Source organism: Microbacterium sp. C23T (genome assembly GCF_053345975.1).
Genome location: NZ_JBKFBD010000014.1, coordinates 1 through 57,671, shown reverse-complemented (window position 1 = coordinate 57,671; position 57,671 = coordinate 1). Strand labels below are relative to the sequence as shown.

At 67.4% G+C, this 57,671-nt stretch carries 49 protein-coding genes (1 of these 49 running past the window's edge); 18 read left to right on the top strand and 31 right to left on the bottom strand.

The genetic code is table 11. From position 1 onward, the window contains the following. Positions 1-549: the start of a helicase-associated domain-containing protein gene (locus tag ACLBXX_RS09650; RefSeq protein ID WP_447657853.1), read on the bottom strand. It extends 1,179 nt beyond the left edge of the window; only the first 549 of its 1,728 coding nucleotides appear in the window; its start codon is at positions 547-549; its stop codon lies beyond the left edge, outside the window. A gap of 5 nt (positions 550-554) precedes the next feature. Continuing rightward, positions 555-818: a multidrug ABC transporter ATPase gene (locus ACLBXX_RS09645; RefSeq protein ID WP_310243592.1), complete on the bottom strand. Its 264-nt coding sequence runs from the start codon at positions 816-818 to the stop codon at positions 555-557. Between the two features lie 195 nt (positions 819-1,013). Here ACLBXX_RS09645 and ACLBXX_RS09640 point away from each other — a divergent pair, with 195 nt between their 5' ends. Together ACLBXX_RS09640 and ACLBXX_RS09635 are read left to right on the top strand one after the other, a co-directional pair. Then, positions 1,014-1,397, top strand: a complete 384-nt coding sequence (locus ACLBXX_RS09640; protein ID WP_056369550.1) for a cold-shock protein — start codon at positions 1,014-1,016, stop codon at positions 1,395-1,397. Continuing rightward, complete coding sequence (locus ACLBXX_RS09635) at positions 1,381-2,502, top strand: DUF3027 domain-containing protein (RefSeq protein WP_447657852.1); 1,122 nt, start codon at positions 1,381-1,383, stop codon at positions 2,500-2,502. The genes ACLBXX_RS09640 and ACLBXX_RS09635 overlap by 17 nt, the downstream gene beginning before the upstream one ends. 73 nt (positions 2,503-2,575) lie before the next feature. Here the strand turns inward: ACLBXX_RS09635 and ACLBXX_RS09630 are convergent, their stop codons facing one another. The 6 genes from ACLBXX_RS09630 to ACLBXX_RS09605 all read right to left on the bottom strand — a co-directional run bounded on the left by ACLBXX_RS09630 (position 2,576) and on the right by ACLBXX_RS09605 (position 10,403). Then, positions 2,576-4,918, bottom strand: a complete 2,343-nt coding sequence (locus tag ACLBXX_RS09630; protein ID WP_447657851.1) for an exo-beta-d-1,3/1,6-glucosidase — start codon at positions 4,916-4,918, stop codon at positions 2,576-2,578. Continuing rightward, on the bottom strand, positions 4,915-5,967 hold the full coding sequence (locus tag ACLBXX_RS09625) for an ABC transporter permease (RefSeq protein ID WP_447657850.1): 1,053 nt from the start codon (positions 5,965-5,967) through the stop codon (positions 4,915-4,917). Before ACLBXX_RS09625 ends, ACLBXX_RS09630 begins: the two co-directional genes overlap by 4 nt. 2 nt (positions 5,968-5,969) lie before the next feature. Continuing rightward, on the bottom strand, positions 5,970-7,049 hold the full coding sequence (locus ACLBXX_RS09620) for an ABC transporter permease (RefSeq protein ID WP_375872522.1): 1,080 nt from the start codon (positions 7,047-7,049) through the stop codon (positions 5,970-5,972). Beyond that, positions 7,046-7,855, bottom strand: coding sequence for an ABC transporter ATP-binding protein (locus ACLBXX_RS09615; RefSeq protein ID WP_447657849.1), 810 nt, complete (start codon positions 7,853-7,855; stop codon positions 7,046-7,048). The genes ACLBXX_RS09620 and ACLBXX_RS09615 overlap by 4 nt, the downstream gene beginning before the upstream one ends. Then, on the bottom strand, positions 7,852-8,676 hold the full coding sequence (locus tag ACLBXX_RS09610) for an ABC transporter ATP-binding protein (RefSeq protein WP_447657848.1): 825 nt from the start codon (positions 8,674-8,676) through the stop codon (positions 7,852-7,854). The genes ACLBXX_RS09615 and ACLBXX_RS09610 overlap by 4 nt, the downstream gene beginning before the upstream one ends. 74 nt (positions 8,677-8,750) lie before the next feature. Next, entirely contained in the window at positions 8,751-10,403 is a 1,653-nt protein-coding gene (locus ACLBXX_RS09605) for an ABC transporter substrate-binding protein (RefSeq protein ID WP_447657847.1), read from the bottom strand. A 201-nt stretch (positions 10,404-10,604) separates the two neighbouring features. On the opposite strand from ACLBXX_RS09605, the gene ACLBXX_RS09600 reads away from it, so the two are divergent. Continuing rightward, positions 10,605-11,279, top strand: a complete 675-nt coding sequence (locus tag ACLBXX_RS09600) for a TetR/AcrR family transcriptional regulator (RefSeq protein ID WP_447657846.1) — start codon at positions 10,605-10,607, stop codon at positions 11,277-11,279. Here ACLBXX_RS09600 and serC read toward each other — a convergent pair. Further along, entirely contained in the window at positions 11,255-12,370 is a 1,116-nt protein-coding gene (serC, locus tag ACLBXX_RS09595; RefSeq protein ID WP_447657845.1) for a phosphoserine transaminase, read from the bottom strand. The two genes, ACLBXX_RS09600 and serC, sit on opposite strands and share 25 nt — an antisense overlap. A 1,111-nt stretch (positions 12,371-13,481) precedes the next feature. Here serC and ACLBXX_RS09590 point away from each other — a divergent pair. The 4 genes from ACLBXX_RS09590 (at position 13,482) to ACLBXX_RS09575 (ending at position 16,775) form a co-directional block, all read left to right on the top strand. Beyond that, positions 13,482-13,730, top strand: coding sequence for an endonuclease domain-containing protein (locus ACLBXX_RS09590; RefSeq protein WP_447657893.1), 249 nt, complete (start codon positions 13,482-13,484; stop codon positions 13,728-13,730). Positions 13,731-13,977: 247 nt separating this feature from the next. Then, complete coding sequence (locus tag ACLBXX_RS09585; protein ID WP_056369572.1) at positions 13,978-14,679, top strand: metal-dependent transcriptional regulator; 702 nt, start codon at positions 13,978-13,980, stop codon at positions 14,677-14,679. Positions 14,680-15,079: 400 nt separating this feature from the next. Next, positions 15,080-15,913, top strand: coding sequence for a M23 family metallopeptidase (locus ACLBXX_RS09580; protein ID WP_447657844.1), 834 nt, complete (start codon positions 15,080-15,082; stop codon positions 15,911-15,913). Between the two features lie 364 nt (positions 15,914-16,277). Continuing rightward, on the top strand, positions 16,278-16,775 hold the full coding sequence (locus tag ACLBXX_RS09575; protein ID WP_045298202.1) for an HNH endonuclease: 498 nt from the start codon (positions 16,278-16,280) through the stop codon (positions 16,773-16,775). A gap of 12 nt (positions 16,776-16,787) precedes the next feature. Here ACLBXX_RS09575 and ACLBXX_RS09570 read toward each other — a convergent pair whose 3' ends face one another. Both ACLBXX_RS09570 and ACLBXX_RS09565 read right to left on the bottom strand, forming a co-directional pair. Continuing rightward, complete coding sequence (locus ACLBXX_RS09570) at positions 16,788-17,189, bottom strand: hypothetical protein (RefSeq protein ID WP_447657843.1); 402 nt, start codon at positions 17,187-17,189, stop codon at positions 16,788-16,790. Positions 17,190-17,290: 101 nt separating this feature from the next. Beyond that, positions 17,291-17,815 (bottom strand): MarR family winged helix-turn-helix transcriptional regulator, encoded by a 525-nt coding sequence (locus ACLBXX_RS09565; RefSeq protein WP_447657842.1) that lies wholly within the window; start codon positions 17,813-17,815, stop codon positions 17,291-17,293. A 40-nt stretch (positions 17,816-17,855) separates the two neighbouring features. Between ACLBXX_RS09565 and ACLBXX_RS09560 the strand changes: the two genes are divergently transcribed. Further along, entirely contained in the window at positions 17,856-18,776 is a 921-nt protein-coding gene (locus ACLBXX_RS09560; RefSeq protein WP_447657841.1) for an EamA family transporter, read from the top strand. Here the strand turns inward: ACLBXX_RS09560 and ppk2 are convergent. Then, positions 18,728-19,540 (bottom strand): polyphosphate kinase 2, encoded by an 813-nt coding sequence (gene ppk2, locus ACLBXX_RS09555; RefSeq protein ID WP_447657840.1) that lies wholly within the window; start codon positions 19,538-19,540, stop codon positions 18,728-18,730. The two genes, ACLBXX_RS09560 and ppk2, sit on opposite strands and share 49 nt — an antisense overlap. Positions 19,541-19,668: 128 nt before the next feature. Between ppk2 and ACLBXX_RS09550 the strand changes: the two genes are divergently transcribed. From ACLBXX_RS09550 to ACLBXX_RS09540, 3 genes are all read left to right on the top strand, one after another. Next, on the top strand, positions 19,669-20,466 hold the full coding sequence (locus tag ACLBXX_RS09550; protein ID WP_447657839.1) for a hypothetical protein: 798 nt from the start codon (positions 19,669-19,671) through the stop codon (positions 20,464-20,466). Position 20,467: 1 nt separating this feature from the next. Continuing rightward, positions 20,468-22,174, top strand: coding sequence for a Y-family DNA polymerase (locus ACLBXX_RS09545; RefSeq protein ID WP_447657838.1), 1,707 nt, complete (start codon positions 20,468-20,470; stop codon positions 22,172-22,174). A gap of 95 nt (positions 22,175-22,269) precedes the next feature. Next, the gene (locus ACLBXX_RS09540) at positions 22,270-25,704 is read left to right on the top strand and encodes an error-prone DNA polymerase (RefSeq protein WP_447657837.1); all 3,435 of its coding nucleotides are present in this window, start codon (positions 22,270-22,272) and stop codon (positions 25,702-25,704) included. A gap of 51 nt (positions 25,705-25,755) precedes the next feature. Here ACLBXX_RS09540 and ACLBXX_RS09535 read toward each other — a convergent pair whose 3' ends face one another. From ACLBXX_RS09535 to ACLBXX_RS09525, 3 genes are all read right to left on the bottom strand, one after another. Continuing rightward, positions 25,756-25,956 carry a DUF2188 domain-containing protein gene (locus ACLBXX_RS09535; RefSeq protein ID WP_447657836.1) on the bottom strand — a complete coding sequence of 67 codons (201 nt, stop codon included), beginning with the start codon at positions 25,954-25,956 and terminating at the stop codon, positions 25,756-25,758. A 41-nt stretch (positions 25,957-25,997) separates the two neighbouring features. Then, entirely contained in the window at positions 25,998-26,327 is a 330-nt protein-coding gene (locus tag ACLBXX_RS09530; RefSeq protein ID WP_447657835.1) for a hypothetical protein, read from the bottom strand. A gap of 122 nt (positions 26,328-26,449) precedes the next feature. After that, positions 26,450-28,183: an L-aspartate oxidase gene (locus ACLBXX_RS09525; protein WP_447657834.1), complete on the bottom strand. Its 1,734-nt coding sequence runs from the start codon at positions 28,181-28,183 to the stop codon at positions 26,450-26,452. Between the two features lie 77 nt (positions 28,184-28,260). Between ACLBXX_RS09525 and ACLBXX_RS09520 the strand changes: the two genes are divergently transcribed. Next, entirely contained in the window at positions 28,261-29,184 is a 924-nt protein-coding gene (locus ACLBXX_RS09520) for a LysR family transcriptional regulator (protein ID WP_447657833.1), read from the top strand. Positions 29,185-29,256: 72 nt separating this feature from the next. Here ACLBXX_RS09520 and ACLBXX_RS09515 read toward each other — a convergent pair whose 3' ends face one another. The 3 genes from ACLBXX_RS09515 to ACLBXX_RS09505 all read right to left on the bottom strand — a co-directional run bounded on the left by ACLBXX_RS09515 (position 29,257) and on the right by ACLBXX_RS09505 (position 32,117). After that, positions 29,257-29,832: a hypothetical protein gene (locus ACLBXX_RS09515; RefSeq protein ID WP_447657832.1), complete on the bottom strand. Its 576-nt coding sequence runs from the start codon at positions 29,830-29,832 to the stop codon at positions 29,257-29,259. Between the two features lie 466 nt (positions 29,833-30,298). Further along, positions 30,299-30,625 (bottom strand): hypothetical protein, encoded by a 327-nt coding sequence (locus tag ACLBXX_RS09510; RefSeq protein ID WP_447657831.1) that lies wholly within the window; start codon positions 30,623-30,625, stop codon positions 30,299-30,301. Positions 30,626-30,683: 58 nt separating this feature from the next. Beyond that, positions 30,684-32,117: an AAA family ATPase gene (locus ACLBXX_RS09505; protein ID WP_447657830.1), complete on the bottom strand. Its 1,434-nt coding sequence runs from the start codon at positions 32,115-32,117 to the stop codon at positions 30,684-30,686. A gap of 232 nt (positions 32,118-32,349) precedes the next feature. Between ACLBXX_RS09505 and ACLBXX_RS09500 the strand changes: the two genes are divergently transcribed. Beyond that, the gene (locus tag ACLBXX_RS09500) at positions 32,350-33,090 is read left to right on the top strand and encodes an EAL domain-containing protein (RefSeq protein WP_447657829.1); all 741 of its coding nucleotides are present in this window, start codon (positions 32,350-32,352) and stop codon (positions 33,088-33,090) included. Here the strand turns inward: ACLBXX_RS09500 and ACLBXX_RS09495 are convergent. Then, a complete protein-coding gene (locus ACLBXX_RS09495; RefSeq protein WP_447657828.1) occupies positions 33,002-34,321 on the bottom strand; it encodes a low temperature requirement protein A in 1,320 nt (439 codons plus the stop codon). The genes ACLBXX_RS09500 and ACLBXX_RS09495 overlap by 89 nt on opposite strands. 132 nt (positions 34,322-34,453) lie before the next feature. Between ACLBXX_RS09495 and ACLBXX_RS09490 the strand changes: the two genes are divergently transcribed. Both ACLBXX_RS09490 and ACLBXX_RS09485 read left to right on the top strand, forming a co-directional pair. Next, entirely contained in the window at positions 34,454-34,843 is a 390-nt protein-coding gene (locus ACLBXX_RS09490; protein ID WP_447657827.1) for a DUF1801 domain-containing protein, read from the top strand. 120 nt (positions 34,844-34,963) lie between these two features. Next, on the top strand, positions 34,964-35,251 hold the full coding sequence (locus ACLBXX_RS09485) for a hypothetical protein (protein WP_447657826.1): 288 nt from the start codon (positions 34,964-34,966) through the stop codon (positions 35,249-35,251). Between the two features lie 494 nt (positions 35,252-35,745). Here the strand turns inward: ACLBXX_RS09485 and ACLBXX_RS09480 are convergent, their stop codons facing one another. Beyond that, on the bottom strand, positions 35,746-36,387 hold the full coding sequence (locus ACLBXX_RS09480; protein ID WP_447657825.1) for a hypothetical protein: 642 nt from the start codon (positions 36,385-36,387) through the stop codon (positions 35,746-35,748). Between the two features lie 119 nt (positions 36,388-36,506). Between ACLBXX_RS09480 and ACLBXX_RS09475 the strand changes: the two genes are divergently transcribed. Beyond that, positions 36,507-36,686, top strand: coding sequence for a helix-turn-helix transcriptional regulator (locus ACLBXX_RS09475; protein ID WP_447657824.1), 180 nt, complete (start codon positions 36,507-36,509; stop codon positions 36,684-36,686). A gap of 181 nt (positions 36,687-36,867) precedes the next feature. Here the strand turns inward: ACLBXX_RS09475 and ACLBXX_RS09470 are convergent, their stop codons facing one another. The 10 genes from ACLBXX_RS09470 to ACLBXX_RS09425 form a co-directional block, all read right to left on the bottom strand. After that, positions 36,868-37,854: a nuclease-related domain-containing protein gene (locus tag ACLBXX_RS09470; RefSeq protein WP_447657823.1), complete on the bottom strand. Its 987-nt coding sequence runs from the start codon at positions 37,852-37,854 to the stop codon at positions 36,868-36,870. A gap of 548 nt (positions 37,855-38,402) precedes the next feature. Beyond that, positions 38,403-39,326, bottom strand: a complete 924-nt coding sequence (locus ACLBXX_RS09465; protein ID WP_447657822.1) for a hypothetical protein — start codon at positions 39,324-39,326, stop codon at positions 38,403-38,405. A gap of 255 nt (positions 39,327-39,581) precedes the next feature. Then, positions 39,582-40,223 (bottom strand): hypothetical protein, encoded by a 642-nt coding sequence (locus ACLBXX_RS09460; protein WP_447657821.1) that lies wholly within the window; start codon positions 40,221-40,223, stop codon positions 39,582-39,584. 965 nt (positions 40,224-41,188) lie between these two features. Next, positions 41,189-41,965, bottom strand: coding sequence for a nucleotide-binding protein (locus ACLBXX_RS09455; RefSeq protein WP_447657820.1), 777 nt, complete (start codon positions 41,963-41,965; stop codon positions 41,189-41,191). 238 nt (positions 41,966-42,203) lie between these two features. Further along, on the bottom strand, positions 42,204-45,227 hold the full coding sequence (locus ACLBXX_RS09450; RefSeq protein ID WP_447657819.1) for a DEAD/DEAH box helicase: 3,024 nt from the start codon (positions 45,225-45,227) through the stop codon (positions 42,204-42,206). Between the two features lie 279 nt (positions 45,228-45,506). After that, positions 45,507-46,388, bottom strand: a complete 882-nt coding sequence (locus tag ACLBXX_RS09445) for a PIN domain-containing protein (RefSeq protein ID WP_447657818.1) — start codon at positions 46,386-46,388, stop codon at positions 45,507-45,509. A 408-nt stretch (positions 46,389-46,796) separates the two neighbouring features. Continuing rightward, positions 46,797-47,612, bottom strand: coding sequence for a hypothetical protein (locus tag ACLBXX_RS09440; protein WP_447657817.1), 816 nt, complete (start codon positions 47,610-47,612; stop codon positions 46,797-46,799). Positions 47,613-47,886: 274 nt separating this feature from the next. Next, complete coding sequence (locus tag ACLBXX_RS09435; RefSeq protein ID WP_447657816.1) at positions 47,887-50,625, bottom strand: AAA family ATPase; 2,739 nt, start codon at positions 50,623-50,625, stop codon at positions 47,887-47,889. Between the two features lie 211 nt (positions 50,626-50,836). Next, positions 50,837-51,661: a hypothetical protein gene (locus ACLBXX_RS09430; RefSeq protein ID WP_447657815.1), complete on the bottom strand. Its 825-nt coding sequence runs from the start codon at positions 51,659-51,661 to the stop codon at positions 50,837-50,839. Between the two features lie 404 nt (positions 51,662-52,065). Then, positions 52,066-53,550, bottom strand: a complete 1,485-nt coding sequence (locus ACLBXX_RS09425; protein ID WP_447657814.1) for an AAA family ATPase — start codon at positions 53,548-53,550, stop codon at positions 52,066-52,068. Between the two features lie 359 nt (positions 53,551-53,909). Here ACLBXX_RS09425 and ACLBXX_RS09420 point away from each other — a divergent pair, with 359 nt between their 5' ends. Together ACLBXX_RS09420 and ACLBXX_RS09415 are read left to right on the top strand one after the other, a co-directional pair. Beyond that, the gene (locus ACLBXX_RS09420; RefSeq protein WP_447657813.1) at positions 53,910-55,106 is read left to right on the top strand and encodes a DNA cytosine methyltransferase; all 1,197 of its coding nucleotides are present in this window, start codon (positions 53,910-53,912) and stop codon (positions 55,104-55,106) included. A gap of 106 nt (positions 55,107-55,212) precedes the next feature. Continuing rightward, a complete protein-coding gene (locus ACLBXX_RS09415) occupies positions 55,213-55,635 on the top strand; it encodes a very short patch repair endonuclease (protein WP_447657812.1) in 423 nt (140 codons plus the stop codon). 189 nt (positions 55,636-55,824) lie between these two features. Here ACLBXX_RS09415 and ACLBXX_RS09410 read toward each other — a convergent pair whose 3' ends face one another. Then, complete coding sequence (locus tag ACLBXX_RS09410; protein WP_447657811.1) at positions 55,825-57,042, bottom strand: DNA sulfur modification protein DndB; 1,218 nt, start codon at positions 57,040-57,042, stop codon at positions 55,825-55,827. Between the last annotated feature and the right edge of the window lie 629 nt (positions 57,043-57,671).

Below are 57,671 nucleotides of genomic sequence, written 5' to 3'. Positions count from 1 at the left end.
GAGCAGATCTTCGAGGTCGTCCGCGAACTCGAGGGCGCCGGCATCCAGCAGCCGGCGCCGGTCCACGGCGCTCACCGGTCCCGCGCCGGTGCGCGCGAGCGGCGTGTGCGAGCACAGGAGGAGGACGTCGGCGAGCGAGCCCGCGGTGGTGAACGCGCGCTCCGCGGCGGCTGCGGCGACGCGCGCGTCGGCGGCGACCGGCGCGACCGGCGCCGGTGCGGCGGTGAAGGCGTGCGGCGCGGCGGCGGCTGCCGCCGCCACGCGTTCCGAGACGGCCGTGTACGGCGAGCCGTCGGCATCGGTGAGGGCGAGCCGCGCGGGTTCGCCGTCGACGCCGGCTTCGCTGAGGTCGAGGGCGAGAAGGTCGTGGCGGTCGAGGCGGGTCAGTGCCCGGTCGACGGACGCGGGGTCGAGGAGGCCCTCGGCGGCGTCGAAGAAGTCGTGCCAGGCCGCCTGCGGCGAGACCCCGCGCGCAGCGAGCGTCGTGGCGAGCGCGGCGTCACCGAGCTCGGCGAGCCGCGTCGCAAGGGCGCGCGCGTCGGAGGCCAACCGGGTCAGCCCCCTCGGTTCGCCCGGGCCCTCCGCACGAAGCTCATGATGAGGACTGCGAGCAGCAGCGCGAACGCGACGATGGGGGCGATGTACACCAGCACGCCGACGATCGGCCAGATGCCTGTACTCATGTCGGCCCCGGAGGCCGACGCGATCATGATCGCGAAGAAGCTCACGATCGAGAGCACGAGCAGGCCCAGCGACATGAAGGCCAGGACGCGGTCGATGCGGCGGACGGGGACGTCGCCGGAGGGGTTCGTGCTCATCCGCACCAGCCTACTCGCTGACGTCCGCACCTCGGTGCGGAGGGGCGCCCCGAGATCGCGCCGGATGGATGCTTCACCGTGGGGTCTCGGCGGACGCCATGCCGTTAGGCTGGGAGGTGGGGTTGTACGACCCCGCTTTCGTCATGCTCTTTATCGCCCGCGACACGTCGCGGGCGCCGATCCAGCGAGGTTTCGATGCCCACCGGCAAGGTCAGGTTCTACGACGAGGAGAAGGGGTTCGGCTTCATCTCCTCCGAAGACGGTCAGGACGTCTTCCTGCACGCCACTGCCCTTCCGCCCGGCACGCCCGCGCCCAAGGCGGGGACCCGCCTCGAGTACGGCATCGCCGACGGCAAGCGCGGTCCGCAGGCCCTGTCCGTGCGCGTCCTCGAGGCTCCGGTGAGCCTCGCCAAGCGCTCACGCAAGCCCGCCGACGACATGGCGATCATCATCGAGGATCTCGTGAAGCTCCTGGACGGCATCGGCGGAGACCTCCGCCACGGCCGCTACCCGAGCGGTGCGCACGCCAAGAAGGTCGCCGCGGTCCTGCGCAAGGTCGCCGATGAACTCGACGCCTGACCAGACCGACCCCGCCGTCGACGTCGTCATCGACGCCGACCCGGCTTCGGACGAAGCGGTGACGGATGCCGCACCCGCCGTGGCGGAAGAAGCACCGGCCGTCGAGGTCGAGGTGACGGAGGTCGAAGCGGCGGTCGACGCTGCGGAGACGGCTGAGGTCGTCGAGGTGGTCGAGGTCGCAGTGGTCGAGGTCGAGGTCGAGGCGGAGGCCATCGGCGGTGCGCCGGCCGACGGCGCCGACGACGCTTCGGAGACCGCTGAGGTCGTCGAGGTTGTCGAGGTCGTCGTGCCCGTCGACCCCGACCCGCAGCTGCTGGCCGCGCACGACCTGGCGCTCGCAGCGCTCCGCGAGATCACGCCCGAGGCCACGATCGGCGACCCCGCGGGCTACCGCGTCGAAGCCGACGGCGTCGTCTCGCTGCGCTTCGCGAATCGCCTCGCGGGCTACCCCGGCTGGTTCTGGACCGTCAGCCTCGCGCGTGTGGACGACGCCGATCCCACCGTGCTCGAGGTCGAGCTGCTCCCCGGCGACGGCGCGCTGCTCGCTCCGGACTGGGTGCCGTGGGCCGTGCGCCTCGCCGACTACCACGCCGCCCAGGCCGCGCTCGCGGAGGCCGCTCACGCGGACGACGACGAGGACGACGACCACGAGGACGACGACCACGAGGAGCTCGAAGACGTCGACGACCTCGACGCGTCCGACTTCGACGAGGACGGCTCGCCCATCCTCCACGCCGGCGACGTCGACGGTGTCGACATCGACGAGCTCGCCGATGCCTCGGCCGAAGACGAGCACGACGAGTCGGATGACGACGACGAGTCGGACGACGACTTCGACGATGATGACTCGGACGACGACGGCTCGGGCGACGACGACTTCGACGACGAGTCGGACGACGATGACGACTTCGACGAAGACGGCTTCGACGAGGACGAGGACGATTCCGACGAGGACGAGGACGATTCCGACGAGGACGACGATTCCGACGAGGACGACGATTCCGACGAGGACGACGACTCCGACGAGGACGACGATTCCGACGAGGACGACGATTCCGACGAGGACGACGACTCCGACGAGGACTTCGACCCCGAAGGCGCCTGACCTCGTCCGGATACGACGAAAGGGTGGATTCCCGCCGCCCGCAGCGCGGGGGAATCCACCCTTTCGCGTTCCCTCAGCGCCGCTCGACCACGTTCGCGGGGGCGGCCGTCGACGGCGCTGACGCGTCGGCGACGTGGAAGCGGGCACTGAGAAGCACATCGTCGCGGGACGAGGGCCCCACGAGCAGCTCGAACTCGCCGGCTTCGACGAGGCGGCGGCCCGCAGCATCCACGATCGTGCACTCCGCGACGGGGAGCGACAGCTCCACCGTCGCCGTCTCGCCCGGCTGCAGGTCGACGTGGCGGTAGGCCTTGAGCTCCTTGTCGGCCCAGCTGACCGAGGTCACGCTGTCGCGCACGTACACCTGCACGATCTCGTGCGCGGGCCGGTCGCCGGTGTTGTGCAGTTCGACCAGGGCGCGCACCGTGTCGTCGCTGCCCAGAGCGGTCTCGACGACGCGCAGCCCCGAGTACTCGACCGTCGTGTACGACAGGCCCTCGCCGAACGCGAAGGCGGGACTCTGCGTGAGGTCGGCGTAGCGGTCGCCGTGCTGGCCGCGGATCTGGTTGTAGTAGATCGGCAGCTGGCCCGCGTGGCGCGCGAACGACAGCGGCAGACGTCCGCTCGGCTCGATCAGTCCGAGCAGCAGCTCGGCCACGGCCTGGCCCCCGCGCATGCCGGGGTTCGCCGCCCACACCAGCGCGGCAGCATCCATCACCGTCTTCGGGAGCACGTGCGGCTTCGAAGCCAGCAGCACCACCACCAGCGGGGTGCCGGTCGCCGCCAGCGCCTCGAGCAGCGCGAGCTGCCCGCCGACGAGCTCGAGAGTCGCCGTCGAGCGGCCCTCGCCCACCAGCTCGATGCGGTCGCCGACGACGGCGACGACGTAGTCCGCGCCCTCGGCGGCTGCCACCGCTTCGGCGATGAGGTCCGCGTCGGGTGCGCTCGGCACGACCACCTGGGGTCGGGGCTGACCGTCGGGGAAGAACGCGCCCTCGGGGTCCTCCTCGAGCGTGAGGATGTCGGCGCCGCGGGCGTGCGTGATCTCCCAGTCCGCAGGGGCGTGTGCGCGCAGCCCATCGAGCACCGTCGAGATCATCTCGCGCGGGTGGCCGTCGGGGATCCAGTCGACCTGCCCCGACGAGCCGGCCCAGTCGCCCAGCTGCGTCTGCGCGTCGTCGGCGAGCGGACCGACCACCGCGATACGACGGGAACCGGATGCTGCGGGGAGCGCCCGTCCGGAGTCGTCGGCGCGGAGCCCGCCGGCGAGCGGGAGCGTGCCGTCGTTGGCGAGCACCACCAGCGAGCGACGCGCGACCTCGAGGTTGAGCGCCGTGTGGCCGGCGGAGCCGACCGCGGTGGCGATGCGCTCGTGGTCGGGCAGGCGCGGGTCCTCGAACAGGCCGAACTCGAACTTCAGCAGCAGGATGCGCGCGACGGCGCGGTCGAGGGCCTCCTCGGTCATGAGTCCCTGCGCGAGTGCGTCCTGGGCGCCCTGGAAGAAGCCGGGCGTCGTCATGATCATGTCGTTGCCCGCCAGCACTGCAGCCGCGGCGGCGTGGGCGTAGTCGGGCTGCACCTTCTGCTCCCACACCATGCGTCCGACGTTGTCCCAGTCGGTGATGAGGGTGCCGGTGTAGCCCCACTCGCCGCGCAGCACGTCGTTCAGCAGCCAGTCGTTGACCGTGATCGGCACGCCGTCGGTGGTCTGGTAGCCGAGCATGAAGGTGCGGCATCCCTCCTTCGCCACCCGCTCGAACGGGGGCAGGAACCACGAGCGCAGCTTGCGGCGCGAGATGTCGGCCTCGCTCGCGTCGCGGCCGCCCTGCGTCTCGGAGTACCCGGCGAAGTGCTTCGCCGTCGCCAGGATCGCAGTGGGGTCGTCGAGGCCGCCGCCCTGGTAGCCGCGCACCATCGCCGAGGCGAGTTCGCCGATGAGGAACGGGTCCTCGCCGAAAGTCTCGTCGACGCGGCCCCAGCGGAGGTCGCGCGTGATGCACAGCACCGGCGAGAACGTCCAGTGGATGCCGGTGGCCGAGACCTCGACGGCGGTCGCACGCGCGACGCGCTCGGCGAGATCGGCATCCCACGTCGCGGCCATCCCCAGCTGAGTCGGGTAGATCGTGGCGCCCTCCCAGAAGGAGTGGCCGTGGATGCAGTCCTCGCCGACGAGCAGCGGGATCTGGAGGCGGGTCTGCAGGGTCAGCTCGCGGGCGCGGAGCACCTTCTCGGGCGACGCGTGCAGGATCGAGCCCGCGTGCATGCGCACGACCTGGTCCTCGAGGTCGTCGCGCGCATCGAGCTGCAGCATCTGGCCGATCTTCTCCTCGACCGTCATGCGGCCGAGGAGATCTGCAATGCGATCGGCGACCGGGAGCGAGATGTCGAGGTAGTCCGGAATGGTCGCGGTGGTCACGCGTCCTCCTGCGTCTTCAGGTCGGTGCGCACGGCGGTGACGGTGTCGTTCACGTTCATGCCCTTCTTCTTCATGGCGCGGGCGCGCTCACCGGCGGACCGCAGGCGCGGGTTGACGTACTCGTCGATGCCGAAGTTGATCAGCGAGAGCGCCACGCCGATCGCGGCGATGCACAGGCCCGGGGGCAGGAACCACCACCACTGGCCCTGGCGGAACGCGCCCTGCGCGCTCGCCCAGTTGAGGATCGTGCCCCAGTTGTAGGTCGTGACCGGGATGATGCCGATGTACGACAGCGTCGTGAGGCCGATGATCGCCGCGGTCACGGTGCCGACGAAGCTTGCGGCGATGAGTGCCATCAGGTTCGGGAGCATCTCGACCGTGATGATCCGCCGCAGCGGTTCGCCGTTGGCCCGGGCGGCCTGCACGAAGTCGCGGCTGCGCAGCGACATCGTCTGGGCGCGCAGCACGCGCGCACCCCACGCCCACCCGATGAGCCCCAGCACTCCCGCGATGAGGATGAGGGGCGGATCCTCGAACATCGACGCCACGATGATGATCAGCGGGATGCCGGGGATCACGAGGAAGACGTTCGTGAGAGCCGACAGACCCTCGCTGCGCCACCCGCGGAGGTAGCCCGACAGCACGCCCACGATGATCGCGATGACTGTGGCGATGATCGCCGCGAGGAATCCCACGACGATGACGCCCCGCGTGCCGTGGATCACCTGGCTCAGAACGTCCTCGCCGATGTGCGTGGTGCCGAGCCAGTGCTCCGCCGACGGCGGCTGGAAGCGTGCCGTGTTGTCGACCTTCGTGGGGGAGTAGGGGGCCAGCACGTCGGCGAAGATCGCGACGAGCACGAAGAAGCCGAGGATCGACAGTCCCGTGATGGACTTCTTATTGCGGAACATCGCGAACGCGGCGCCCAGCTTCGACCAGAAGCCGGGCTTCTTGGGCGCCTTGCCGGCAGGGGCTGCGCTGCGCACGGTGGCGGTCGCAGGCGTGTTCGCCGGGCGCTGTGCCGTCGTGTCGTTGACGATCGTGTTCATGCTCAGGCCTCCGTCTGGCGCGTGCGCGGGTCGAGGAATGCGTAGGCGACGTCCGCGAGGAGGTTCGCCAGGAGCACGGAGATCGTGATCACGAGGAACACCCCCTGCATGAGGGCGTAGTCCTTGGCGTTGGTGGCGTCGAGCAGGAGCTTGCCGACGCCGGGGTAGCTGAACACCACCTCCATCACGATCGTGCCGCCGACGATGAAGCCGAGGGCCAGCGCGAAGCTCTGGATCTGGGGGAGCACGGCGTTGCGCGCCGCGTAGCGCCAGAGCACCCGGTCGTTCGGCATGCCCTTGGCCTGCGCGACGGTGACGTAGTCCTCGTCGAGCACCGTGAGCATCATGTTGCGCATGCCCAGCATCCAGCCGCCGAGCGAGGCGATGACGATCGTCGCCGCGGGGAGGAAGCCGTGGTGGATCACGTCGCCGATGAACTCCCACGACCACTCCGGCGCCACGCCGACGCCGTAGGCCTTGCCGATCGGGAACCACCCGAGCGCGACCGAGAAGATCGAGATCGCCAGCAGGCCCAGCCAGAAGTAGGGGATGGTGCTGAAGAAGGTGGTGATCGGGATCAGGACGTCGAGCCGGCTGCCGCGGCGCCAGCCGACGATCGCGCCGCCGATGGTGCCGACCGCGAACGCGATGAGCGTCGCGAAGCCGACGAGGGCGACGGTCCAGATCAGGGACTGGCCGACCACCTCGGTCACCGGCCGCATGCCGTGCAGCAGTGAGATGCCGAGGTCGCCGCGCAGGAGGTGCGCCCAGTAGTCGACGTACTGCTGCCACAGGGAGGCGTCGGTGTCGAGCCCGAGCAGAGCGCGCAGCGCGTCGGCCGCCTCAGGAGTGACGTTGCGGTTGCGCGCGAGATACGCGGTCACCGCGTCGCCCTTCATCAGGCGCGGCAGGAAGAAGTTGATCGTGATGGCCGCCCACAGCGTGAACAGGTAGAACAGGGCGCGGTTGCCGAGGAACCGCCAGGGGATGCGCGCGCGGCCCTTGACCGCGCCGGTCGCGCTCGTGCCCGCCTCGATCGCGTCGAAGTCCGGGGCCGGGAGCTGGGGGGCGACGGCGCTCACTTCTCACCTCCGAGGATGCCGGCTGCGTGCGCGAAGTAGGTGTCGGGATCGGGGGACGCCGCGCGCAGCTCTTGGGTGTAGGGGTTCTGGGGGTTGAGGATCACGTCGTCGGCGGGACCCCGCTCGACGACGCGCCCCTGGTTGAGCACGAGGATCTCGTCGCTGAAGTGGCGTGCGGTGGCGAGGTCGTGCGTGATGTAGAGCACGCCCAGACCGTGTTCGCGCTGCAGGTCGGCCAGCAGGTTGAGCACGCCGAGGCGGATCGACACGTCGAGCATCGAGACCGGCTCGTCGGCTACGAGCAGCTGCGGGCGGGATGCCAGCGCGCGGGCGATCGCGACGCGCTGACGCTGCCCGCCGGACAGCTCGTGCGGCCGGCGGTCGATGACGGCGTCGGCATCGAGACGCACCCGGCCGAGGAGACGGCGCACCTCGTCGTCGAGCTGATCCTTCGGCACGACCTTGTCGAGCTCGAGCGGCCGCTGGATGGCGTACCGGATGGTGTGGTACGGGTTGAGCGACGCGAACGGATCCTGGAAGACCATGCGCAGCTGCTGGCGATAGGCGCGCAGGCCTTTGCCACGGCGGGGGATCGGCTGGCCGTCGAGGCGCACCTCGCCGCTGGTCGGCGTCTCGAGCTGGGTGAGGATCTTGGCGATGGTCGACTTGCCGCTGCCGGACTGGCCGACGAGGCCGATGGTCTGGCCTGAACGGAGCGTGAAGCTCACGTCGTCGAGGGCCTTCATCTGGCCGGCACCGCGCACGGAGTAGACCTTGGTGACGGCGTCGAATTCGAGGACGGTCATCGGTGGACCACCCCTCTCTCTCCGGTGAGTCTGGGGAACGAGGCCAGGAGCGTCCGGGTGTACTCGTCCTTCGGATCGGTCCAGACCCGCTCGGCGGTGTCGAGCTCGACGATCTCCCCTTCGCGCATGATCGCGATGCGGTCGCTGATCTCGAGCAGCAGCGGGAGGTCATGGGTGATGAAGATGACCGAGAAGCCGAACTCGTGGCGCAGGTGGGAGATCTGCCGCAGGATCTCGCGCTGCACGAGCACGTCGAGTGCGGTCGTGGGCTCGTCCATCACCATCAGCTGCGGGCGGAGGGCGAGTGCCATGGCGATCATGACGCGCTGGCGCATGCCGCCCGACAGCTCGTGCGGGTACGAGCGGTAGCGCTGCGCGCCGACCTTGACGATCTCGAGGAGCTCGACGACCTCGGCGCGCCGCTGCGAGCGCGTGAGGTCCGGGCGGTGCACCTCGAAGACGTCTTCGAGCTGGGAACCGATGGTGGCGACCGGGTTGAGCGAGTTCATCGCGCCCTGGAAGACCATCGAGATCTTGTCCCAGCGGAAGCGGCGCATCTCCTCGGCCTCGAGGCCGTTGATGTCGATGTCCTCGCCGCTCGCGTCGTGGAACACGACGGATCCGCTCGTGATCACGGCCGGGGGCTTGAGAAGGCGCTGGACGCCGTAGGCGAGGGTGGTCTTGCCGCACCCGCTCTCGCCGGCGAGTCCGAGGATCTCACCGCGCTGGAGGTCGAGGGTGACGTTCTTGACCGCCCGCACGGGGGGATCGACGTCGTAGACGATCGAGAAGTCGTGGACGGAGAGCAGCGGATCGCTCATCGGTGCTGGTTCGCTTTCGTGAGGGCGACGTGGCGGCGGGGCGGATGCGTGCGCATCCGCCCCGCCGCGGTGTGTCATTCGGCGGGCTGCAGCTTGGTCAGGATCTGCACGATCGCCGGCTGCGTCGGGTCCGCCGAGGCGTACTGGTCGTCCGCCGACGGCCATCCGACGTAGTTGCGGGTGTTGAACTCGCCCAGGAGCGGGTGCGCACCCAGCGGGATGACGGGCACGTTCTCGACGAACGCCTTCTCGATCACCGCGATGGCGGCCTCACGGTCGGCGTCGGACGACGCGTTCGCGTAGGTGTTCAGCGCCGCGGTGACCTCGGGGTCGTCGAAGCGTCCGAAGTTGAAGGCCGCCTTGCCGTCGACGATCCACTTCGGGTCCATCGCCGACGTGTACAGGCCGTACGCGTTGCCGGTGTCTTCGAGCCAGTGGATGATCGCCTGGAAGGTGCCCTCCTGGCGTGCGGCATCCCAGCCGCCCCAGTCCGGCTGGTCGACCTTGACGTCGATGCCGAGGCCTTCCTTGAGCTCCTCGGCGAGGAGTGCCTGCTCGGTGTTCCAGTCGCTCCAGCCCGCGGGGACCGAGATCGAGAACGTGACGTCCTCGCCGTCGGGGTCGACGAGGGTCTCGCCGTCCCACGTGTAGCCGGCGTCGGTCAGGATCTGGCGAGCCTTGTCGATGTCGACCTCGTAGTTCTGGCCGGCGTACTCGGGCACGATCTCGTCCTCGAGCAGCGTGCCGAGACCGGTCACGCTCCAGATCGCCTCGCTCGCGCCCTCACGCGCGATGTCGACGTACGCCTGGCGGTCGATCGTCCACGCCAGCGCCTGACGGAGTGCCGGGTCGTTGAACGGCTTGGTCTGCAGGTTCATGAACAGCGTGCCCGCGCCCGCCGTGGGCGACACGAGGAACTTGTTGTCGGGATCGGCCGACAGGTAGCTGTCCTCGATCTGCGGGATGAACGCCTGTGCCCAGTCGGCCTCGCCCGTGGCGAGGGCGGTCGTCAGGGCCGCGTTGTCGCCGTACGAGACGTAGTGCAGCTCGGGCACGGACAGCTCGCCGCCCCAATACTCGGGGTTCGCGGCGAGGGTGACCGACTCGGTCGTCCACGAGTCGAGCACGTAGGGGCCGGTGCCGACGGCCTGGCCCTCACCGGTCACGGGGTCGGTGTTCGGGTCCTTGATGTCCTTCCAGATGTGCTCGGGCACGATCTGGAAGTGGAGCACGCGCGCCTGCTGCGTGTACTTGGAGCTGTTGAAGTCGATGGTGACGGTGTCGCCGTCGACGGTGACGCTCTTGAGGTCGAGCGCGTTGGTGTCGTTGAGCTTGCCGTCCAGCACCTGGTTGAACGAGAACGCGATGTCGTCGGCCGTGAAGTCCTCGCCGTCGCTCCACTTCACGCCGCTGCGCGCGACGGCGGTGAGCTGCGTGTAGTCGTCGTTCCACTCCACGGACTCCGCGAGCCAGGGGGTGGTTCCCAGGTCGCCGGTCGGGTTCACGAGGGCGAGCGACTCGAAGATGACCTTGCCGTAGCCGTACTTCGAGGCCGACGAGTCGCCGAGGTAGGGGTTGTTCGACTCCGTGGTGATGGCGCCGTCGGGCTTCGCGATGGTGAGCGCCGCTCCGGCGGAGTCGGCGTCGTTGCCGCCGCCGCCCGCGCAGCCGGTGAGCACCAGCGCCGCGGCGACACCGACGGCGGCGAGGGATGTTCTGAGCCTCATTGCTTCTCCTAGATATGTGCACGACATCGTGTATCCCGGGGGGATGACGACGGCGTCAGGGTGATTGCCGGATCAACTTACAATCAAGTAAGTAACTTTGCAAGTAAGGTGTTCCGGTGCGTGGCGGGCAGGTCGTGCGTAGACTCACAGGCGCCGGCGAAGACCTATCCGATCCGCCGACGAAGAAGGGGGCGTCGACCGATGACGGCACAGCGTCGGCAGCCGCGTTCGCGGCCAGAGACACTCGCCCGCAGGCGCGACATCCTCGACGCCGCGGTCGAGATCTTCGGCAGCAAAGGGTTCGCGGGGGGCACGCTGCAGGAGATCGCCGACCAGGTCGGCATGACCCACGCGGGGATCCTGCATCACTTCGGGTCGAAGGACCAGCTGCTCATCGAAGTCCTCCAGCACCGCGACGAGACCGACGTGGCCGATTTGGAGGAACAGCACATCCCCGACGGGATGCCGCTGTTCCGTCACCTCGTTCGCACGGCCTTCGTCAACGAGCACCGTGCGGGGATCGTCCAGGCGTACGCGGTGCTCTCAGCGGAGTCCGTGACCGACGACCACCCGGGCCGCGCCTTCTTCGAGAAGCGCTACCGGACGCTGCGGTCCGAGGTCGCCCACGCGTTCGAGGTCGTGTGCGCCGAACGCGGCATCACTGCCCCCGACACCATCGCCGACGCGTCGACGAGCATCCTCGCCGTCATGGACGGCCTGCAGGTGCAGTGGCTGCTCGACCCGACCGCCGTGGAACTCGCGCGCGCGTCGGAGTTCGCCATCGAGGCGATCGTGTCGGCCGTGCTGTCGCCGACCCCGTCACTGCTGGCGGACGGGGCCGACGAACAGGCTCAGCCCAGTCGCTCGACCGTGTAGTCGATGCAGCGGATGAGCTGACGCACGTCGTCCGGGTCGATCGACACGAACGTCGCGATGCGCAGCTGATTGCGTCCGAGCTTGCGATACGGCTCGGTGTCGACGATGCCGTTGGCGCGGAGGCTCTTCGCCACGGCCGCAGCATCCACTGACTCGTCGAAGTCGATCGTGACGACCACGGGGGAGCGGTCGGCCGCGTCGGCGACGAAGGGCGTCGCGAACTCGGATGCCTCGGCCCAGTCGTAGAGCGCCTGCGACGACTCGCGCGTGCGGGCGTCGGCCCACTGCAGGCCGCCCGAGGAGAGGATCCAGTCGAGCTGCTTGTCGAGGAGGAACAGCGTCGACAGCGCCGGGGTGTTCAGGGTCTGGTTGAGACGCGAGTTGTCGAGCGCGTTCTTGAGGCTCAGGAACTCGGGGATGTAGCGGCCCGATGCCGCGATGCGCTCGATGCGCTCGATGGCGGCCGGCGACACGAGGGCGAACCACAGTCCGCCGTCCGAGCCGAGGTTCTTCTGCGGCGCGAAGTAGTAGACGTCGGCCTCGTGCACCGAGAAGTCGATCCCGCCGGCGGCGCTGGTCGCGTCGATGACGGTCAGCGCGCCCTCATCGCCGTGAACGCGGCGGACCTGAGTGGCGACGCCGGTCGAGGTCTCGTTGTGCGGCCACGCGTACACATCGACACCGTCGACGGCCTCGGCGACGGTGCTCGTGCCCGCGTCGACCGTGCGGACGTCGGGGGCCTCGAGCCACGGGGTCTTCGCGGCAGCGGCGAACTTGCCGCCGAACTCGCCGAACACCAGGTTCTGGCTGCGCTTCTCGATGAGGCCAAAGGCTGCGGCATCCCAGAACGCCGTCGACCCTCCGTTGCCGAGAATGACCTCATACCCCTGCGGCAGGCGGAACAGCTGGCTCAGCTCGGCGCGCACCTGGCCGACGAGGTCCTTGACCGGGGCCTGGCGGTGCGAGGTGCCCAGGAGCGCCGAGCCCGGGCCCGCGAGCGCTTCGATGTGCGCGGGCGCGATCTTCGACGGGCCGCAGCCGAAGCGTCCGTCGGTGGGCAGGATCTCACGGGGCAGGAGGACGTGTGCCATGCGTCGATTCTAGAGAGGCCCGCACCGCCGCCCCGCCCGCGTGACACCTCGTGACGCCCCGGCTTGCTCACGTCGCAGCATCCGTCCTCCTTTCTTCGACAGGTCAACCGGGCTTGCGCAGGAGGCGATCCGGGGATCGGCTCCTGCAGAACCCCGGTTGACCTGTCGAGCCGGGTGGTGACCACGGCGAGACCAGCGTGGGGGCGTGCGGCTACGGCTGCTGACAACCCTGCGGCGGGGGCGCTGGTGCGCAGCATCCGTTCTCCTCTTCGACAGGTCAACCGGGCATGCGCAGGAGGCGATCCGGGGATCGGCTCCTGCAGGACCCCGGTTGACCTGTCGAGCCGGGTGACCACGGCGAGACAGAGGCTTGCGCAGGACGCGATGCAGGGATCGGCTCCTGCATAACCCCGGTGGACCTGTCGAGGCTCCTCCCCAGGGGAGGGGACGGATGCTGCGCACGCGAGTTGTTCTGATCGTGCCCAGTACGGCGGCGTGGGGCGTGGGGGAGCCGTGAGCATGCAGGGATGGCGGATCTCATGGTGGAGCTGCAGGTACGTGGCGGTGTCGCGCTCAGAGCGGCGCTCATGAAGGCAGGGGTCAGCGGCTACACGATCGAGTGCGCGATGGCGGCTGGCCTCATCACCAGGCCGCGGCGGGGATGGGTGGCGATTCCGGACGCTGATCCCCACCTCATGGCGGCGGCGCGGGCCGGCGTGGTGCTCACGTGCATCACGCGGGCGAAGCGCTTAGGGCTGTGGGTCCTCGCCGAGGACGGCCCGCACGTCGGTGCGCCACCGAGCGCGTCGAGGCTGAAGCTGCAGAACCAGAAGGCGACCGTGCACTGGGCTCGGCCGGTCGAGCCGCGCGCACCGGGAACGCTGGAGGACAGCATCCTGAACACGCTGCTCATCGTCGCGCGGTGTCAGCCGCATGAGAGGGCGCTCGCCGTGTGGGAGTCCGCGCTCAACCTTCAACTCGTCGACAAGGCCGAACTCGCCCGCCTGCCTTTGACGGAATCCGTTCGAGGACTCCTCGAGGAGGCGACCCCTTCGCGGACTCGGGGCTGGAGACGATCTTCCGCACGCGGCTGCGTTGGCTCCGGCTTCCCATCCGATCGCAGATCTGGATTCACGGGCATCGGGCGGACTTCCTCATCGGCGACCGGCTGGTCGTGCAGATCGACGGTGGGCACCACGTCGGGTTGCAGCGCGCCGAGGACGTCGCCCACGACGCGGCGCTCATGCTGCTCGGTCACCACGTCATCCGGGTGACCTACGTGCAGGTGATCGAGCGCTGGCCCGACGTGCAGGACCTGATCATGCGCGCGGTGGCGCAGGGCCTGCACCGCGCTTCCTGAGGCTGTGCAGGGAGGTCGTGTGGCAGCATCCGCCCACTCCGACAGGTCAACCGGGCTTCCACAGGGCGCGGGCGCGCCCTCGGCTCATGCAGAACCCCGGTTGACCTGTCGAGCTGCTTCTCGGCGGGGGAGGGACGGACGGATGCTGCTGCCCCAGGCCGCGCGGCGGACGCGGGCCGGCAGGCCTCGGCGTCGGGAGCAGAGGATAGGCTGTCCTCAGCCCCTTGAGACACCTGAGGACACCGCGATGACCGATCTGATCGACACCACTGAGATGTACCTGCGCACGATCCTCGAACTCGAGGAGGAGAACATCGTGCCACTTCGGGCGCGCATCTCGGAGCGCCTCGGGCACTCGGGCCCGACGGTGTCGCAGACGATCGGCCGCATGGAGCGCGACGGACTCGTCGTCGTCTCCGAGGACCGCACCCTCGAGCTCACCGACGCGGGGCGGCAGAAGGCCGTCGACGTCATGCGCAAGCACCGGCTCGCAGAGCGCCTGCTGTCCGATGTCATCGGCCTGGACTGGGCGTACGTGCACGAAGAGGCCTGCCGCTGGGAGCACGTCATGAGCGAGCAGGTCGAGCGTCGCCTCGTCGAGCTGCTGGGCCACCCCACCGAGTCCCCGTACGGCAACCCGATCCCCGGTCTCGACCAGCTCGGCGACGTGCCGACGAACGGGTTCGAGCAGGGCGTCGTGGGTCTCGTGCGCCGCCTCAACGACGCGGGCGAGCCCATCACCGGTACCGTCCGCCGGCTCGCCGAGCCCGCACAGGTCGACCCCGAGCTGCTGCAGCAGCTGAAGGGCGCCGGCGTCGTGCCGGGCGCCGTCGGCGACTACCGCTACAACGAGGGCTACGTGCTCGTGCAGATGCAGGGCAGTGACGAGGGTCTGGAGCTCCCGGTCGAGATCGCGTCGCACATCTTCCTCGTCGACGACGTCCGCTGAGGTCGGCGCGTTCCACTGAATGGGACGATCCTGACCGTGTTCACGCGCGTCGAGGGCTGCTCAGCCACGCCGGATGCCGCATTCCGCGGGCGTCGATGACGCACTGTGCGGAGATTGCCAGGCGTGGAGCGTGACATAAACGTGACCTTCGGGTAGCCTCGAACAGTCCACCAGGCGAGAAGCCCGCCGACAGGACCCCGCGTGGATTGCCTCACCGGCTCGTCGTCCACATGTGGTGAAGCCCGCACGTCGTGCCCCGACATCGAGTGCTGACGAGCCAGGCGCCCCGGCGCAGAGGCGCCGGAGGACCAGTTTGGCTGAAGAGATCGAGTCGCACGCGAACGTGCCCGAGCATGCCGCGGCGGACCAGAACCGTCGTGCGCGCAATCGGAAAACCCCCGTGCGACGCTCACGCGCCGTCGCGCCCGCGAAGCCGACCGCGGCCCGGACGGATGCCCGTCCCGCCGCGTCGTCGTCCAAGAAGGGTCGCGTGGTCAAGCCGCTGCGAAGCCTCGTGGTCCTGACGATGGTGGGCGGTCTCGTCGCCACGGTCGCGATCCCGGCATTCGCCGCCGGCGCCACCGCGGTGGCCGAGGATTCCAAGACGATCCAGCAGATGGCCGTCGACAACGCGCAGACGTTCGTCGCCGCCTCCGACGCGAACGCCAGTGAGCTGTCGCGCGAGAGCTACGCGGCCACCACCGCGGAAGAGATCGAGAAGAAGAAGGCCGAAGAGGCCGCCGCCGAGCGTGCGCGCCAGGTCGCCGCCGCTGCCGCCTCTGCGGCGAAGTCGCGCGGCACCACGGTCCCCACGAACATCGCCCTCACGTCGCCGGGCACCGGCGAGGTGCGCTGGCCCCTCCTCAACTTCACCAAGGGCCGCGGCCTCTGGGATTCGGGCTACCACCAGGGCGTCGACCTCCTGACGTCGTGCGGTACCCCCATCTACGCGGCGGCGGCCGGCGTGGTCAAGGTCTCGCAGGAGAGCTACGGCGGCTACGGCGTCGGCATCTCGATCGACCACGTCATCGGCGGCCAGCAGGTCAACACGCTCTACGGCCACATGACGTACGGCAGCCGGCAGGTCTCGGTCGGGCAGAGCGTCTCGGCGGGCCAGCTCATCGGCCTCGTCGGCAGCACCGGCAGCTCGACCGCGTGCCACCTGCACTTCGAGGTCCACATCAACGGCTCGGTCGTCGACCCGTGGGCATGGCTGCAGGCCAACGCGGGCTGATCACAGACCTTCTGCAATCACATCGGAGAACGGATGCCTCGGGCCGAGGCATCCGTTCTCTTCTTCGTTACCCGACACGCCATCAGCCGTTCAGTCCCCGCGCGCCCCGGGCGTGTCGCGGTGGGTTACCCTGGGACTCGACGCTGAGAGAGCGGAGGGAGCCGATGGGCTGCACACCACGCATCCGAACCATGGATGCGCTTGGACGCCTCGTCCTTCGGCATTGCACGAGCGAATGCCGCGGCATTGCCGTGGCGCCAGGGCGCTGTCTGTAGACAGCGCCTTTTTTCATGCCCCTGCGCCCTTGATCGTCGCGCAAGTCGAATAACCGAGAAGCCGTCCCGGCCATTCGAGAGGATGATCAATGCGCACTCTGGTGCTGAATGCGGGCTATGAGCCCCTCGCGGTCGTGTCGTTCAAGCGGGCACTCGTGCTCGTCATGAACGAGAAGGCCACCGTGGTGGAACACACCGAGACCGATCCGGTGTGGGGCACCCGACGATCGTACGAACGACCTGCCGTGATCATCCTCACCCGCTACGTGCGGGTGCCGGGTGGTCGCCACGTGCCGGTGACCCGTCGGGGTGTGCTCCGTCGCGACAACCACCACTGCGCGTACTGCGGAAAGGCGGCGTCGACGATCGACCACGTTCTGCCGCGCTCGCGCGGCGGCGCGGACTCGTGGGAGAACCTCGTCGCGTGCTGCCTGCGCTGCAACAACATCAAGAGCGATCGGACGCCGCAGGAGATGCACTGGGAGCTGCGGTTCACGCCGCGCCCGCCCCGGGGTGCGCAGTGGACCGTCCGCGGCACCGAGCGCACCGATCCGCGGTGGGAGCCCTACCTCGCCCTCGCCGCGTGATCGCGCGCAGCGTCAGGAGAGCGTGAGGCCCGAGACCTCGAGGGCGAGCAGCGTCGCGCTCACGAACGCCAGCCCGGTGTAGACGAGGTCCTCGAACCAGTCGAACAGGCCCGGTTCGCGCGCCGGCATCATCTTCGGGTTGTAGTAGAAGATCGACACCAGGATCACGAGCACGGAGAAGACGAGCCCGATCCAGGCGGCGAACGGCACGCCCAGGAAGAGCAGTACGATCACGACGGTGGCGAGCACGTACAGCCACAGCCCCTGGAGGAAGGCTCGCATCGAGTCGTATCGCGACACACCCGCTCTGGCGGTCGCCCGCCAGAACTCGTAGATGAGCGACAGCGCGAACGACACGATCAGCACCCACGCCGACACGGATTCGAGCAGGCTCGGGTGAACGGCACCGTCCATGGGCTGGCTCCTCGCAGGTCTCGTGGTGCGAGCCCACGGTCGGCCTCACGCTAGCGGGTCGGAGGCCGTGACGGGAAGATGCGTTCGCCGACGCTGTGGCGTCAGCCCTCGTCGAGGACGCGCAGCCAGCGGGTGAGGATCGGCTCGAGGGCCGCAGCATCCGTCGTCCCGAGCTCGTCGAGGATGCGGCGCTCGTTCGCGAGGTGCGCGGCGATGGCGCGATCGATGAGGTCCCGCCCCTCGGGAGTGAGTCGCACCAGGCGCTTGCGGGCATCGGATGCCTCGACCCGCCGCTCGACGAGCCCGCGGGCTTCGAGGCGGTCGACGCGCTTGGTGAGGCCGCCCGTGGTGACGAGGGTGTGGTCGGCGAGCTCGCCCGCCGCGCGCTCGAACGGCGCACCGGCGCGGCGGAGCGTGGCCAGCACGTCGAACTCGCCCTCGCTGAGTCCGAACTCCCCGTAGACCGCGACGAGGCGCTCCGTGAGCTCGAGCGCGACGAGGTGCAGGCGCCCGATCACGCCCTGCGGCGACGGGTCGAGGTCAGGGCGCTCGCGGCGCCACTCCTGCTGGATCTCACCGACGCGGTCGAGTGGTTCGTCGTGCAGGGAGCGGTCGTCGGCGGCCATGCGACCCATCTTATCTTCCCGGTAAGATAAAGTATCTTCCATGGAAGATAAGCGGTGGATGTGGATCCTCGTGACGGCGATCGCCCCGATCGCGTGGGGGAGCGGGTATGTCGTCACGCACAGCCTGCTGCCGGCGGAATCCCCGCTCTGGGGTGGCGTGCTGCGTGCGCTTCCGGCCGGGCTCATCGTGCTGCTCCTCGCACGCCGGCTTCCGCGCGGATCGTGGTGGTGGCGCTCGCTCGTGCTCGGCACCCTGAACGTCGGCGGCTTCTTCGTGCTCGTGTACGTCGCCGGCCAGCGGCTGCCGTCGAGTCTGGCCGCGACGCTGATGTCGGCATCCGCCGCGTGCATGCTGCTGTTCGCGTGGCTGCTGCTGCGCCGCCGGCCGCGGCTCGCCGCCGTCGTGGGCGCGACCGTGGGACTCGTTGGCGTGGGGGTGATGCTCGGTTTCGACGCGGAAGGCGCCGATCCGGGGGGAGTCGCCGCGTCGCTCGGTGCGATGGTCGCCTCCTCGATCGGGTTCGTGCTCACGGCGCGATGGGGCTCCGACGTTCCCGCGCTCTCGATGACGGCGTGGCAGCTCGTCGCCGGCTCGATCGTGCTGCTTCCGGCCGCGGTGCTTGTCGAAGGTGCGCCGCCGATGCTCACGGTGCCGTCGGCGCTCGGCTTCGCGTACCTCACCCTCGTCGCGACGGCGCTCGCGTACGTCGCGTGGTTCGCGGGGCTGCGACGCCTGTCGCCGGGGGTGGTCGGCGTGGTCGGACTGCTCAATCCGGTCACGGGGGTCGTTCTCGGGGTGGCTGTCGCGGGCGAGGCGTTCGGGGTGCCGCAGGCGGTGGGGGTCGGCCTCGTGCTCGTCGGGATCGTGCTGGGTGCGGCGCCTGCGCGGCGTCGCGCTGATCGTCCGGCGCGTCAGCGGTGGTCGGCGTCGGGGAGTGTGGAGGCGACGTCGGGAACGTAGTTCTCGAGGTTGCGCGGAGGGCGCTCGTACCCGCGGGACGGCGGACGCTGCGGGATGACGACGTCCTCGCGGTCGACGACGTCGTACGGGATCCGCGAGAGCAGGTGGGAGATCATGTTGATGCGGCTGCGACGCTTGTCGACCGAGGGCACCTCGTACCACGGGGCCTCGGGGATGTCGGTGTGCACGAACATGCTGTCCTTGGCGCGGGAGTAGTCCTCCCACTTCGTGATCGACAGCACGTCGTTCGGGCTCAGCTTCCAGCGGCGCATCGGGTCGTCGGCGCGCGAGCGGAACCTCGCCTCCTGCTCGTCCGGTGAGACGCTGAACCAGTACTTCAGCAGGAGGATGCCGTCTTCGACGAGCATCCGCTCGAAGATCGGCGCCTGATGGAGGAACCGGTGGTACTCCGCATTGGTGCAGTAGCCCATCACGTGCTCGACGCCGGCCCGGTTGTACCAGGAGCGATCCATCAGCACGATCTCTCCCGCCGCGGGCAGGTGCGGCACGTAGCGCTGGAAGTACCACTGGCTGCGTTCACGCTCCGTGGGAGTGGGGAGGGCGACGATCCGCGTGACGCGCGGGTTCAGATACTCCGACACGCGTTTGATGGTGGAGCCCTTGCCCGCGGCATCGCGCCCCTCGAAGATCACGACGATGCGTGCGCCGCTGGCCTGGACCCAGGCCTGCATGTCGACCAGCTGGGCCTGCAGGCGCCGCAGCTCCTGCTCGTAGGCCTTCTTCGGGATCCGCGGCTCGCTCATGGGTCCTGAGGGTACAGGCTGACGCCCGGTCCGCGGAATGGAGAATCCTCGAACATAACTGTCGGAACCCGGTACTACTCTCGTTCCCAGCAATTGAAAGACTAGAACATGTGTTCTAGAATGTGGGAATGAGGGCGATCGTGCAGCTCACGGCACAGCACGTGCACGAGACCGCCGGCCAGTGGTCGACGGGCTCCGATTCCGCCGCCCGCGGCGCGTCTTCGCTGGGTACCGTCGCGCAGCTGCGCGCCCAGGTCGAGCGGGTGCAGGGGCGACGACTCGACGCGCCGGTGCTGCCGGTGCATCCCGCGCTCGCCTCGCTGCTTCCCGGGGGCGGTCTGCGCCCCGGGTCTGCATACTCCCTGCCGCGCTCGACGTCGGTGCTGCTGGCGCTGCTGGCACAGCCGTCGCAGGCAGGGTCGTGGTGCGGGGTGGTCGGCATGCCGCGGCTCGGCGCCGAAGCGGCCGAGGGGCTTGGCGTCGATCTGTCGCGGCTCGTGCTCATCCCCGACCCGGGCGCGCGCTGGCTCGCGGTGACCTCGACCGTCGCCGAGGTGCTGCCGGTGGTCGCGGTACGTCCGTCGGGGCGGGCGGCCGACGGCGAGATCGCGCGCCTGGCGGCGCGGCTGCGCGATCGCGGTGCGGTGCTTCTCGTGCAGGGGCCGTGGCCGCAGGCCGAGGCCGTGATCGAGGTGGGCGAGCCGACATGGGAGGGGGTCGGCCGCGGGCACGGGTATCTCGCCGGCCGAGAGGTGACGCTCACGTCGTCGAGTCGACGCTGGCCGCGATCACGGCGGGCGCGCGTGATGCTTCCGGATGCTGCGGGGCACATCTCCGCTGCGCCCGAACGCATGCGGCGCGTCGAGGTGCTGCCCTCGGTCGAGTCTGCGGAGTCCTTCGCGCAGCAGATCAGAGCGGTGGGGTGACATGACGCCGGGTACGCCCGTCCGGAGCCTCGTGCTCTGGTTCCCCGACTGGCCGGTCACGGCTCTCGAGCGGGAGGCGGGTGCGGCTGCGGCCGCCGAAGACGAGGTGGGGCAGCGGCCGGGTGCTCGCACGGATGCGGCGCAGGAGAAGTTCGAGGCGAAGCCCCCGGTCGCCGTCGTGGAGCGTAACCTCGTGGTCGCGTGCTCGGCGTCCGCGCGTGCGGAGGGAGTGCGCCGCGGGCAGCGCCGACGCGATGCCCAGGCGCGGTGTCCCGGGCTGACGCTGGTCACCGCGGACGCCGCCCGTGATCACCGCGCATTCGCCCCGGTCGTGTCGCTGATCGAAGAGAAGGCGCCCGGGGTGCAGCTGGTGCGCCCGGGGCTGTGCGCGCTGCGCGCGCGTGGTCCGGCGCGGTACTACGGCGGCGAGGCCGAGGCCGCCCGCATGCTGATCGGCACCCTCCACGAGTCAGGGCTCGACGGGGTGCGGGTGGGCATCGCCGATGGGCCGTTCACCGCGGAGCAGGCGGCGCGCGGTGGCACGAACGCCGCGGATCCGGTCTTCGTCGTGCCCGCCGGTGGTGCGGCAGGCTTCCTCGCCCCGCTGCCGGTCGCGGTGCTCGACGCCTCCGCGCTGCTCGGCGCCGGCGCGGCGGGGGTGAAGGAGGCGACGGACCTCGTGGGTCTCCTCGCTCGGCTGGGCGTGCAGACCCTCGGCGGATTCGCCGAGATGCCCACCGATCGCGTGCGCGAGCGGTTCGGCGAGCGGGGCGTCCGGCTTCACGCGCTCGCCGCGGGGCGCGACTCGCGACCGGTGCAGCCGCGCACGCCGCCGCCCGAGCTCGAGCGCGAGATCGCGTTCGAGCCGCCTCTCGAGATCGCCGATCAGGTGGCGTTCGCCATGCGCGTCACCGCCGACGACTTCGTCGCGGGTCTCGGCGCCGTCGACCTCGTCTGCACCGAGCTGCGGGTCGAACTCGTCGGAGACCGCGGGGAGCGCAGCGAGAGGGTGTGGCTGCACCCCGGATCCTTCGACGCCGCGGCGGTCGTCGACCGTGTGCGGTGGCAGCTCGCGGAGGATGTCGGGACGGGCGACGCGGCCGGCGGCGGGCTCCGCAGCGGGGTGACGCTCGTGCGGATCTCGCCGGAAGCGGTGGATGCGGCATCCCATCACGCTCCGGCGCTGTTCGGCGGCGGACCCGAGGAGCGGGTGCACCACGCGCTGTCGCGTGTGCAGGCGATGCTCGGGCACCGCGGCGTGCTGACCCCCGCGATCGGCGGCGGGAGGTGGCTGGCCGAGCGCCAGGTGCTCGTGCCCTGGGGAGACAAGGACGAACGCGACCGGAAGGCGACCGGCGCCGGAGGTCTCGCGGCGCAGCGCGCACGGCCCTGGCCGGGGAGCCTGCCCGACCCGTTGCCGACGACGGTGTTCGCCGACCCGGTGCCGGTCGACGTGCGGGCGCTCGGCGGCGAGCTGGTCGACGTCGACGAACGGGGCAACGTCTCGGCCGTGCCCGCACTCTTCGTCGAGAGCGGCCGCCGTCGCGCGATCGAGGCGTGGGCGGGGCCGTGGCCGGTGGTGGAGCGCGGATGGGATGCCGCGCGCTCGCGCCGTGCGCACCGGTTCCAGGTCGTCGACGCCGACGGGTCCGCGTGGCTGCTGGTGTGCGACGGCGACGCCTGGACGGCGGAGGCCACCTATGACTAGGGGACCGCGGAGGTCAAGGTACCGGTCGTTGAGCGAGCGAGGAACGAGCGAGACGAAACGCCTCGGACCAACGGGCAACGGCGGGTGATGGGCTGATGGGCTTCAACAACCCGGGCGTGCCATGGTCCGAGATGGAGCGCGTGCTGAGCGGCCGTCGCCGGCCCGACGCACCGCCGGTCGGTGCGGACGGCGGCGACAGCCCCGCGTGGTCGCACAAGCGAGGACCGTACGTCGCGCCAGAGATCGAGCGCCCGGCCGATGCGATCCCGTACGCCGAGCTGCACGCGCACTCGTCGTACTCGTTCCTCGACGGGGCCTCCTCGCCCGAGGAGCTCGCCGAGGAGGCGGAGCGGCTGGGGCTGCATGCCCTCGCGGTCACCGACCACGACGGGTTCTACGGCATCGTCCGGTTCGCGGAGGCCGCGGAGTCGCTGCAGCTCAAGACCGTGTTCGGCGCCGAGCTGTCGCTCGAGCTGCCGAAGCCGCAGAACGGCGAGGCCGATCCGGTCGGCGCGCACCTGCTGGTGCTCGCCCGTGGCGAGGAGGGGTACCACCGGCTGGCGGGGGCGATCACGCACGCGCAGCTGCAGGGGGCGGAGAAGGGCAGGCCGGTCTACGACCTCGAGGAGCTCGCCGCGCAGGCGGCGGGGGAGTGGGCGGTGCTCACCGGGTGCCGCAAGGGCTCCGTACGCCGCGGGCTCGCCGAGAGCCCCGACGCGGCAGCCGGCGAACTCGATCGCCTCGTGACGCTGTTCGGGAAGGACAACGTGCACGTCGAGCTCATCGACCACGGCAACCCGCTCGACACCCGCGACAACGATGTGCTCGTCGGGCTCGCGCGGGAGCGAGGCCTTCCTCTCCTCGCGACCAACAACGTCCACTACGCCGTGCCGAAGCGGCAGCTGCTCGCCGCGGCGGTCGCCGCCGTGCGCGCGAACCGCGGTCTCGACGAGCTCGACGGCTGGCTGCCCGCCCATGCAGGCGCCCACCTGAGGTCGGGCGCCGAGATGGCGGAGCGGTTCGTCCGATTCCCGGATGCCGTCGCCCGCACGGTGACGCTCGCCGACGAGCTCGCCTTCCCGCTGCGCAAGGCGAAGCCTGCGCTCCCGAAGCAGAAGGTGCCCGAGGGGCACACGCCGATGTCATGGCTGCGGCACCTGGTGTGGGAGGCGGTGCCGCGCAAGTACCCCGATCTGACGGAGGAGAACCGGGCGCGCATCGAGAAGGAACTCGGGGTCATCGAGATGAAGGACTTCCCGGGCTACTTCCTGATCGTCCACGGCATCGTGCAGTTCGCCCGGAGCCGGGGCATCCTCTGTCAGGGGCGCGGGTCCGCCGCCAACAGTGCCATCTGCTACCTGCTCGACATCACCGCCGTCGACGCGATCGCGTACGACCTGCCGTTCGAGCGGTTCCTCTCGAGTCTGCGTGAGGAGGAACCCGACATCGACGTCGACTTCGACTCCGACCGTCGGGAAGAGGTCATCCAGTGGGTGTACCGGGAGTACGGGCGCGACCGCGCGGCGCAGGTCGCGAACGTCATCCAGTACCGCCCCAAGAACGCCGTGCGCGACATGGCGAAGGCGCTGGGGCATTCGCCCGGGCAGCAGGACGCCTGGTCGAAGCAGATCGAGGGATGGGGAGCCCTCCTCGAGACCGGCGCCGGCCACGACATCCCCGATCAGGTGCTGGAGTTCGCGTCCGAGCTGCTCAAGGCCCCGCGGCATCTCGGCATCCACTCCGGCGGCATGGTGCTCACCGACCGGCCGGTGGGCGAGGTCGTGCCGATCGAGCACGCCCGCATGGAGAACCGCACGGTGATCCAGTGGGACAAGGACGACGCCGCCTGGATGGGTCTCGTGAAGTTCGACCTGCTGGGCCTCGGGATGCTCGCCGCCCTGCAGTACTGCTTCGACATGATCCGCGCCTCGACGGGGGAGGACTGGGAGCTGTCGACGATCCCGAAGGAGGAGAAGGCGGTCTACGACATGCTGTGCCGTGCCGACTCGATCGGTGTGTTCCAGGTCGAGTCGCGCGCCCAGATGGGGCTTCTCCCGCGCCTGCAGCCGCGCCGGTTCTACGACCTCGTGATCGAGATCGCTCTCATCCGCCCCGGTCCCATCCAGGGCGGGGCGGTGCATCCCTTCGTCAAGCGCAAGCTCGGTCAGGAGAAGGTGACCTACCCCCACCCCAAGCTCGTGCCGGTGCTCGAGCGCACGCTCGGCATCCCGGTGTTCCAGGAGCAGCTCATGCAGATGGGCATGGCCGTCGGCGGGCTCACCGGCGAGGACGCCGACCTGCTGCGCCGCGCCATGGGCTCCAAGCGCGGGATCGAGCGCATCGACTCGCTGAAGAAGAAGCTGTACGCCGGCATGGCAGAGAACGACCTCGTGGGCGAGGAGGCCGACGCGATCTACGCCAAGATCCAGGCGTTCGCGAACTTCGGCTTCGCCGAGTCGCACTCCCTGTCTTTCGCGCTGCTCGTGTACGCCAGCTCGTGGATCAAGCTGCACTATCCGGCCGCGTTCCTCGCGGGGCTGCTGCGGGCGCAGCCGATGGGGTTCTACTCGCCGGCAACGCTCGTGGGCGATGCTCGCCACCACGGTGTCGAGGTGCGCCGTCCCGACCTGCACCTCTCGGGCAGCGAGGCGGTGCTTGAGGCCGTCGCCGGCGCTTCGACGGGCTCAGCGACCGGTGGGGACGCTTCGATCGGGCCCGAAGGGCCGACCGGCCTCGACTCGTGCGCCGAGCGGAAGCAGCCGCCGGTCGGGCTCTTCGACCTCGACGCGCCCGACGAATCCGCCGCACACCGCCGCGACGGGAGGTTCGCGGTGCGGCTGGGACTGGCCGGCGTGAAGGGGATCGGGGCGACGGTCGCGCAGCGCATCGTCGCCGCGCGCGAGACGGGCGGGCTGTTCCGCGACCTCCGCGATCTCGTGCGGCGCACCAGCATCACCGCGGTGCAGGTCGAGGCGCTCGCCACGGCGGGGGCGTTCGAATGCCTCGGTCTCAGCCGGCGCGAGGCGATCTGGCTCGCCGGGTCGGCGGCGCAGGACCGCCCCGAGTTCCTGCCGGACTCGCTCATCGCCGTGCAGCCGCCGCTGTTCGCCGACCCCACCAGCTACGAGCGCCTCGCTGCCGACCTGTGGGCGACGGGCATCTCGACCGACGACCATCCGATCACCCACTACCGCTCCGGGCTCGATGCGCGCGGCGTCCTGACCTCCCGCGAGCTGCGCAGTCACGAGGTCGGCCGCCGCGTCGAGGTCGCGGGACTCGTGACCCACCGGCAACGGCCGGCGACAGCATCCGGGATCACGTTCCTCAACCTCGAGGACGAGCACGGTCTCGTCAACATCGTGTGCTCTCTCGGTGTCTGGAACCGCTACCGCCGCATCGTGCGCGATTCCCCGGCGCTCATCGCGCGCGGAATGCTGGAGCGTTCGGCCGAGGGCGTGACGAACCTCATCGCCGACGCGTTCGAGGATCTCCGCATCGGCGTGCAGCACCGCGCGAGGGACTTCCGCTGACGGATGCCGCCACGCTGGCCGTGCGGAGCGCTCGCCGCCGCGGAGACTTCATCATTGTTCGTCGGTGATGGCGCCTGTCGGCTCCGCATCCTCGACGACGTGGTGCACGCCGAGTTCGTCGGCGACGCCGCGTCCGGCATCCACCGCTTCCTGCTTGCTGGTGAAGCTCCGCGACAGTTCCGGATGCCCCGACACGTGGTTCTCCCACTGGCCGCGGTTCGAGCGGGTCACGACGGGCGTGGTGTCGTCCATGAGGTGGTTCTCCTTCGGCAGCGGATGGTCGAGTGAGTCGGTCAGATCTCGTCGTCCCAGTCGTCGTGCGAAGGGGGGAGATCGATCACTGCGACCGGGCGCAGGCGTCGCTGGATCGAGTTCAGGCGGGCGACCGCGACCTCGTCGACGAGTTCGTCGTCGTCGTCGCTGTCGGCATCGCGTGCGACCATCTGGCTCGCCGGACCGATGAGCACCGTCACCTCGCCCACGGATCCGTCCAGTTCCCTGGTCGGAACCGTCACCGCCTCCGCCTCACCGGCTTCGGCCAGCGCCTGGCCGCAGCCGAGGAGCGCGGCCGCGATGTCGTCCCCCGTCACGAATTCGCTTCCCGCGTAGATCACCCTCTTCACGAGGCCTTTCTACCCCGTGCACCCGCGTTCGCCCTCGGGGGTTGCAGCCTGCGGCCGAACGGGGTAGACCCCGGACCCGCCGATCAGGCGGATCCGGGGTCTATCGGGGGGATCGCGTCGGACTACTCGACGAGCTTGCCGACGACAGACACCTCGCGCATGAGCGCCCTGATGTCTGCGGGGATGGGCGGGATCTCCTCCCGCACGACACCGGTCGAGGGGGACCACACCAGGTTGACCTGCAGTTCGGGATCGGTGTCGGGGTAGTCGCTCCGGTTGTGGCAGCCGCGCGTCTCACGGCGCTCGAGCGCGGCTTCGAGCGTCGCGCGGGCGGCGAGAGCCGCCGATTTCAGGTCGAACGCGTGCGCGAGGTCGTGGTAGCCCGCGATATCGGGGTGCACCCCGATGTCGGCCATCCGCGCCTCGATCGCGTCGAGCTCCGCGAGGCCGGTGAGCAGCCCCTGCTCGTCGCGCACCACGCCGGCGTGCTCGGTCATGGTGTCGCGGATCGCCCGCTGGAGCGCCCGGACGTTCTCGGTTCCGGATGCGGTGAGCAGACCGTCGATCTCCGCGCGAGCGGTCGCGACCGCCGAGGCCGAGCGCGTCTGGGCGGGCAGCGCCGCGGAGTACGCGGCTGCCGCCTGTCCGACGATGCGGCCGAACACCAGGAGCTCGATCAGCGAGTTGCCGCCGAGGCGGTTGGCGCCGTGGAGTCCCGAGGACGCCTCGCCGATCGCGTAGAGGCCGGGGACATCGGTGGAGTGGTCCGACGAGCGCACCCAGACGCCGCCCATCGAATAGTGCGCCGTCGGCGCGATCTCGATCGGCTCCTTGGTGATGTCGAGCATCTGCAGCTCGAGCATCGTCTGATAGACGCGGGGGAGGCGGGTCATGATCGTCTCGCGCGGGAGGTGGGAGACATCCAGCCAGACGCCGCCGTTCGGCGTGCCGCGGCCCTCCTTGATCTCGGTGTAGCAGGCGAGGGCGACGCGATCGCGCGTGGACAGCTCGAGGCGCTCGGGGTCGTACTTGTGCATGAACCGCTCGCCGAGACCATTGCGCAGGATGCCGCCCTCGCCGCGCGCCGCCTCCGAGATGAGCGTCCCGGCCGCGTTCTCGGGCTCGATGATGCCGCTGGGGTGGAACTGCACGAGCTCGGGGTCGCGAAGGCGGCCGCCCGCCTCGACCGCGAGCCGGAAGGAATCGCCGGTGTTCTCATCGCGTCGCGACGACGTGCGCCGCCAGATGCGGTTGTGCCCGCCTGCGGCGAGGATCACCGCGTCGGCGTGGATCAGGTAGCGCGTGCCGTCCTCCAGGTCGAACCCGTACGCGCCGAAGACCGCGCCGTCGTCGTTCACGAGGATGCGCGTCACGTACACGGTGTCGAGGATCGGCACCTGCAGCTGTGCGGCGCGGTTGATCAGCGTGCGCTGGATCTCGAGGCCGGTGTAGTCGCCGGCGAACGCGGTGCGACGGTAGGTGTGCGCACCGAAGAATCGCTGCGAGATGCGCCCGTCGTCCTCGCGGGCGAACGGCATGCCGTACCGCTCGAGGTCGTCGATGCCGCGGGCGGCGCCCGACGTGACGATCTCGACGGTGTGCGGGTTGGCGAGGAGGTAGCTCTCCTTCAGCGTGTCGGCGGCGTGCTGCTGCCAGCTGTCGTCGGCATCCATGGTGCCGAGCGCGGCGTTGATGCCGCCGGCGGCGAGGGAGGTGTGGGCGTCCGACTTCGGTCGCTTGCCCAGGGCGACCACGTCGACGCCGGCTTCGGCGAGTTCGATGGCCGCGCGAAGACCGGAACCGCCGGTGCCGATCACGAGGACGGTGGTGGAGAGCTGGCGTTCTGCAGGGATCACGTCAGACACGCTAGGCAGTTCTGTTCGATTACTCCAATGCATATTCTTGGTCATATCGATAGCGGTACGCTATGCACATGAATCTCGAGCAGCTCCGCGCCTTCGTCGCTGTGGCGCAGTTAGGCAACTTCACCCGCGCCGCCGAGGAGCTCCACCTCGCGCAGCCGTCGCTCAGCCGTCAGATCTCGACGCTCGAGCAGAGTCTCGGCGCCGAGCTGTTCCACCGTGCACGAGCGGGCAGCACGCTGACCGTAGCGGGGGAGTCGCTGCTGCCCCTCGCGCGGCGAATGCTGGCGGACGCGGCATCCGTTCGCCGTGAACTTGACGAGCTCGCCGGCCTGCAGCGCGGTCGGGTGCGCCTGGGTGCGACCCCGACTCTGTGCATCAGCCTGGTCGCCGAGGTGCTGAGCGCGTTCCACGCCGCGCACCCCGGAATCGAACTGCACATCACCGAGAGCGGTTCGCGCGGTCTGCTGGATCACCTCGCCGGCGGTGAGCTCGACCTCGCGTTGATCACGACGTCGGGTGCGGGATCCCCGGAGCGATTCAGCGTCGCGCAACTTCTTGTCGAGGAGCTGGTCGTCATCTCTTCAGCCGGCGCACCACCGCTCACCGCGCGAGAGAGCATCGGTCTCGGCGAGGTGGCCGGCCTGCCGCAGGTGGCGTTCAGCTCGACGTACGACCTCCGGGCGACGACTGATGCGGCGTTCGCGGCCGCGGGGCTGTCGCCGTACACGGTGATCGAGGGTGCGGAGATGGACGCCGTGCTGCGCTTCGTCGAGCGGGGGATCGGTGTCGCGATCGTGCCCGCAATGGTGCTCATCGAGCGGTCGGGGCTGCGGTCGGTGCGCCTGTCCGATCCGACGCTGACGCGCACCATCAGCATCGCCCGCGTCGCCGACATCTCACCGACGGCGGCCGTCGAGGTGATGGAGCAGACGATCGTCCGCACCGCCGCCGCGCTCGCCGCAGGACCTCAGGCCACGATGCGGCTCGCCTAGCCGCAGGACGCGAGGGCGACGGATGCGCCGAGCCGCGGCATCCGTCATCCGAATGGCGCGACCACGGACGTGTCAGGGGGTGGGGGAGTCGTCGGCGGGGACGCAGCCGGGCGGCTCGGAGTTGCCGCTCAGCGTGAAGTCCTCGCACGTGAGGAACCGGCTCTGGTTGAGACCCAGGACGAACGATGCGAGGGCGATGGCCGCGACGATGGCGAAGATGCCGAGCCGGACACGCGGCGGATAGTCGGCGATCACGTCGGGCCACACGGTGCGCACGACGACCCACAGCGTGAACGGGATCCCGACGAGCCCGACGACGACCGCGAGCACATCGAACAGATTGCCCCAGAGATCGTCCGCGGCGGGGGCGCTGGTGAACGACAGGACGAGCCACAGCGACGGGATGACGAGCGCGATGGCGCGGCCCGCCTTCACGCGGGGCCGCGCCGGCTGGATCAGCACCACGACGAACCCGGCCGTCGCGATCACCCACACGGTCAGGAGCTGGTCGAAGAACGGAGTGTGCCACGCCCCGAGAGTGAACGCGGGCCACCAGATCGCGCCGCTCATTCCGATGAGGACGATACCGATGCCGCGGTAGCGGGACGGCGTCTTCGATGCGGCGTCGGGCGCGGGTGTCGCAGTCATCCCGGTCCTCTCCGGCGTGGGTCCGTGTGACGTGCACAGTAGTGCATCCGTGTGGAACCGCGGGAGAGCGCGAGCGTGAACGCGCGTGGCGAAATGACGTCGTTGGATGCTGTTCCCCGCACAGTGTCCGCGATATGGTGAGGCGACGGACTGCTTGCCGTGATCCTGGGAACTGATCACAGCGCGAGCGTCCGGACTGGGGATCTCTGGGGCTGGGCCGCTGATTTCCCCTGCGCTCCCCCCGCGCAAGGACGGTCCCTCGGACGTTGCAGCTAGAGCCTGTAGCGTCCGAGGGACCTCAGCCTGTCCCGCTGGCGTCACGCGCCCTTTGGGGGAGGGCTCGGCACTGGGGATGCCTGTGTGACGCAGTCGAAAGGTGCGGGACCCGGCCTGCTGCCCACCCTAGCGGGTGACGACAGACGCTCGCCGAGCCACGCGCAGGACTCTGAGGCGATGTCGACGACCGTCAGTGGAACTGCCCGTCGGCGGACTGGATGATCTGCCGCATGACGTCGATCGAGATCTGCTCGCGCTCGCCGTCGACCCATTCGTGGACGATGAACGGGATCCCCAGGCCGTCAAGGTAATCGGCGGTCTTCTCGAGCCGGGGGACGACCTGGATGTGGTCGTTGCCGAACAGCCCTGCCGTATAGACGGGCTCGCCGTCGCGGATCGCGCGTCGCAGCTCGACGGTGGAGCGTCCCGTGATGCGGTACAGCGACTTGAGCACCTCACTGCCGAAGTCGGGGGTTCCGTCGATGGTGAGCGAGAGGGCGTTCTCGGGCGTGGTCACCCGTCCATCACAGCACGTCGAGCCGCCACCGCGGTGCGTCGGTCGCCGCCACCGGCGGTCACGAGCCCGCGAACCATCCGAAGCTCGCCGCCTGGTGATCGTGAAGTGGGCCGGCCGACGACCCGTCCGTCGCGGAGCCGAGCATCGTCCGGGTCAGCTGCGCCCGCGAGTCCATCAGGCGTGTGAGTTCGGCAGCGAGGTCGTCGTCGTGGGGTTCGCGCCCGTCCTGGGCCGCGCGGAGAACGGTGCGCCGCATCAGCTCCTTCGCGAACGATCCGGCAGTGCCCTCGGCTCGCTCGGCAGCGGCGTCCAGCGCTGCGTCGCTGTACGGCAGGTTGTGGGCATAGCGGCGGAACAGCCGGCGCCGCTCGGCCAGAGCGGGAAGCGGCACCTCGACCGCGAGGTCGACGCGTCCGGGGCGCTCGGCGAGCGCCCGCTCGAGCGCTTCGACGCGGTTCGTCGTCATGATGAAGGCCACATCGGCATCGCCGTCGAGACCGTCCAACGCGTCGAGCACCTCGAACAGCAGAGGCTGAGGAGAGGAGTGCCGTTCCATCGCGACGAGATCGATGTCTTCGAGCACCACGATCGTGGGCTGGAACGTGCGGGCGATCTCAGCCGCGGCACTGACGAACCGGATGCTGGATCCGGTCAGCACCACGGCCGTCGTCTCGGGAGTCGCGCTGAGCAGGTGACGGACGGTGAGCGTCTTGCCGGTTCCCGGCGGCCCGTACAGCAGAACGCCGCGCTTCAGATGCTGGCCCGCACCTCGGAGCGCATCGCGGTGCGTGCCGATCGTCACGACGTGCTGGACGATCTCCGGGAGCACCCCTTCGGGAAGCACGATGTCTTCCGCGGCGACGGAGGGACGTGCCACGAACGTGGCGCCCGCCTCACGCCCGTACTCGGTGTGCTGGAACGACAGCACCTGGCCGCGCAGCACGCTGAGCTCGACCATCGTCCGCCGGAGCGCCTCGAGGAATCGGGTGACGAGCGCGGCATCGGCCGCCATGACCTCCACGAGAGCGGTCTGCCTGCCGTACTGGGGCGCCGCCGCGCGCTGAGCCAGCGCGATCGGGGCGCCCTCGAAGCGCAGAAGGCGGAGTCCGAGTGAGACGACGCGCCTGCTCGAGTCGGGTCCGGTCGCACGCTCGGCGTAGTCGACCGGTCCGACGTCGTAGCGGACGTGGCCGTTGCTGACGAACTCGGACAGTCCCTGGTGGTGGCGCTGATCACCGCCGGTGACGCCGATGAGACGGCCGTCGCCTTCGGCGGACAAGGCTTCCAACGCGATGTCGGCGTCGACGAGGCGGTGATCCGAGATCTGCTCCTGCACGACGGAGACGCGCTCGGCATCCGTCGCCAGATGCTCGCTGATGAGGTCGCCGAGCGGAGTGCGAGCGAGGACGGTCTCGCGCGCCGACAGCTCGTTGACACGGTGCAGGTAGACGGAAACGGCTCGCATCAGATCGCGGTCATCCTCGTGCAGCATGTCACCGAACCTCTCATGAACCGGCGACAGCGCACCACTTCGCGGCCGCGCTTTCGCCGCCCCCACCAGAGGTCCGCCGCGACGCTGCCCGCGAGTGGAGGACCCACCGACCGGATACCCGACACGTCGGCAGGCGTCAAGACGCCGTTTCGACGGGCGCCCGATGCGAGAATTGCCGACGGGGAGCAGGGGTCGGGGGGACCGGCCAGCACCGAAGCGAGAAGCCGTGGCTGTGAGAAGTGAGATATCGAGAGCGCTGACGCATGCGCTCGAGCGCTCGGAGATCACCGCGTGGTTCCACCCTCAGATCGATCTGGTGAGCAATCGGGTGGTCGCCGTCGAGGCGCTCTGCCGGTGGAATCATGCGGAGTGGGGGCTCGTCGGGCCCAATGAGTTCATCCCGGTCGCCGAAGAAGACGGGATGATCGCGGAGATCGGCCGCTTCATGGCCACGCAGGCGATCGCCGTGATGGCCAAATGGGGCATCGACGTCTCGGTCAACGTGTCGCCCGCACAGCTGCAGGATTCCGCCTTCGCCACGTGGCTCGGGCAGCTCGTCGAGAGGATCAGCCGTCCCGCGCGGCGACTCACGCTCGAGATCACCGAGGGGCGACGGATCGGCAACGTGTCGGCGGTCGTCGCACGGCTCGATGGGCTGAGGGCGTTGGGGCTCGGAATCGCGATCGATGACTACGGCGCCGGACAAGCCTCCCTCACGCAGCTGAAGCGGCTTCACGCCACCGAGCTGAAGATCGACCGCGCGCTCGTGATCGACGATTCCCCGTCGGCCGAACGCACGATGGGGGACGCTATCGCCGTCGCTCACGAGGCCGGCATCCGCGTCGTCGCGGAGGGTATCGAGACGCCGCAGCAGCTCGAGAAGGTCAAGACGATGGGATGCGACCGCGGCCAGGGCTACCTGTTCGCACGTCCCATGCCGCGAGCCCAGATGGCGGCGCTCTTGGCGGTGTAGTCAGTTGCGAGCGTGTCACGGATGCCTCGGGGCACCGGCCCGCGGCATCCATTCGTCGTGATCGCCCTACGAGGCTGCTCGCTCGGGTCGCGCGCATGCGACGCCGGTTGAGTTCGGCGAGACCGATCATCACCACGATGAGCAGGACGACAGCGGCGACCACCGCCGCAGCGGTCACCGCGGCGGAGAGGGGAACCAGCACCCAGGGCAGTGCGACGCCGGGCAGTCCCCAGAGCACGACGTCGCGCCAGCGCACCCCGTAGCGCAGCGACTCCACGACGCTCGCCAGGTAGAACAGTGCGATTCCGCCCGCGATGCAGGCGGCGCCTCCGGCCGGCAGCGTGTGTGCGCCCTCGGCGACGGCGGTTCCGAGGCCGGCGGCGAACAACGCGATACCGGCGATCAGCACGAACGGCAGATACATCACCGCGTCCCGCAGCGCACCGATGCGACCGGCGGTCTGCAGCCTGTGCAGGCCGGCCTCAGCCGAGCCGGAGGCGTAGTGGAAGAACACCCAGGCCAGCAGTGAGATCGCGATGAACGCCAGGATCGCCGTCCCCAACGACGCGAGCGTCCAGTGCTCGTCGAGCTGCGCGATGGTCGCGAGGATCGATTCGCCGAACACGATCACGACCAGCAGGCTGACGCGCTCCAGCAGGTGGTCGACGTCCAGGGTGCGCTGCAACCAGGCCGTCTGACTCCCGAGGAACGCCAGCAGCCCGACCTCGACCGCGATCGCCACCGCCCACAGCACGAATCGCGCCGGCGGGGCGACGGCCACGGAGATGAGCCAGAGCGTGGCCGGCAGCGCGCTGAAGGCGATCGGACGCCAGAGCGGCACGCCGATGGTGCGCCGCTTCGCGATCCAGGGCAGCATCCACACGAGGCGGATGAGCGCGTTGCCGACCGCGAAGACCCAGGCGCGCTCGCCGAGCGCCTCCGGAACCGCGGCGGCCATGATGCCGATGGCGATCATCGCCACCGTGACGGCGGCCCAGACGACCGGGGTGACGCGGGCTCCGAAGAGGTTGAGCGTCAGCGTCATGTTCACCCACGCCCACCACGCCGGCGCGAACAGGGCGAAGAACACCAGCACCTGCGTCCACCCGGGGTCGCCGTGCAAGAAGTGCGCGAGCTGCCCGATGTAGCCGACCATGACGAGGTCGAAGACCAGTTCGAGCCAGTGCGCACGTCGCCCGCCGCGGATGTCGACTTCGGGTCCTTCGCTCACGCGGTCAGCGTACGACCGCCAGCGGGTGGGTGCGAGGGGAGGGGTGCTCAGCGCTGGAACTTGTCGCTGTCCGATGCGCAGCAGCAGGTCTCGGTGATTGCTTTCCGTGGAGGTGTTCGCGAGGATTCGCGAATGAGTGAGAAGTCGGATTCGGAACAGATCGATGACATCATCGCGCAGCAGGACGGCTGGAAGCAGGAGACGCTGGTCGCGCTGCGGGCCGCGATCACGGCTGCCGATCCTGATGCCGTCGAGGTGGTCAAGTACAAGAAGCCGTCCAAGCCGGAGGGGGTGGCGTTCTGGGCCCACGACGGAGACGTGTGCTTCATCGACGTGCTCAAGAACACGGTGCGGTTGACGTTCAGCAAGGGCGTCCGGATGGCGCCCAACGACCTGTTCAACACGCGACTGGACAGCAAGGTCGTCCGGGCCATCGACTTCGCCGAAGCAAGCCCGGTCGATGACGTCGCGATCAAGATCCTCATCACGGAGGCGGTGAAGCTCAACGTCACTGCCACGTGAGCGCGCCTCGTGAGCGGGTCAGCGCCAGGCCGACCACCCGCTCGTTGATGGCGACAACACGGTTCTCGACATCGCCCCTCACCCGTCGACGGACGCGACGCGCGGTGGGACACTTTCGCCATGGCGATGGATGAGATCTGGGCGCGCCTGGCCCCCGTAACCCGCGACTGGCTGATCGCGAACAACGGCGACGCCGTGCCCGCAGACATCGCAGCCGAGATCGACGAGGTCGCCGACAGCGCGAGTGCAGACGACGTCTGGGCGGTGGACCCCGAACCCGGCGCGGATGATGCTCTCGACCTGGACGACGACGAAAGCGGCGATCCCGACAGCGAAGACGGACCCGGCGTCCGATACCTTGCCGACGACGTCGTGGACTGGATCGAAGAGCAGGCGAACAACGAATAGCGGCGCGCTGACCGGCTAAGACCCGGGTTGCCGAGCGCGCCTCGATCCGCCCAAAGTGTGGGCCAATCGCTTGCTCGAGACGCTGCTTACCGAAGAAAAACCCAGGTCAAGGCTGTAAAAAGTAGAGATGCCCCTGGAGGGACTCGAACACGACTGAGCATAATGCTCAATCATGCTGATACCTGCAAGAACCGCGAAATTACGGGGGTCTCGGGGGAGCTGGCCGACATCGCGCAGCAGTCGGAAGCAGGTCGCGGCAAACAGTTTGCGGGCAAAATGCGGGCAGAAAACCGCAGAAAATCAGGGGTCTCGGGCGATGTTCAAGCGCACTGCGCAGGCTGTGGAACGGGCAGATTCTTCGCTAGCTGCAAGAGAGCACATTGCGTAGCTTAGAGCCGTATTCACCGTGATGTGTGAACAAAATGCTCAATCACCCACTTTGCCTTGAACCCCCGGGTGAAATCGGCCCACGTGGCCGCCTGTCAGGGTTGTGGTCATCGCCCGATCGACGGACCCCCGGGCCCGGACGGGCCGTAGTACGGCCCTGTTGCGTGTGGCCTTAGTGGGTTGTACGGGTCCACTGCCGGCGCACGCCGAGGCTCCTGGATCCGCACCTCCGGTGCGAGACCCGCATCGCGGGCGCGAGTCATGAGGCGGGTTGCGGTGCTCTGGCTGATCTTGAGGGTGTCGCTGATGAGCTTGAGTGGGGGGTAGCTGATCGCCGTCGCGACGCGATAGACGGCGATCGCGGCGTGCAGGGACTCCAAGGGTTCGCGCTCCTCCTGCGCCTGCATGCGGCTGAGATACTCTCGCACCGGGATGCGGGAGCGATCGCCAACACTCTCTTCGCTGACATCGACCGTGACGACCTCGAGGGCTGACCTCGTCATGATCCAATGCGTGCGCACCTCGCGCAGCACTTGGCTGGTGATGTCGACGCCTTCCCCTTCGCGCTCAAGGGCGGCGAACACAACGGCCGTGCGGCCAAGCGCAGCGTCCCACTCCACGCGCACGGTGATCGTGCCGGGCACGTCCTGCTCGCCTGACACCCGCGCGTGCCACGACTTCGGCAGCGTGACGCCGCTGCCGAGATCGATGCGTTCGTCGCTGAAGTCATATGCCGTGACGTCTGCCATGGAGCCCACTATTCCAGGTTGGAGACGAATCGCGAAGAAGACTGTCGATCTTGGCTCACGGTTGTGGTAGCTTGCGACGAAGGGAGACTGACACTGCTGGCTCAACGGAAGGAAGGGCGATGAACCGGTCACAGGACTGCCTGGCTCTGACGATGAAGGATGCCGCCAAACTCGTCGGCGTCGACTACCGCACGATCAAGCTCGGCATCGAGAGCGGGACCATACCCACGATCCAGCTCGGCCCGCGCCGGATGGTCCCGCGCGTCCCGCTGCTACGCGCCTTCGGCGTCGACGTCTGATAGCGGCGGGCTGCTGCGTGGAGTGGAGGGCGTTTGGTTGATCGCGCCAGCGTGAACGCTCGTCGATGTGCTGAAGCGACAAATCATCCGGAATGTCGTGCGCTCGATCCGGATCCCGGGAGGGCACTGCCCGGCCGGACCTGTCATCGTCCCTTCGCCCACCTGGTGCTGATCCTGGGCTTCAGCGCACGAGGGCGATCGCTCCGACGATGAAGGTGACGACAACGACGAGCGGGCTCAGTGCAAGGGCGAGCGCCCAACCAAGACGTCGGTTGCGGGCGGCGGTGATGGTGGTCTGAAGCCCAGCAAACGCAGCAAGGTCGGCAGCGGGGATGTCGGGATGGCCCCAGGTCGAGGGCTCGGCCGCTACACGGCTTAGCTGAGTGATGTCGTCGGCACTCAGCACTGCAGCTCGGGATTGCATCCACCGCGGCAGTCGCGAGGCCGCGAGCACGACGACGCGTTCGGGCCGTTCGCGGATGGTGAGCCGACGGGCTGCGACGATCGCGATGACGGGGGTGACGTCGACGCGTACGCGGCGTGTTTGGGTGAGGAGTTTCGCGACGCGTAGCGCTTCGAACTCAGTGTTGCGCAAGTGGTCGGTGCGTTGCCCGTTCACGAGAAGCCGCCGGGAACCGACCCACACGTTGCCGCCTGCATGGAACTTCGAGTTGATCGTGAAGACGCCCGCGGGTCCGATCACGATGTGGTCCACGTCGCTACCCGCGCTGCCGATGGGCACAGAGTGAATTGCGAACCAGCCGGGCCCGAGCTGATCCAGAAGTCGGGCGACCTCAAGCTCGCCGAGGGCACCCAGGTACCAGGGGCGGCTATCGACGTTCAAGGGGCTGCGGCCAAAGAATCTCTGCGTGCCAGTTCGGACGGATACCGTCGCTTGAACGCGAAGGAGCTCGGCGATCACCGATGACGCGGGAGCCCGCAGGCGAAGCACGTCAGCATCCTCGCGGCGCGGCGCCGCGGACGTTGTCGCAGGGGACAGGTCCGACGGCGTGACTATCGGAGCGCACTCAACGCACCGCACCGTCCGACGACTGCGCTCATAGATCGCATCCATCCCCGCGGCCAGCGTCACGCCGCATAACCGGCAACGCCCGGTGTATCGGAGCAGCATACGACGGACATTCGTGTCGTCCATCGGCTGCGCCATGGCGAAATTCTATGAGTCAGCGGAGGACGCGCGAGCCTGCCTTTGGGCGTGCCGGTCGAACGCAGTGCAGGCGGTGCGGCGATGAGGCGCCGCGCGGAGTCGCCGCCGCCAAGGTCAGCGGCATGAGCCATCTCGTATGGGCGATCGCCGGGCGGGCGACAATCGTGCTGGCCCTGGTCGTTTGGACATTTCGGTTGCAGCGATGGTCGCGCGTATACCGAGATGTCGTCGAAGCGCACACCCGCGCGCTCGCCGCGCAAGGCAGTGAAATTCACCAGCTTCGAAGCGACCTGCTGGAGGCGCACATCCGGTTGGACCGGCTCGATCCCTTCGAGCGTCGTCTGCGCGTCATCGGTCAAGCCCCTGGTCCACCCCCAGACAGGCATTGCTCGCTGGAGGGGCGCCGCGGGCGGGGCTCAGTACCTCGATCGGCATCCCTCGGTCGGCGAGTCCCGAATGCGCAACCGCTCGGTGCGACTGGTCATGGTGGCTCACTTGGCGGAGAACGGATACAGCCTCGCAGGCTCTCTGGCGCTGAAGCTTGGCGACTACCTAATGTCTCGAGCGGACATCATGGCGAGCATGGATGACTCGGTCTCGGCCTGAGACGTTGCAGCGCCGTCAAGCTGATTGGTCTCGACGCCTTCCACCGTTCGAACCAGCCGTAGCCTGCTAGTCGGGAGATAGCGATCCCCTTCGACTTCGAACACGGGCTCATAAATTGATCGTCGGCCGAAGTCCAGTGCACGCCGGCCGTGATCCGCACGACGCTCATCCCGGTACGCTCTCAGCTTGGCCGTGAGCTCAGCACGATCGGCGTCCTGTCCCGGAACGTCCAGTCCGCCCTGGCCAGGCGAGGGAACCACGAGGGTTGACGGCATCAGTGGAGATCCGCAGCTCTGCCACAGATTCCAGAACTCCGGCCATGTCCATTGCGGATGGGAGGCTCCCGGCGCGGGTTTGAAACTTGGCCCCCAGGTCCACGCGCTTCCATCCCAGTGTCCCAGCTTCGCCGTCTTCTGCGAGCCAGCACCGTTAGAGGCGACCGCCGATCGCAAACTCCAGCCCGCGACGACCATGGTCCAGTTTCCGAACCACTTTGCTTGGGCGCGTTTGAATGCCAGGTCGGAACGTGAAGTCCCCGACAGCCACGATGCAGCCGACGCAGTGCCAAGCGATCCGGTCCACCCCGGACGGGGCACGACGTAGTACACCGGGGGATTGCCCGGCTGGTGATACTTGAGAAGTTGAGGGACGTCGACTTCCACGTCGTGAGTGCGTGGATTTGCCGGGGCTGGAGTGGCGGTCTTCAACTCCAGCCAGATCGACTTGCCAATCGGCAACATCGTCGGTTCGATCTCAACGTCGGCGCCGGCGGCCGGCCACCATTGTCCGAGATGCGTTCGAAACCGGTACGCGATGTACTGACTGATCCAGTGCTCGAAAGTCTTCTCGGGGAACGACGTTGCCACGGGCCCTCCTTACCACCACTCTGGCAGGACGGTATGTGCGCTGTCCAACACCAGCAATGAGCGCCGCTCGCGACCTCTCGCAGAGATGTGACGCCTTCGATCCCCGGCTCTTACGCCGATCGGCCGACGGCCGTCCGCGGCGCGGACCTTGTGAGTGCTGCCCTCCCTCAATTACCGCGTCGGATCCGAGAATGCGTCGTCTCGGACCTTGGAACTCTTCTAGGGCACGTGAGAGTAACGCTCGGACGCGTCCTTTCAATCGCTGGTTGCGCGACGGTCCGCCCGGCTGGCTTTCACATCGGACAACTCGATGAGTCGGTAGCGTCGACGAGTGCGGTATGGATGTTCGTCGTCCCCGCCGGGTTCTATGGTCTCGATGAGTACACCAAGCTCCTTGAGTTCCTTTAGGGCACGGGTCCAGGTGTCGTCAGAGATGCCGTACTGGCCCTTCCGGAAGCCGCTCATGAATTGGCCATCTTTGTGCTTGCTGCCGCCGAGCAACTCGCGAAGTGAGATGTACGCGGCGATGGCGCGAGCCGACATTCGGAAGATCCAGCCTCCCGACCAGAACTCGAGAGGCACGGTTATCCAGCGATCCTCCGTTCTGTCTGGCCAGTCGTCGCCAGATCCGTTTGGATTGAGCACTGTGATTTGCGGCGCGCGGCCGGTCCGCAGCTCGCGATGAATGAGGCCTCTCTCGTCGAGGTGTCGGAGCGCGTCGTTCACCCGCCGCGGACCTGTTCTGGCGTCGAGACTGATCAGTCGCGCGTAGGCGGCCGAAGTCTTGGGCGGGATAGTGCGCGGGACAGACGAGGCCTGCATTGCCATCGTCAGATAGAGCCGAAGGCGAACCAAACCGCCTCGTCCGCCGGCCGCCAATCCGTTGAGCGTAGGCATCAGTCCATCGGCACGGCGAGCGAAGGCGATTGGAAACTGCACACTCGACGTGCGTCCGGACCGAGCCACTGCGGTTTGCATGAGGGCACTAGCATCCTCGAGGTTGGCCACTCGCCCTCCAAAGTCATGACGTTTGTAGCGGAGGGACAAGAAATCCAAGGGGTACCTGAGATCCCGGGGGTACATGCTGTCCTATACCTGCCGCTGCGATCGATCGTGTCCTCCGCGATAACCGAATTCGGACTCCGCTTTCAACGCAATCGTACACCGCTCAGATCGCCTTAAAGATCCGCGACAAACGTAGTAGTCCGATAGTTGCGGCGGGTGCGGGGCTGTATGAGCATTGGCGTACCAACGAAATTAGCCCCCGCGCCGGGCCGGGCGCGGGGGCATCAGTAAGCGGAAGGAGGAATCATGGTCCTCTCGTACCGTCTCACCATCAAGATCACCGTAGCGGGAATCGAGCTGACGATCGAGCCCTTGTAGGTGAGGGGGCGGCGGCTCTTCGGTCGCCGCCCCCTCTTGGCTACTGAGCTTCAGTTCTGCCGCCCGACGTTGGGTGTCGGGCCGGTGGGGTGTAGGGATGAAGGCTGATCACAGCTCAGTGACGTTCGCCTGATGGTGCCCATCCTCGTACTCGTCAGGATCGCGATGCCCATCCGTAAACGGGCAGCGCCCGCTTGAGATACGTCTTGAGAGGGTGTGAGCGCGTTCGCTTGGGATCCCCTTGCGGGCAATGACGGATTACGTCGCTAATGTTGATCTCGTCGGCGTGCGCGCTGGCCTCAGGGGCTCGTGTCCGTTCCGGATAGAGACAGCCGAAGGTTGAGCTGGAAGCTGTCCACGAACTACAAGGCGACGCGTACAACGATGGATGCACGGCGTTCCCGCAAGGGGCTCCCGATACAGATCGGGTTTGAGTGCAGCCCCCGCAGGAGCGTGACGCCCTGCGGGGGCCTCGCGTTTCAGCCGTGAACGGAGTCCTCTACCGGACCGCGCACGCTCCGATCGATACGCAAGCCGTGGGCTCGAAGTTGCCTCGCAAAGGCGCGGAGCTCGACCCTCGTTGTTTCAGGATGGCCGAGCGACATGGTGTGCTTTCTGCGCTTTCGATCCTGCAGGCGCAGGACTGTAAGGGACCTGGTGCGGATCTGCCAACCCTGCGCGAGCGCGGCTTTACAGACGAGATCGAGCTCGGCGTCCAGTGCACGCGACCCCCGACTGGCCGAGGTTGAGGCCGCGCCGGCCGCGGGTCTCACGCCGAGCGCTCGAATCTTCTGCACGATGCCGAGGGCGGCGTCGTTGAGCGATGCACGGACGTTTCCATCTTGTCGGGTCCGGAACACCCCGTACGTGAAACCAGCCAGATCGGAAGGCAACCCCAGATCCGACTGTGACCTGTCGGTGATCAGGAACGTGCGGTCAGCGCCAAGACCGCCAACGAAGAGTCCGAGCTCGAAGATCACGTTGTCACGTGGCACGGGGATGGTAGTGCCGCGTTTCGTCGTGGCATCGTCGGGCGTGGCCACGAGCACAGCGAAGTCATAGGCGTCTGACGCGTCGATGAGGGTGTTGAGCGTAAATGTAGAGAGGGCGAACACGTCCTGATCCCAGCACGTCGCCTCACACGGGGTCCGCTTCTCCAACTCGCTCTGCAAGAACCGAGCGGCGTTGAGCCCTTCTGTGGACGACCCGATGAAGATGCGGGGAACATTGGGCGACGGTTGCGGGGATCCGGACACGATCGCAGGGTAGCGGATTAGCAACGGGACGCGTGCGCAGCCGACCCTGCCAAAGGACGACGCAGCTCGATGCGGCGCTGAAAGTAACTTCACCTAGGTCGAGGTCGAGGCCGTGAATATGAATGCAGTCGTGCGCCCGTCCGCGCTGGGCCAATCGTGGGGTGGAACGACTTCGTCGGCGAACGCCAATCCTTCTCATATCGAACCTCTGTTCGCGGGCGAACCCGCGACCGGTTCACTACTCCGAGCAGATGACCTCGAGGGCACCAAGTCCGCCGACGGCGTTGTGCAGGAAGATCAAGTACTCGCGCACCTGCCCCGCGCTAAGATCGTCGATCTCGAGCCGTAGGCGCAGTAGGTCCGCACTGAGCCCGGGCTGCACGATCACAATCCTCGCTTCAAGTACTGGCGGGTTATCCACGATCGAATCGGCTTCGCGCCCAGCGATGAGACCGCACATCGCGCGGATATCGTCGGCGTCGCCGCTCAGCAGTCGGAGCGGCGGCCGCTCGCCTCCGCTCAATCGTCGACCGACTCGACTCCAGAAGCCGCGATCTGTGATGTGTCGACGACTCTTGGCGGCTTGCTGCGTTACGACCTCCATGTCGGTCACCCGCACGCCGGGCGTTGAGTTGCCAGATGGTTTGGAATGCCAAAACTCGACACGCACCCTTTGCGAAGGGAGCTTCTCGATCACCACGTGGTCCGCTATTTCGCCCCCACCGTCGTTATGGAACACCCATCGTTGTACGCCGTTCGGAACGACGACATCCGTTAGGTGCTTTTCAACCCAGTGATGAATCGACCGATCACCCCCGGTTCGATGAGTCTCCTTAGTGATGTCCGTCGTGCCCCAAGCGCCGGGGATCAGGCTCACATCGGGGAGGAATCGCTCGGTGCGGGGCGCCTGAACGGTGGTCCCTCCCACGACAGTGGCGCCCCGGAGGAAGTACACGAGCGGCGGGTGGGCGTCGAAGAGATCTGTCAAGGAGGTTCGGTTGCCCGTGCCTCTGTGAATCACGGTCTCGCCCCGCACCGTTGTGAATCGCCCATCGATAGCCTGTTTGCCGCACCAGATCTCGGTTGAATCGTCCGTGGGGTCGAAGAGCCGCAGGTAAAGACTCAACCCGTCGTTCGGGTCCCGCCAACTTGGCTCAATGTCTAGCGATTCGATGGGGCGTCCGTCGGGCAATGCATAAGATGCCCCGAAGAGCGCGGGGTTGATCTCGGCCGCGATCGGTTCAGGTGGGAACGTTTCGGTCCGAGTGCCCTTTGAAACATTCGGCAGCAGCGGACCTGAGTCAGCCTGCCTGGGGTACCAGTATCGGCCCGCCAGTTCGACGGCGAACAGATCGTACTCGCGAAGTCCGAGATATCGGGTTTCCCAGTACTTCGATTTCTCCGCCGCCAAACCCGCCGTAGTAGCCTCGCCGGTCGACGCCCGCACCTGCGCCATTGCGTGACCCAGAGACCTGGCACTGGTGTCAGCCTCTCGAAGGCCGCGGTCTATACCGCTCCCAGCGAAAGTGGCATACGCGGGCGTACCAGGAACGGCTGCGAAGGTGTTGCGAACGCCGACAGACGACACCGATAGGCGCTCAAGGGTGTCGAAAGCGGCCTGCAGATATGCAGGGTTGCCGTTTCGCAAGACACCGGACGCGTCCAGGTTGTCTCGCACTGCATTGAGGAAGCCGTCGTCTTGCGCGTTCACGAACAGCAGATGCGGGCGGCGTGTGTTGGAGCTTCGAATCCAGCTCACAACGGCCAGATCGTAGATATCTCGACGGAGCTCCGATCCGGCGTACCACTTGGGCTGATCCGGCTCTGCTGTGATTATCACTAATTGAGATGCGAGGTCGTTCAGCCCGGCATACACGATCTCGCGGCCGATCAGTCGCTCGCCGGTCCTCAGAGCTGCGGGAACCCCATCAGAGAAGCCCGGATCCCACGAGGTACCGAGCGGGACCTCGTACATGCTTGCTCGCGCAAGCGGCCTCACCGAGTGCAGTGCGATCACGGTGGGGACGTCGTCGAAGGCGGCGAGATAGGTTCGATCCTGTCGTTCCCGTTGGACGTGATCGTCGATGAGTGTAGGCAACACCTCGACCCAGTCCGCGTCTTCGAGGTATAACTGGCGAAGCGCATCTTGCAGGGCGGGGTAGACGTCCTCGTCGTGGACGGTGACGAGCACAGATTCTTGCGGGAACTCTCGATTCGCACGCGCAAGTCGGCCAATGAATTGCATGGTCGAGGGAACTGACTTGTGCTTATCGTGATAGCCGACGATGCGCAGTCGTGGCACGTCTATGCCCTCGCCGAGCATGTCAACGGCGATAAGCGTTCGAAGCTCGCCGGCTCGCCAACGCGACAGCATCGAATCACGATCCCCCTGCGCCGTTGATCCCGTGATGACTTCGACGTCCACACCTCGGGCCGCATATAGGCCCTTGAGGATGCCCGCCCGATGAACTGTACCTGCGCGTACAAGCGCGACGCTGGTGCTGTGTTCGTCGCGTCGAAGGTTCGCCACGACCTCGTCTGCAATCGCTGCGTCCTTGGCGGCATCGGTCAGTGGGTCTGGACCACGAAGTACAACTGGCCGGATGGGGTGAAACAAGCCGTCTGACATCGCCGCACGCAACGGAAAGTGGTACACGTGCGCGCCTGGTAGAAGCTTTCCGTCAGCGCGGCGAGGCGTAGCCGTAAGCAATACCGCGCGAGCTTTAGGGAAATGATCCAGTAGCTTGCGCCAAGTCGCCGCCGGGGTGTGGTGCGCCTCGTCGAAGACCAGCAAGTCAAAGTAGTCCGGTGGGGGAAGCTGCTCGGGGGTCATGTGATGCGGGCTGATCGAGTTTGGAAGCGCGACAACCACATCGGCGAACGCTAGGTTCTGCCAGTTCACCTCCCGACCCTTGACTTCCTCGACAGTCGGGCGGGGACAGGATTCCGCAACGGCACCGGAGAGAACCAAGTCGCGCTGTGATCTAAAAGCGTCGGCGATCTGCTTTCGCAACTCGACACTCGGCACGACCACCAAGACTCGATGCGCCCGCGCAACATGCGGCAGCGCTGTCGCGACGGCGGTCTTGCCTGAGCCAGTCGGAAGCGACACTAGAAGCCGTTCCTCCGGGTCGATCGTCCAGTGGCTGGCGATAGCCGTGAGAGCGCCGATTTGAGGTCGCCGCCACGCCGGACTCGAAGGACTCCGCAGTAATGAGAATCCTGTCAGGTCGCTTTCATACAGGGAGACGCGCTCAGGCACGGCACTCACAGCCCGGCAGCAGCTGAACCGTGCGGCAACAGCTCATGCGACGATCCCCGACCATTTCAGTTCCCCATTCCCGAGGGCCCCGCCCGCGCTAACAGGACACTATCGGGCGTTCGTCCATCGAGTTGGAGCGCCACAGCCACCGGCCAGACGAAAAGAGCCAGCCGTGAAAACGTCCCTACTGCCCTAGTTACCGAACCGTCGAATAGTGCAGGTCAAGCTCTCGAACCTCGCGGCCGGACAGCGAGCCACGAGGCGATTCGTGGATGCGAGTCACATTTCCTCCGTGGGGCGGAATGCCTTCAGACCGGCGCTGCGCGCCCGGAAGATCATGGCTTGATCGTAGGTCGTGAGCGCCACATCAGCGGTGAAGGGCCGCAAGCGGATCGCTTGGTCGATAATCTCAAGATCGGGATCGGGTAGGCGGGCGTGGTTCAAGTCGTCGACGATGAGGATCGCGTGCAGTTCGCCGCGGAAGCCGTCACCACTGCCACCACTCTGCCGGATCTGCCAATTGAGATAACCCGCCTGAAACACCTTGTCGAGCGACCGCAGCGCAGCGCGCGCCAACGTCCGGACGGCGAGCTTCTCCTCGCCGAGATACATGACCCCGTTGCTGTCCTTCAGCCGGTCGAGCTCCTCGACCACGACCATGGGTATCCCGAGCGCGATGGTCTCGTGAGGGAAGATGTTTAGGCCCACGTTCCAGCGGATGTCGATCAAGGTGTCGCAGTGCCGGAGGAGCACATTCGTATCGAGTACCACGGCGTGAAAGGGGGCACCGGGCAACCCAAGTCCTCGCCACTGAGACCAGACACTTGCCTGAGCCTGCAGCGACTTCGCCGCCTCCGTCAGCGCGTTCACGCATTCGGTGACCTCGAGGCCGACTAACTCGCCAACGGCTGGGAGGCCGTAAGCGATCGGATCGAGCGACTGGATGAGCCAGTATCTCCGTGTCGCGACCAGGTCGTTCACAGAATCGGAGGTCAGGTGGCTCGACAGGGAGCGGATCTGCTGACTTGACCAGGATCGGTACGTGCTCAGCAGATCGATCGCCGTCCGACCGGCACCGAGGAGATTGTTCGCCGAACGCGCCGCTTCCTCGAGGGCGGCGATGGCGGCCGGAGCTGTCGTGCCGGGTTTGAGGTGAACCACGCACCCACGCTATCCGTGCGGGCCGACATCACTGCGGGGCCCGTTTCACAGAGCTCGCCGCCGTTCGCTGGGTTGTGCGTAGCCCACGAGCATCAGAGCACTTAGGCTCCTCGCGCAGACTGCCCAGCGTGCTCGCTCAACTGCCGAGATAGACCCGAAGAGGGCCCGCGGTCTGTCGCGAGCAGCGCTGAGAGTTCTTCCGATGCGATGGCGTCTGTTGACGCACTCGAGGAGCGCGGCGGTAACGAGCAAGAATCCCGCGCGCGAGCCGCAAGCCGCTGTCTTCAGCGGGCGCGACGTGCGGGTTGCACGAGGATCTGGGGCTTCCGGACGCCCACGGGCGATACCGCTCATAGCGATCTCGGTGGTGCTTACTGGGCGGTGGTAGCGCGGCCGTTGCTTCTTGTCTCAGTTGGTGAAGGTCACACTGCCGCCGGCGAGCCCGTCGATCCGAATCTCGAACTCGAGTCCATCCAGCGTGGACAAGCTCCAACCGTCGTTGAAGACGTAGGACTCTCCTGGAACCAGGGTGTCGAAGTTCAGGTAGCTGGCGACGTCGCCGTCGCTGACTGTGAGGATGTCCGTCGCGCGCTCTTCGTCGTTTACTGCCTGTGTGAGGATGAAGCTGCTGTCGCGGGGCTGGTCGGAGACGTTCTTGATTGTCACCGGGAAGTAGATGTTCAACGGCAGTCCGGGCACTTGGGTGGCGCGGCTGTTCCAGAATGTCGCGTTGCTTGTCGGTGTGAACTCGACGGGAGCGAGCACTGTGATCTCGAGGGCGACGTCCCCGTCGCCGGTGGTGTCGGTGTAGAGCACCGTCTGCCCGAATGTGCAATCCGCGGAGGCTCCGAGCATGGAGCACTGCGCACCCGCGATCTCAGTGGAAGTTGGACTGACGGATGGCGCTTGGCTCGCCTCGGAGGATGGCGGCGGATCAGTCGCCGCGGACTCGGACGCGATCGGGGCAGCGCTGCGTTCGTTGATCACTCCGATTGTGATGATCGCCGCCAGGACGACAGCAATGGTGGCTCCGCCGACGATCCACAGCACGCGATGGGACTTCGGCCGTGGGCGTCGAAACGTGATCGTGGTGCGTAGCTTTCCGTGCTCCTGAGAGACGACCTCCCAACCGTCGTCCTCCCATTTCTTGATCGTGCGAGCTTCTAGACCTCGTAGGACTCGGGTCGACCGGTTCTCATAGGTGGCATCGGTGCCAGTCGTCATTCCTTGCATTCCCCAGTTCCGGCCAGTAACGACCCTCGCCCAGCCTACTGATCGACGGCACTCGCGCTCGGACGATTGCCCGTCTCGCCAAGTGGTGAGCGAGTCGCTGTCGCGTGGTGCCCGAGACCTAGCCTTTAACCGACATGAACGATGGCCGGTCGTCCGTGGACACAACCGACGAGATCCAGTTTTCGGGGTCGGGACCATCGCTGACCGCGCCCGAATAGCCCGCCCGAGACTCTTCCCTCGTTGAGTGCCCGGCCATCGAGCACCTCTACATACCCAGCCCGCGCGCCGCACTCGGCGCCCCAACCACCGGCCCCGTCACCACGCCGGCTTCCCGACTCCTCGCCGCGCGCCGCACCTCCGCCTCAGCCGCGCGTACAGCATCCTGCATCGTCAACTCCGGAGTGCCGCGCTGCATCGACTCGGCGAGGCGCTCGCGTGCCGCGGCATCCGTCCGCGCGACGACGATCGCGACGTTGTGCATCCGCCCGCGTGTCAGGCCCACGTAGAGTCCCGCGGCATCAACATCCGGCCCGACCACCGACGCGTCGGCGGTGTCGCCCTGCACGCCGTGCACGGTGGATGCGTAGGCGAGCTGCACGTGCTCGCGCGCGTACGCGGTGGACACACGCGCCACTTCGCCGCTGTCGCCCACGGAGACCAGGGACAGGTACTCGTCGTGGATGCCGCGCACGATCCACTGTGCGCGATTCTCGACTCCCGTGAGCCGGTCGTTGCGACGGGTCTGGACGGTGTCGCCGACGAGGATCCGCTGCTCGTCCATTCCCCACGCGGCGACGCGGACGTCGAGCTCGCCCTGATCGACTCGCCGCTGCTGGATGGCGTCGTTGATCGCATCGGCCTCAGCATTCGTGCCGGATACCAGCGTCACGCGCTTGCCGCGCGCGTGCCACTCGAAGTAGGCGTCGATCATCCGCTCGCGCGCCGCGTCGTGATGATCGACCCGGTCGACGTGACCGTGTTCGGCAAGCTCGCCAGCAACCCCGAGCGCATGCTCGCGATCACCCGCATCCCGGAGCCGCAGCGTGAGCGCCGCGTAGTCGGGATCGCGGAACCGGTGCACCGTGTCGAGCTCGACAGCAGCGTTGGCGCGCCGGATCGCAGAATTCATCGCGCCCGCATGTCCGACCGGCAACGCCTGATGCGTGTCACCCGCGAACGCCAGCCCGACACCGTGCTCGATCGCGAGCTCGACGAGGACGTTCGCCGTCTGCAGGTCGACCATGCCGGCTTCGTCGACGACGATCCGATCGCGAGAACGCAGCACGTACTGCGTTGGCCCGCTGTAGACGGCGCCGTTCCCGGGATCGACTTCGCCCACTCGAAGCCTGGTCCACACCTTCGCGCCGGCTTCGTCGGTGCCCCATCGATAGCCGTGATCCGAGAGCAGGGCATGAATACTGGATGCCACGGCCCCGACCTCGCGAGACGCCACCGTTGCCGCCTTCCGCGTGGGAGCAATAACGAGCATCCGCCGCCGTTGCCACGCGAGCGCCGCGAACGCAGCGCGCAGCATCGTCGTCTTGCCTGCACCGGCGGGGCCGGTCACCGTCACGAGCCCGTCCGTGCCGGCAAGGGCGCACGCGGCAACGCGTTGCGACGCATCCAGCGCCGACAGATCCTGGTTCGGCGCGGACCGGTGCAACTCGCCGGGCAGCAGGGAGCGACCGGGTTGGGCAAGCAGGTCCAAGCGGCCTGCGAGACGCACCTTGGCGCGCACGGTCTCGATCGCCATGAACGCCTTGACGTGCGCCGGCGGCTCCCCAACGAGCCGATAGACGGAACGGGCGGCACGCTCCGTCACCTCGGCGATCACGCCATCGAGCCGGTCGCGTTCTGCGACGACGCTTGTGCGCGAGAGCGCGCGAATTGCGCCCGCGCGGATGTCGAAGATGCTGAACCTTCCGCCGCATGATGTGGACCGTTCGTCCGCGTCGACGACCGCCTGTGCCGCGAGCAGATCCAGGTCGACGGCATGGGGGTCTGTTGCCGCGACGGCGATCGGTACGCGCGGGGTGGTCAGACTCGGATCGATCGCTGCGATCTCTTCGCGGACGCGCGCCTCCCAGGATGCCTCGTCGAGATCGGCCGGCTTGTTCGGACGCGACACCGCCCACGCGCGCCGATCGATCTGCTGCAGTACCTCCACGCTCGGGGCAGAGCCTCCGTGCGCCGCTGACCACCCCGCGATCAGGTGCGCGCGGTTGCCTTCGATCTGCGCCGATCGACGCGAGACGGGGCGGACGGCGCCGGCGAGTTCGGCGATCTCGCCAGTGTCGTCGAGCGTGTATCCGTGCCGGGCGAGCGCGGCGATCCAGGCGGGATCGGTGCGGGCGGCGAGCTCGCCCTCGGCGTTGACGACGGTGTGCAGTTTCATCGCGACGCGCGAGTCGAGGTTCGACCACTTGCCGTCCGCGCCAAGCACCTTGATGTTCAGCCAGAGATGACGGTGGATGTGCGGGTCGAGCGCGCGCGAGCGCCGATGCTGCAGCTCGACGACCTCGATGCGGGTGAGCTTCTCGCGAATGAGCCCTCCGTGGCCGCGCCGCGCGTTGAGCTCCGCCTGCCATGTGAGCAGGATGCGGTCGCGCAGCCGGTCCTGGAGTGCTTCGAACTCGGCAGCGAGCTCGGGATGCAGCAGCGCGGCGATGCTGTACGACTTCGGGTGATTGAGCGTTCCATCGAGCAGTAGGTCGGCGTCGGGGCTCAGCCGCTGATGGCCGCGCTCTTCCCCGGTGATCGGGTCGTGTCCCGTGAGCCAGATACGAAGGCCGCCGGCGGTGAGCTCGTCTTTACCGATCCTCCCGCTCGCGACAATAAATCGCGAGACCGTCGAATCGGATGCCGCACTATACGCTTCGAGCGCGTCAACGCTGGGGGAGTGCTGCAGGTGAGCATCGCAGATGCCCTCGAGCGCGTAGCCGATCGCCTGTCGAACCCCTCGGGACTCGACCCCTCGTTTCCAGCGCTCGAGGCCTCCTCGCATGGCGCCAGAATAGGGTGCGTTTTCCGCATTATCCAGGTATTTTTGTGGCGTGCAGGTATGTGCAGGGGAGTGCTTCTAAAGGGTGTCGCTCACCATGGGTGCCTGCGTGCATCGCTGAATCGTTTGCGTTGAACTGCCGCTCTGAGTCGACGCCGGATGAGCCTGGATCCGGCTCGGCATTCTGCGTCGGAATCGTGCGGCTCGCTGGGTTCTAGCGGTGATCCTCTATCGGGTTTGCCCGGCTCGCGGAGAGATTTTCCGCGACCCAGCGTGCGACCCGCTCTTCAACACCCGACGCGGGCATCAGCGACACCATGCCCACGGAGGTTTCGACCTCCGCGAAACCATTCACGACTCCGTGCGGGCCGATCACCACACCCTCGACATCGACAGCCAATGCCGTGTGGCACTCAGTCATGTAGGCGACCGCCTGCTCGTATCCGTTCCGAAGCACATATTCAGGCTTCGCCGAGTACTTGCATTCGAGCAGAAGAGCACGACGGTTCGACTCAAAGAGACCGATGTCTGCGCCGATCGGGCGTCCGTTGGCACGCAACTGGGTGAGAGCGTCCGCATACGGCGACCGGCCCTTGTAGTACCGATACGCGGCAGCGGTTTCGTACCAGATTTCTAGCGTTCGGTCACCCTTGCGGGCTCGGAAGATCGGGCCCGACCCGATACCGATTGGCCGGAGATTCGTGAGTCCCCAGTGGTGGCGCCGCAGGGCGACCAGGACCTCCCCGAGACATCCGAGGTGAAATAGTGCCCCGCGGAGCTCAGGCGCCGGAAGCAGCAGCTCTCGCGCAGCATTCGCCACGTCCCCGCGTTTGAGAATAATCATCTGTGCGACGTCTGCCAGCGCGCCCCAGGGGCGACCCGATGCTCGCAAGGCTGCTATATCCTCGCGATCCGGCGCGACGAACTCAGCGTTCGACGATTGAAGAGACTCCCACGCTTGGCGGATCGCAGATAGCTCGTGTCTAACGGATGCGTCGACGTCTGATGCTGCTCGATTGGCGTCGCGCTGAATGGCCACCAATTCTCCAGCAACCCACCCAAAAACCGAGGTCAAAATACTGTCGGGCGTTCGCTCCCTTACGACCGTGTGGAAGGAGCTCGGGGGCCACCCGTGACGTCTAGTCCGAGCCCAGTTGACTCGTCCGGACGGCGCCACCGTTATCTCCCGGCGGCGCTCGGATTGCGCTGGGAGCGCATCTATCCACGCGACGGCCGAATCTGGAAGCTGAGCGATCAGGGGGATCAGGTGAGCCATCAGCACTCGGTTGGCCCGAGCTGATACCGCTGAGGCGCTCCAACCGTGCTCCCGCGGAGCAAGCTCTGAAACGGCAGAGTACAACTCGCCTAACCCGCTGAAACTGGCCAAGGCCTCACGCAGCCCCGCGACAGGAATCGCTGGACTCGCGTCCGCGGGGAGACCAATCAGCGCAGCACTTCCAGTTGTGTCGTCACCCAGCTCCACTGACCCTCAAGTCCTTCCTCGGTCGACACTGCCGTGCCGAGTGTCTTCAGCGCAGCATCGTCGATCCGCGCCAGCCATGCGCCGGCACTTGTCAAGTACGCTTCCGCCACTAGCTCCGCGACGGTCCCCTGGCCGAGCGCGATACCGGCTGCCACGTATTGCGGAATTCCGAGGAAGAGGGCCGGTCCCAGGGCCGTGCCTTGATTCGCCCGATGAGCTGCATACAGCGTCAGCACTCGAGTGTTCACTTCGGAGCGACGTTCCTCCGGCAGCTGCGAGAGCTCGGCGGCGAGGGCGGTCTCGAATCCGCGCGCGTCCGGCGGTGCGATTGGCACGTGCGCAAATCGACGGCCAAGTGCCTGGCCAAACCGAAACACCCTGACTGCGTCGAGCGCGTTGTACGTACCGAGGAGTCGCCACTCTGTCCCGGCGAGGAAACCCACCGGCTCGAGCGGCGCATCGACTGTCAGCTCCTCAAGCTGCGTGACCTCTGAGCGCGCCGAGTCGGTCCATCCAAGCGAAATCTCGCCCGCGTTCGGGTCGGCCGAAACGCGACCCAAGGACACCGACTGGCCAGACAACCAAGTCAATGCGCCTCCGAAAATACGGTCCATGTCGGCCCGGTTTGCTTCGTCAAGCACCAACCACTCGTCTCGAGAGACTGCCTCCAGCAGGTGACCAATAGCGAAGCGGATTCGTCCTTTGTCGTCTACTGTCTCGCCGCCTAGAAGGTCTCGCGTGGTCCATGACTCGTCGGGTGTCACGATCTTGCGGTCATGCGCCATCGACATTCCGAACGAGGCCGGCGCTTGAGCCACTTCGCGAACAACCTCTTCGAGGAGTTGCGTCTTTCCCGTGCCTGGCGGGCCGACCAGCATGGTCGCTGCTCGCGATGCGATCGACGTTCTGACCATCCGGAGCGTGCGGTCATCGATAACCAGGCGTGCTGGCACCGAGTGCAACGACAACGCGGAAGTCGCCCCCGATTCCGGCGCAGCCTGTTCCGGTTCGATCACTTCCCACGCGGTGCCGTAGCCGTCAGCAAGCCGGCTAGCGGCCGGGTCGATACTCGCGGCGTGCGATCGCACACCCCATCCGAGTACCCATTCCCCGCTATATCCCTTATGCATGAGGAGAACCCCGTCGTGACGTCCTTTATAGACGTCCTTACGCGCTGCGTTCTTAGTCTCTTCGACGACGCTCTCGCTCACACAGACTCCGACGAGTAGCGAGGCCTGCTGTGCGCGGGGCGACTGAACACTCCGTACGGAGAGGTTGCCGGCCTTTGAGATGGTTACCGACGCCACGGCTCCAGCAGGCAGATCCGCAGCAGCCCGCACGACGTCGTCTAGTCGATTGAACTTGGTCACGCTCTGCGCCGAGATATCCACGCCCTCTAGGGCTTCTCGAATGTGTGCGACGTTTTCGGCGAAGGGTGAATCCACGATCGACACGCTATCGGTGTTCGCGGCGAACTCGTCAGAAGTGGTCCGCACCGCTGCGCTCGCGGACCGCCCGCGCGCCGGCAGGTCGTGCCGGTGGGCAACATCGCCGCCTCCTGTCGACGACGCTCGAGCTCAAGAGGGTCCTCCCGCGCCGGACCGGAAGAGATTCCGCTACTCGTCGATCGTGGATGCGGAACGGTAGACCGCGTCGGGTGGCAGATGCACGTGCTATCGCCGCGAGCGAGTGGGCTCCCGAAGGGAGCCGTGTCTGGGGATCGCGCTATCGTGACCAGCGGCCGGTCGACTCGAGTTTCGGACCGATCGCGGGTACCGTTGGAAGCGGTTAGGAGTCAGCAGACATGACGAGCAGTTCGTGGAAGGTTGCCGGCCTGTTCGCAGGCATCGGGGGCGTGGAGCTTGGCCTTGAGCGTGCGCTCGGCAATCAGATCGAGACGCTCGCGTTCTGCGAGTGGTGGGAACCCGCTCAGGCAGTCCTTCGTGCTCGATTCCACGGGGTCCCTGTAGAACCCGACGTTCGACACATGAAACAGCTTCCGGCAGACACAAACCTCGTCACGGCGGGGTTCCCGTGCACGGACTTGTCGCAGGCAGGGCGGACGGCCGGCATCGGCGGCGTGAACTCTGGCCTAGTAGTCAACGTGTTCAGACTGCTGCAAGACGCGCGCGAACGCGGGGGCGCTTTGCCGACGCTCCTCATTGAGAACGTTCCTAACATGCTCGCTCTAGATCGCGGGAAAGCGATGAGTTATCTGATCACCGAGATCGAGGCACTCGGCTACGCATGGGCATACCGCGTCGTCGACTCTCGCTTCACGGGCGTCCCCCAACGACGCCGCCGAGTGATACTGCTTGCGTCGGTCGACTTCGACCCTCGACGAGTACTCTTCGCAGACGACGCGGGAGACCGCTCGGAGGACTTCCGTGAGGATATGTTCGGGTTCTATTGGACCGAAGGGCTCCGCGGGCTTGGCTGGGCGCAAGACGCTGTTCCCACCCTCAAGGGCGGGTCGACGGTCGGCATTCCGTCGCCTCCCGCAGTTTGGGTGCGCAACGCCGCACCGGGGCGCCGTCTTGTGAAGCCATCGGTCGAGGACGCGGAAGAGATGCAGGGCTTCGACCGAGGGTGGACCGACGTAGATCATCTCTCGTCCAGACGGAATGGTCCACGATGGAAGCTCGTTGGAAACGCTGTGACTGTGGGCGTGTCGCGCTGGGTCGGTAGCCGGTTGAATGATCCGGCCGATCCGGTCACGGACTTCCAGCCCTGGACTCCGGGGCGTGGGTCTTGGCCCACCGCAGCCGCGGGTCACAAGGGCCTGATCGTGGTGCCGGAGTCACTAAGTGAATTCCCGATCCACGAGGAATATAGCCACCTCGGTGACATCATCGATTCGGGGAATGCCGACGCGCTCAGCTTGCGAGGAGCAAAGGGGTTCTGGAGCCGTCTCCAGCAGGGAAACCTAGGTCGGTACCCGGGTTTTCGGGAGGCTGTGCAAGAACACATCAACGACCTCGAGCACGCGTCAGCCGGATAGAACTGGTGCCTGAGGGAGGCCGCCCGCGTTGAATCCGCCGCTGCAGATCAGCGACCTGCGACGCTGCGCTCCGAACGTGCTCAGGAACCCGAGCAGGGTGTGACGTATGGCCGAGTCGTGGGCAACCTCAGACGGCACAAGGAAATCGATGCTTGCGAACAAGCGTCGCGACACCTCGACCGAACTGGCGGTGCGACGCGAGCTGCACGCGCGGGGTCTTCGCTACCGGGTGGATTTTGCACCCGTGCCGGGGTTGCGGCGCCGAGCTGACATCGTCTTCACCCGCGCCCGCATCGCCGTCTTCATCGACGGCTGCTTTTGGCACGGTTGCCCGCTGCACGGAACGGCGCCGAAGCGAAACGTCGAGTACTGGGGTCCGAAGCTCACCGCGAACATCGAACGCGATCGGGACACAAATCGACGACTTGAGGCCGCCGGCTGGCGAGTAATGCGCTTCTGGGAGCACGAGGCGCCCGGAGCCGCTGCCGATCGTCTTGAGGCCGCCGTGCGAACGGCTATGCGTTCTTGAATTGACTGACCGTCGTGGCCGCATCGCGGGATGGACACGCTCGAAGTCGAGCTGCACGGCAATTCGCTCAGCGATGCTCCTCATCGCGTATGAGGGCGAGCGCGGATGTCGCGGCGAAGAACTGACAACAATGGACCTCAGAGGCCCGCGACGCGCCACGTGCGTCGCGGGCCACAGTTAGGCGTCCGATTAGCTGCCGAGCCCAGACAAAGTGGGCGTGCCCACACGAATCCGCTGGTACGAGGTAGAACTCGAGTCGTTCAGCGCGGCATAGACGGCGTAGGCAACTTCCTTCGTGCCCTTCGTGGAGAAGACCCCGTTCGACGTGTAGTTCCCCGCCACGCCAACCCAGTGGTGGCCCTTCGCCCAGTCGATCGTCGTCAGCTTGTCGAGAAGCTCCTCGACCCGGTGAGCGCGGTCGTACGGAGGTGCATTCAGGACATCGTTCCCCATTGCGCCGACCGCAGCCAGCACCGGGCCCGCGCCCGCGATCGTCCCCTCGCGGTCGGCAATCTCGGCCTGGAACCGATCGAAGAAGCCGCCGACCACAGCCTTCGAGACATCCGCGAGCGCCTCCAGGTCTACTTCGTCCAGCGGCGCCGGGCGCGACCCATACTGGATTCCGCCGATCCCCTTCGCGACGTTCACGACCATCTGGCGCAGGGCTTGGAGAGTGACGAGCTTCGATCCGTGGTTCTTCTTCGGCAGCTGACGGGCGGTGGTGTCGACACGACCCAGGAGCAACGGCAGGTGCTGTACCTGGTCGACGACCTGCATGAGCGGATCCTGCGTGTCCATCGCGAGCCCCAGGCTCGTGTTAGGCCGCACAGCAAGCACGTTCAGATCATGAAAGTACTGCCGCGCGTGCTGCAGGGAGACTCCATGGTGCACGATCGCGCCCAGGTTGTAGACACGATGCTTGTCCTTAGTCTCCGGATCGATGGCGGGATCAGTATCGAGCGCATAGTGCGCGGTCAACTGCGTCTCTCCGTCGATGGAAAGGAGCCTATCTCCCGTCGGGATCAATCCGTAGGTCGTGAAGCCCACCTGTGCTTCCTCGGAAGCCCCAGGGGTTACCAGGTTGAGCGGCTTGTCCGACCAGAGATGAATCGGAGGCAGAACCCCGGGTTCGCCATTTACCACCTTGCCGATGTACTCCTTGTACTTCGCAACGTTGCTCTTCTTGCTGCCCTGAAGCGCCCGCTGCACGAGCTCATGGAGCTCGACTGCGTTCTCGAGATCGGTGTCGCCCGGGTAGCGCTTGGCCGCGTTGGGCTGGAGCACCGCCGGGTCACGCGTGATGTTGCGCAGCTGCTGAAAGTTGACCACCGTGAAGAACATGTGGTCATTGATCTGGATCGCTTTGACGTACGAGCCGGCGGAGAGATCGATATTTGCGATGGACATTGATTGAACTCCTCGTTCGAATGGCTGGCGCCGTAGACTTGGAGTGCGTCTAAGTCGCACGGCTGCCCTTGTTGGTGGCCAAGGCGGGGTTGTCGAGGTCTAGTCGATGACCCCGCCTGTCTTTTGCCCACTCGAGGCGGGCATGGACCTATCGTGGCATTTCCCCAGATCGATGTCAAGCATCCTCAGATGCAAATTTGCGTCTCGGGAAGCTCCTAAGAATCTTAGGAAGCTCCTTAGATGTTTGTGGTTGATCCGGTCGTTCCGTCCGGCCAGGTTGGGCGAGTTGTGGGAGCGCCTCCGATACTTCTCGCGCGGGCGGGCGCGCGCGAGCGGCCGAGCGCGAGGCCAACCTGCGAACCGTGTTCTGCGCGGCGGTGTTTGCCGCGCGTTCCGCAGCCTTAGCCTGTCGGCTCGGGTGGCCGGCAGCACGGTCACTGCGATGCCTCAGGTCGATCCCTCAGTTGTCACCGCCCGGTCAAACTTCCTCCTTCGACGCGCAGTGTCGGCGACGCTCGAGAACTCGGCCAAAACGACGCTTGAAAACTAGGCCACCCAGACCAGATTGGGTGGGTGATCTCCTTGGAAGATTGGGCGTTGATCAGGCGGCTGGTCGCGGACGGGGTTCC

Excerpts from the sequence above, each read along its gene's own strand:
- ACLBXX_RS09645 (WP_310243592.1), bottom strand. The coding sequence starts at position 818 with ATGAGCACGAACCCCTCCGGCGACGTCCCCGTCCGCCGCATCGACCGC.
- ACLBXX_RS09640 (WP_056369550.1), top strand. The coding sequence starts at position 1,014 with ATGCCCACCGGCAAGGTCAGGTTCTACGACGAGGAGAAGGGGTTCGGC.
- ACLBXX_RS09635 (WP_447657852.1), top strand. The coding sequence starts at position 1,381 with ATGAACTCGACGCCTGACCAGACCGACCCCGCCGTCGACGTCGTCATC.
- ACLBXX_RS09625 (WP_447657850.1), bottom strand. The coding sequence starts at position 5,967 with ATGAACACGATCGTCAACGACACGACGGCACAGCGCCCGGCGAACACG.
- ACLBXX_RS09615 (WP_447657849.1), bottom strand. The coding sequence starts at position 7,855 with ATGACCGTCCTCGAATTCGACGCCGTCACCAAGGTCTACTCCGTGCGC.
- ACLBXX_RS09610 (WP_447657848.1), bottom strand. The coding sequence starts at position 8,676 with ATGAGCGATCCGCTGCTCTCCGTCCACGACTTCTCGATCGTCTACGAC.
- ACLBXX_RS09605 (WP_447657847.1), bottom strand. The coding sequence starts at position 10,403 with ATGAGGCTCAGAACATCCCTCGCCGCCGTCGGTGTCGCCGCGGCGCTG.
- ACLBXX_RS09600 (WP_447657846.1), top strand. The coding sequence starts at position 10,605 with ATGACGGCACAGCGTCGGCAGCCGCGTTCGCGGCCAGAGACACTCGCC.
- serC (WP_447657845.1), bottom strand. The coding sequence starts at position 12,370 with ATGGCACACGTCCTCCTGCCCCGTGAGATCCTGCCCACCGACGGACGC.
- ACLBXX_RS09585 (WP_056369572.1), top strand. The coding sequence starts at position 13,978 with ATGACCGATCTGATCGACACCACTGAGATGTACCTGCGCACGATCCTC.
- ACLBXX_RS09575 (WP_045298202.1), top strand. The coding sequence starts at position 16,278 with ATGCGCACTCTGGTGCTGAATGCGGGCTATGAGCCCCTCGCGGTCGTG.
- ACLBXX_RS09570 (WP_447657843.1), bottom strand. The coding sequence starts at position 17,189 with ATGGACGGTGCCGTTCACCCGAGCCTGCTCGAATCCGTGTCGGCGTGG.
- ACLBXX_RS09565 (WP_447657842.1), bottom strand. The coding sequence starts at position 17,815 with ATGGCCGCCGACGACCGCTCCCTGCACGACGAACCACTCGACCGCGTC.
- ACLBXX_RS09560 (WP_447657841.1), top strand. The coding sequence starts at position 17,856 with ATGGAAGATAAGCGGTGGATGTGGATCCTCGTGACGGCGATCGCCCCG.
- ppk2 (WP_447657840.1), bottom strand. The coding sequence starts at position 19,540 with ATGAGCGAGCCGCGGATCCCGAAGAAGGCCTACGAGCAGGAGCTGCGG.
- ACLBXX_RS09550 (WP_447657839.1), top strand. The coding sequence starts at position 19,669 with ATGAGGGCGATCGTGCAGCTCACGGCACAGCACGTGCACGAGACCGCC.
- ACLBXX_RS09545 (WP_447657838.1), top strand. The coding sequence starts at position 20,468 with ATGACGCCGGGTACGCCCGTCCGGAGCCTCGTGCTCTGGTTCCCCGAC.
- ACLBXX_RS09540 (WP_447657837.1), top strand. The coding sequence starts at position 22,270 with ATGGGCTTCAACAACCCGGGCGTGCCATGGTCCGAGATGGAGCGCGTG.
- ACLBXX_RS09535 (WP_447657836.1), bottom strand. The coding sequence starts at position 25,956 with ATGGACGACACCACGCCCGTCGTGACCCGCTCGAACCGCGGCCAGTGG.
- ACLBXX_RS09520 (WP_447657833.1), top strand. The coding sequence starts at position 28,261 with ATGAATCTCGAGCAGCTCCGCGCCTTCGTCGCTGTGGCGCAGTTAGGC.
- ACLBXX_RS09515 (WP_447657832.1), bottom strand. The coding sequence starts at position 29,832 with ATGACTGCGACACCCGCGCCCGACGCCGCATCGAAGACGCCGTCCCGC.
- ACLBXX_RS09505 (WP_447657830.1), bottom strand. The coding sequence starts at position 32,117 with ATGCTGCACGAGGATGACCGCGATCTGATGCGAGCCGTTTCCGTCTAC.
- ACLBXX_RS09490 (WP_447657827.1), top strand. The coding sequence starts at position 34,454 with ATGAGTGAGAAGTCGGATTCGGAACAGATCGATGACATCATCGCGCAG.
- ACLBXX_RS09485 (WP_447657826.1), top strand. The coding sequence starts at position 34,964 with ATGGCGATGGATGAGATCTGGGCGCGCCTGGCCCCCGTAACCCGCGAC.
- ACLBXX_RS09480 (WP_447657825.1), bottom strand. The coding sequence starts at position 36,387 with ATGGCAGACGTCACGGCATATGACTTCAGCGACGAACGCATCGATCTC.
- ACLBXX_RS09475 (WP_447657824.1), top strand. The coding sequence starts at position 36,507 with ATGAACCGGTCACAGGACTGCCTGGCTCTGACGATGAAGGATGCCGCC.
- ACLBXX_RS09470 (WP_447657823.1), bottom strand. The coding sequence starts at position 37,854 with ATGGCGCAGCCGATGGACGACACGAATGTCCGTCGTATGCTGCTCCGA.
- ACLBXX_RS09460 (WP_447657821.1), bottom strand. The coding sequence starts at position 40,223 with ATGCCTACGCTCAACGGATTGGCGGCCGGCGGACGAGGCGGTTTGGTT.
- ACLBXX_RS09440 (WP_447657817.1), bottom strand. The coding sequence starts at position 47,612 with ATGACGACTGGCACCGATGCCACCTATGAGAACCGGTCGACCCGAGTC.
- ACLBXX_RS09435 (WP_447657816.1), bottom strand. The coding sequence starts at position 50,625 with ATGCGAGGAGGCCTCGAGCGCTGGAAACGAGGGGTCGAGTCCCGAGGG.
- ACLBXX_RS09420 (WP_447657813.1), top strand. The coding sequence starts at position 53,910 with ATGACGAGCAGTTCGTGGAAGGTTGCCGGCCTGTTCGCAGGCATCGGG.
- ACLBXX_RS09415 (WP_447657812.1), top strand. The coding sequence starts at position 55,213 with ATGGCCGAGTCGTGGGCAACCTCAGACGGCACAAGGAAATCGATGCTT.
- ACLBXX_RS09410 (WP_447657811.1), bottom strand. The coding sequence starts at position 57,042 with ATGTCCATCGCAAATATCGATCTCTCCGCCGGCTCGTACGTCAAAGCG.